This is a genomic window from Arthrobacter sp. AD-310, from assembly GCF_054656615.1.
On record NZ_BAAHNO010000001.1, the window covers coordinates 1 to 56929 of the forward strand.

The following is a 56929-nucleotide window of genomic DNA, read 5'->3' on the forward strand; positions in this document are numbered from 1 at the left end:
CCGCTGCCCCCGCGCCTGCGGCAGCCGCCCCGGCGGCTGCCGGTGCCACGGCTGTCCAGCCGAAGGAAGCGGTTCCGGCCGAGGCCAAGTAAAGCAGCTTACGACGGCGGCCGTCCCCTTGCGGGGGCGGCCGCCGTTTTGCGTCCGGGCGGCAAACAGGCGGTCGGCGCTCCTTCTACACTTGCCTCATGACCGGCGAAAAGAGCCTGCAGGCCCTGCTGAGTGGGATGCACCCCGTGCAGCGCGAGGGGGAGTACGCCTACGTCCTCTGGCCGCACGGACGGCCCCTGACCGGGCACATCGAGGCGGCGGTGCGCGAGGCCGAGGGGCTGACAGTGGTCCTGCCGCGTGCCGAGGCTGACCGGCTGGGGCTGGCCTACGACTTTGTGGGCGCCTGGATTACCCTCCAGATCCATTCGGCGCTGGAGGCCGTGGGCCTCACGGCAGCCGTCAGCAGGGCCCTGACGGAAGCCGGCATCAGCTGCAACGTGCTCGCCGGATTCCATCACGACCACCTGCTGGTGCCGGTGGCGGATGCCCCGCGGGCGCTGGAGGTGCTTGCCGGCCTTGCAACCCGGAGCCGCGCGGAACCACGGGACCGTGTGCAGTTGCGGGACCGTGTTCAGCTGCGGGATGAAAGGCCCGCCGACCGGGAGGCCATCCTGGCGCTGACCGCTGAAGCCTTTGCAGTGTCGCCCGCGACCGGCCGGCCCGTCGAGGGTGAACCGGTGGAGGTTGACCTGCTCCGCATGCTCTTCGAGGCTGCCGAGTACCTGCCGGGCTTCAGCATCGTTGCCGAACTCGACGGCGAGGTGGTGGGCCACGTCATCAGCACCCGGGGCTGGGTGGGCCACGAGGGCCTGCTGGGGCTGGGCCCGATCGCGGTCACACCCCGGCTGCAGCGGCAGGGGATCGGCTCGGCACTCATGAAGGAGACCATCGCCCGGGCCAACGCCGCCGGGGAGAGCGGCATCGTGCTCCTGGGCAGCCCCGGGTACTACCCGCGTTTCGGGTTCGTCCCGGCTGCCACCCTCGGTGTCCTGCCACCGGATGAATCCTGGGGAGAGCACTTCCAGCTCCTGCCACTGGCCCGCTGGCACGGGGGAGTGCATGGCACCTTCCGGTACGCCGAACCATTCACCCGGCTTTGACGGGATACCATTGACCCGGCGCCCCAGTAGCCCAATTGGCAGAGGCATCGGACTTAAAATCCGCGTGTTGTGGGTTCGAGTCCCACCTGGGGTACACAGGCAGCACGGCCGCACCGGAGAGGAAGCCGCCCGCACCGCGGGCGGCTTCCCGCGTTTAATTCCGCATATGCAACGACTGTTATAAGGATGTGACCTCAGTCACTTATCTTCACTGGGGATATGCATTAGCTTGAACCTAAATCAGGAATCCCTGATTTTTTCGCGTCAAAGGCCGTTCGCACCTTTAGATCGAGGAGCTTGTAAATGACTTTATTCCCCCAGGCGGGAACCCGTGTTGCCAAGCTGACAGCGCTTGGCATTGGCGTCGCTTTCATGGCAACGGCCTGCGGCGGTTCGTCGACACCCACGGCAACCGAATCATCCACGACAGCCGCCGCCGGGGCGATCGCCTGCCCCGCAGGTGACGGTGCAGGCAGCAGCACGTCCGCCGCTGCAGCTCCCAGCGGAGCAGTGCCGCCCTCCACAGGAAGCACGGAAACGCCACTGAAGCTTGGTTCGCTGCTGCCCACCACAGGTTCGCTGTCCTACCTCGGCCCGCCCGAAATCGCAGGCGTGAACCTTGGCGTCAAGGAAGTCAACGACGCCGGCGGCGTCCTGGGCAAGCCCATCGAAGTGGTCCACCGCGACTCCGGTGACACCAAGACGGACATCGCCACCCAGTCGACGACGGCGTTGCTGGGCCAGGGTGTAAACGCCATCATTGGTGCCGCCTCGTCCGGTGTCTCCAAGACCGTCATCAACCAGATCACCGGCGCCGGTGTCATCCAGTTCTCACCGGCCAATACCTCCCCGGACTTCACCACCTGGGATGACAAGGGCCTGTACTGGCGCACCGCCCCCTCGGATGTCCTGCAGGGCAAGGTGCTGGGCAACTACATGGCCACCTGTGGCGCGCAGACCGTGGGCATGATTGTCCTCAATGACGCCTATGGCACCGGCCTGGCCAAGAACATCAAGGCTGCGTTTGAATCGGCCGGCGGCAAGGTGGTTGCCGAAGAGCTGTTCAACGAAGGTGACACCCAGTTCAGCAGCCAGGTGGACAAGGTCATTGCGGCCAAGCCGGACGCAATTGCCCTGATCACCTTCGACCAGGCCAAGAGCATCGTCCCGCTGATCAGCGGCAAGGGCTTCGATGCCGGGAGCATGTTCCTGGTGGACGGTAACACCGCTGACTACAGCAAGGACTTCCAGCCCGGCACGCTCGAGGGGGCCCACGGGACCTTCCCGGGCACCTTCGCCGCTGAAGCCTTCACCAAGAAGCTTCTGGAAGTTGACCCGGCGCTGAAGGACTTCACGTACGGCGGCGAGTCCTATGACGCCGTGAACCTGATCGCCCTGGCGTCGGAGGCCGCAGGCAGCACCAGCGGCCCCGAAATCGCCAAGCAGCTCAAAGCGGTCTCGGAGGGCGGCGAGAAGTGCAACAACTTCGCCTCCTGCGTCACCCTGCTCCGCGAGGGCAAGGACATCGACTACGACGGACAGTCCGGTCCGGTGACCTTCTCCGATGCGGGCGACCCCACCGAGGCCTACATCGGCATCTACGAGTACACCAACGACAACAAGCTCAAGCCCGTCAAGGCTGAGTTCGGCAAGCTGTAAGCAAGACTCCGAGCACACAAAGGAGCCCCCGTCCGGCCGGACGGGGGCTCCTTTGTGTGCCCTTGTTCCGTTATTCGACGGTATCGGCCAGCGTGCCGAGGTAGAGCTGGATGACCTTGGGATCCTTCATCAGTTCGCGCCCCGTGCCGGTGTAGGCGTCCCGTCCCTGGTCCAGCACGTACCCGCGGTCGCAGATCTGCAGGCACCGGCGGGCATTCTGTTCCACCATGATCACGGACACCCCTGCACGGTTGATCTCATGGACCCGGAGGAACGTCTCGTCCTGCTTGACGGGGGACAGGCCTGCCGAGGGCTCGTCCAGCAGCAGCACGGCAGGGTCCATCATCAGGGCCCGTCCCATCGCCACCATCTGGCGCTCGCCGCCCGACAATGAACCGGCACGCTGCGTACGCCGCTTTCCAAGCTCCGGGAACAGGCCGGTCACAAAGTCGAACCGCTCCGCGAAATCCTTGGGCCGCTGGAACATGCCCATCTGAAGGTTTTCCTCAATGGTCAGCGTGGCAAAGACGTTGTTGGTCTGCGGCACAAATCCCACGCCCCTGGTGACCAGCTTATTGGCCTTGAGCCCGGTGATGTCCTGGCCCCGTACCACCACGGTGCCGGAATGGACCTTCACCAGGCCGAACATGGCTTTCAAAAGCGTGGACTTTCCGGCGCCGTTCGGGCCGATGATGCCGATCAGCTCGCCCTTGCGGGCCTCGATGCTGCAGCCGTTGAGGATGTTGACGCCGGGCAGGTAGCCCGCCACGAGGTCCGTCACCTTCACGACGGCGTCGCTGCTGCCGACGGGCTGGGCGGCGGGGGCCGCGCTGGTGCTGCTGCTCATTGGCTGTCCCTCTCTGTACGGTCCCTGTCAGTGGTATCCCGTTCTGAACTTCCATGCCGGGCCCTGCCTTCATGGCCGTGCGGGCCAGGGGCGTTGAGCGGGCTGCCGTCCTCTTCGGCTACCGTCTCCAGGGAAATGATTCCCGCGTTTTCGGTGCCGACGATGGATTCCTCGTCGGCAACGAGCTCCGCGGCGAGTTCCTTGATGCCCTCGGAGTCGCCCAGGTCCACGTCGTGGTGGGCTCCGAGGTACGCGTCGATGACAGCGGGGTTCTTCATCACCTCACCGGGCGGTCCCTCAGCCACGACCTTGCCTTCGGCCATCACCACCACCCAGTCGGCGATATGGCGGACCATGTGCATGTCGTGTTCAACGAACAGGACGGTCATGCCTTCGGCCTTGAGGTTCTTGATGTGGTCCAGGAGTGACTGCGTCAGGGCCGGATTGACCCCGGCCATGGGTTCGTCCAGCATTACCAGTTTGGGCTGCACCATCAGGGACCGGGCCATTTCCAGCAGCTTGCGCTGGCCGCCGGAGAGGGACGCAGCATAATCGTCCTTTTTCGCGTCCAGTTTGAACTTCTCGAGCAGGACATTGGCCTGGGCGGTGATTTCCTTTTCCCGTCCGCCCCAAATGCCCTTGAAGAGCGCCTTTGCCAGGCTCTCGCCGGGCTGGTTGGACGCTCCCAGCCGCATGTTCTCCATCACGGTGAGCTTGCCCATGACCTTGGTCAACTGGAAGGTGCGGACCATGCCCATGCGCGCCACCTTGTAGGGGGACACCCCGGCCAGGCTCTTGCCTTCAAACTGCCACTTGCCGCTGTTGGGTGTATCGAAGCCCGTCAGCAGGTTGAAGAGGGTGGTTTTCCCGGCACCATTGGGACCGATCAGGGCGGTGATTTTGTGCCGGGGGATTTCAAGGTAATCCACGTCCACGGCATTAATGCCGCCGAAGCTGCGGGTGACGTTTTCCGCCACCACAATCGGGTCCCGCTTTTTGCAGCCGGGGCCTGCTTCCCCGGCGGCGATGGGGCGGGTGTCGGTCATATAGTCCGGTGTGCCCCCGCCGGTGCTGCCCGTTTGTCCGCTGTGCATGCTCATGAGAACGCCAGCTCCTTCTTGTTTCCAAAGACGCCCTGGGGCCGGAAGATCATCAGCAGCATCAGGGCGACGCCAACCAGGATGTAGCGCAGCTGGCCCGCCTGGACGGTGTTCAGCCACGTGATGGCGCCCGATTCGATCAGGCCGTAAAGGACGCCCTGGGTGAGCGAGAGGACCACCCAGAAGATCATGGCGCCGACGACGGGGCCCAGGACTGTACCCAGGCCGCCGAGCAGGAGGCAGGTGTACAGGAAGAATGTCAGCTCGGTGCCGTAGTTGGCGGGCTGCACGGCTCCGCGGGGGAGTGTGAAGACCATGCCGGCGAGCGCGCCGAGCACGCCACCAATGATCAGTGCCTGCATCTTGTAGGCGTAGACGTTCTTGCCCAGGGACCGGACCGCGTTCTCATCCTCGCGGATGCCTTTCAGGACCCGGCCCCAGGGGCTGCGCATGAGGAGCCAGACGAGCGTGCAGCAGATGGCAACGAGCGCCCAGCCAACAACGCGGATGAAGAAGTCGCGGTTGTTCATCCCGAAGTAGGAGCCCTCCGGGAAGGGGTTCATGGCATAGAAGCCGCCTTCGAACGCCGCGAGGCCGTTGGCCGAACCGGTCACCGGGGTGAGCTGGTTGGTGGTGACGATGTAGCGGACGATTTCCGCCGCAGCGATGGTGACGATGGCCAGGTAGTCGGCCCTGAGGCGCAGGGTGGGGATGCCCAGGAGAAGGGCGAAGATGGCCGAGGCAACGACAGCGATCAAAAGGCCCACAAAGAACGGTACGCCGAAGGTGAGGGTGGAGATGGCGAAGCCGTAGGCGCCGACCGCCATGAAGCCTGCCTGGCCGAAGTTGAGCAGGCCGGAGTACCCGAAGTGCACCGCGAGGCCGAGGGCGGCCAGGGCATACGCGGCGGTGGTTGGGCTGAAAATTTCGCCGGCGGCGCTGGCAAGAATGAATCCGAAGTCCACGGCTGTCTCCTAACCCACGCGCTCACGCCGGCCCAGGATGCCCTGCGGCCGGAACAAGAGGACAACAATCATGATGAACAGCGCTCCCACGTACTTGAGGTCGGCGGCGAGGCCAAACACCGTGGTGAGTTCCACGAAGATGCCGACGATGATGGATCCGATCAAGGCGCCAAAAACCGTGCCGAGTCCGCCGAGGGTGACGCCGGCGAAGATCAGCAGCAGGATGGCCGAGCCCATGTCGAACGTGACGCCCGGCCGGTAGTAGGCCCACAGGATGCCGCCCAGGGACGCCAGCATTCCGCCGGTGATCCAGACCAGGCGGATCACCGCGTCCACGTCGATGCCGGAGGCTGCCGCAAGCGCGGGATTGTCCGCCACTGCCCGGGTGGCCTTGCCGAGCCGGGTTTTCAGCAGCACGATCCCGAGCAGCGCGATCACCACAGCGCTGATGCCGAGGGACCAGAGGTTGTTGGGCGAGATGGACACAGGTCCAAGCTGGACTTCCGGGCTCTGCGCGTACGGCAGCTGCTGCGTGGCGCCGCCGAAGTAGAACTGGATGACGTAGCGCACGGCCAGCGCAAGGCCGATGCTGACGATCATCATGGGCACCAGGCCCGTGCCGCGCCGGCGGAGCGGCCGCCACAGGCCCCGGTCCTGGGCGTACCCAAACAGGGCGCCACCCAGCAGGGACAGGATCAGTGCCAGCCAGAACGGCAGGCCGATGGCGTTGAACGCGAACACCAGGACGGCGCCGAGGGTCACCATCTCGCCGTGCGCGAAGTTGGTGAGCCCGGTAGTGCCGAAAATCAGCGACAGGCCCACCGAGGCGAGGGCGAGCAGGAGCCCGAAACTCAAACCTGCCACGAGGCGGTTGAGGAGGTTCTGCCCGAAGTCCTGCTGCTGCACCACGATGCCTTTGCCAAAGGCGAAGATCACCGAGAGGTTGGAGGTCTGGCTGAAAGTGACGTCCCGGGGGTTCTCCTGGCCTTCGGCGAGGGTGATGCCCTCCGGAAGGGTGGATTCGTCGAGTTCCACGGTGTACGTGCCCTGCTCGGGCACGCCGATGTTCCAGGATCCGTTCGCTGACGACTTTGCCGTGCCGGTGAAGTCGCCCTTCTTGGCCGTGATGGTGACATCGGCCAGGGGTGCGCGGGTATCGTCGCGGAGGAACCCGCTGATGTTGTTCTGGAAGGTCTGGTTCGACGGGGATGGCGTCGGTGAGGGGGAAGCGGCCTGGGTTGCCGGGGCGGCGAGGAGGAGGAATGCCAAGATGGCGGCGCTGACGGCCCCCATCAGTTTCAGCAACCCTCTGCCTCGGCCGGCCGGCTGGCCTTGGGGTGTACTTCTCAAGTTGAAAACCTCCACTTGGGGGCGGTCTTGGCTGTGCCTGGACAGCCGCTGCGAACGGGCACAGGGTGCGGAGGCGCCAACTTGCCCGGCGCCGGCCCAGTGTGAGTTCCGTCACCCTGCTTGGCTTATGCTACAGCGCACGGGAACGGGTAAAAGCCGAGGTCCAGGGGTTCTTGGTCGCGATCAGGTAACAACTAGGAGCCGGTCACCGGTCGGGGGAACTTTAGGGTGTGCGGGGCCGTGGTAATTGGTAGCGTGAACCATAAGGTTCACATCACACCCAACTGGAGGAATCCCGCAATGGCACTTGGCGGCAACCCTATCTTCAACGGAAAGAGTTTCCGTGGAGCCACCCAGGCACCGCCTGTCCCGCAGGCTCCCTACGGACACGCTCCTTACGGCCAGCAGCCCTACGGCCAGCCGGCATACGGACAGCAGCCCTACGCCCAGGCCCCCTACGGCCAGCAGGGCTGGAACACGCAGCCCATGAGCGATGAGCAGCTGCGCCAGATGTACACCCAGCCTTCAGCCGGTCCCGCCGATACCGGACGGATGACGTTCGACGACGTCATCGTCAAGACCGCGCTCTGCCTCGGCGCCGTCATCGCAGGCGCGGCCGTCACCCTCGTGGTGGGCATGGGCCTGGCGTCGCTCCTGATGATCGTCGGTGCCCTCGGCGGCTTTGTGCTGGCGCTGGTCAACACCTTCAAGAAGCAGCCCTCGCCGGCCCTCATCCTGGCCTACGCAGTCCTCGAGGGATTCTTCCTGGGCGGCCTGACCCGGATCCTTGACGGCCAGTTCCCCGGCGTTGGCCTGCAGGCCGTCATCGGCACGCTCTCCGTCTTCGCCGTGACGCTGGTGCTGTTCAAGAGCGGCAAGGTCCGCGCCACGCCCAAGGCAATGCGGTTCTTCATGATTGCCATCATCGGTTACCTGGTGTTCTCCCTGGTCAACATGGTGATGATGTGGACCGGTGCCGTGCAGGAGCCGTTCGGCCTGCGGACCAGCGTGGAAATCGCCGGCATCCCGCTCGGCGTCCTGATCGGCCTGCTGGCCATCGGCCTGGCTGCGTTCTCCCTGATCATGGACTTCACCAGCATCGAGGAAGGCGTCCGCAGCGGCGCTCCGCAGCGTTTCTCCTGGACCGCGGCCTTCGGCCTGACCGTCACCCTGGTCTGGCTGTACGTGGAAATCATCCGCCTGCTGGCCATCCTCCGCGGGGACGAATAACCGCAAAGGCGGCTGCCGCCGTCGTACGGAACAGACAGACGCAAGGCCCCACCAAACGGTGGGGCCTTGCGTCTGTCTGCAGGTGGTTACCCGGCGGGTCACGCGATGCGCATCGCTCCCGCGGCAGGGGAGACTGTGAAAATATCCGGGGCGGCAAAGCCCGCCTGGGCGAAGGCGCTTACGACGGCGTCCCGCACCTTTTCCTCCTCGCCGGCGGGCGTCAGCGCGATAGCCGCTCCACCGAAACCGCCGCCGGTCATCCTGGCCCCGATGGCCCCGCTTGCCCGGGCGGTGTCCACGGCAAGGTCCAGTTCCGGACAGGAAATCTCGAAGTCGTCCCGCATGGAGGCATGGCTGGCATCAAGAAGCTGCCCGATCGCTGCGGGACCCTTGCCGGCAAGCACCTCGACGGTCTGCAGCACCCGGTCGTTTTCGGTGACCACATGCCGCACGCGCCGGAAGGTGACCTCGTCCAGGAGCCCGCTTGCTTCCTCCAGGTCGGCCACCTGGACGTCGCGCAGGGCTTTGACGCCCAGTACCTCGGCACCCAGTTCGCAGGAGGCACGGCGGGAAGCGTAACCGCCGTCGGCGTGGGAGTGGGAAACCCTGGTGTCGATGACCAGCAGCACCAGGCCGGCCGGTTCGGTCTCGAACGGCACCAGGCTGGCGCTCTGGTCCCGGCAGTCGAGGAACACCGCGTGCCCCTCTGCGCCGCGCAGCGAGGCTGACTGGTCCATGATGCCGGTGGGCGCGCCCACGAACTCATTTTCGGCCCGTTGCGTGGCGAGGACCATGTCCTGCGCATGCAGCCCCGCGCCGGTCACTTCGTTCAGGGCGGTGATGACGGCGCATTCGATGGCATGCGACGACGACAGGCCTGCTCCGAGGGGAACGTTCGAATCAAGCAGCAGGTCGATTCCGGGGACGTCTATGCCCCGTTCGCGCAGTGCCCACATAACGCCCAGGGGGTACTTTGCCCAGCCTTTCGCGGAGCCCGGCTGAAGCGCCTCAAGGGCCGTGGTAACCACGCCCTGGTCGCCGTAGGTGGAGAGCAGCCGGACCGTGGAATCCGGGCGGGCCCGGACAGCCACCCTGGCGGTGCGGTCAATGGCGAAGGGCAGGACAAAACCTTCGTTGTAATCGGTATGTTCGCCGATCAGGTTCACCCTGCCGGGAGCCTGCCAGATGCCGTCCGGGGTGCCGCCGAACTCTTGGTGGAAGCGGGTAACGAGATCCTGGGTTCCGGCCCGGGCGGGCGGGGCCAGGGGGTCGGGGGAATGGTTCATGCGGAGGCTCCTTCGGACGCGGCAGCCAGTGCGGCAGGGACGGCGGGCGCGGGAACGGTTACCGCACGCAGCCGCGCGGCCACGCTTTCCGGGGTGGTGTCATTGATGAACGCACCCATGGCAGCCTCCGACCCCGCGAGGTACTTCAGCTTATCGGCTGCCCGGCGCGGTGAGGTCAGCTGGAGGTGGAGATAGCCTGATGGCCTCAGTGCCGGATCCAGGGGAGCCTGGTGCCACGCTGAAATGTACGGGGTGGGTGTGGGGTACAGGGCGTCAAGGCGCTGGAGCAGGTCCAGGTAGACGTGCGCCAGTTCATCCTTCTCTTCGCCGCTCAGCGCCGCGAGGTCGGGAACGTGGCGGTGGGGGACCAGGTGCACCTCCAGCGGCCAGCGTGCCGCAAAGGGAACGTAGGCGCTGAAATGTTCCCCTTCCAGGACCATCCTGCTGCCGTCCTCCCGCTCGGCGCGCAGCAGCGAACCGGTCAGTGTCTCCCTGCCGTCCTGCGCCTCGTGGAACTTCCGCGCGGCTTCGCCCATGACAGCGGCCCGCGGCGTCACGTAGGGGTATGCGTAAATCTGGCCATGGGGGTGGTGCAGGGTGACGCCGATGTCCGCGCCCCGGTTTTCGAACGGGAAGACCTGCTGGATTCCGGGCAGGGCGCTCAGCGCGGCTGTCCGCTGTGCCCAGGCCTCAATCACCGTTCGCGAGCGGGTCCCGCTGAGCCCGCTGAAGGAGCCCGTGTGCTCCGGGGTGAAGGACACCACCTCGCAGCGTCCGTAGGCGGGCCCCTTCGTTCCCCATGCTGCATCGGCCGGCACTGCGCCCACCGCCGGCCCAAGTGAAGGGAAACGGTTCTCGAAGACCACCACGTCATAGTCAGGAGCGGGAATTTCCGAGGGATTGCCGGTGGTGGTGGGGCAGATGGGGCACTGGTCTGCCGGCGGCAGGTGGGTGCGGGACTGCCGGTGCGCCGCAACAGCCACCCACTCCCCGGTGAGCGCGTCAAAGCGGACTTCTCCGGGTTCGCCCCGCGGCGGAAGCCCGCGGTGGTCGACCATGGACGCTGGGGGGCGGGGGGAGGAGCCCGGGTCGTCGAAGTAGATCAACTCCCGGCCGTCGGAGAGCGTGGTGCTGGTAATCCCTGTCATGGAAAAAGTTTCGCATGTTCGATCAAAAAAGAATAGTTAACAACAAAAGACAACATTCAGCGGTGGAGTGAGGGAGGGCTGGCGGGGTACGGTATGGCCATGACGTTGCCTTCCTCCCAGGATTCCACCGTGGGCCTTGACGCCCAGGCCTACGCAACCGGCCGGCAGTACGAACTGCGGCGCGGTGACGCGCTCGCCGTTGTCACCGAACTGGCGGCGGGCCTCCGCTCGTTCAGCAGGGGAGGGGTGCTGCTGACTGAGACCTACGGGGACGACCAGATTCCGCCCGGAGGCTCAGGCATCACCCTGGCGCCGTGGGCCAACAGGATCGAGGACGGCGTCTGGTTCCTGGACGGCAACAAGCAGCAACTGGATATCACTGAGGTTTCCCGGAACAACGCCAGCCACGGACTGCTCCGCAACTCCCCGTATGCCCTCGTGGACGAGGGCGAATACTCGGTAACCCTCGAGGCTCCCATTTTCCCGCAGCACGGATATCCGTTCCTGCTGCGCCACCGGGTCCAGTATTCACTGACCGAAACCCTCGGCCTGGCGGTCCGGCAGACCCTGTCAAGCAGTGCAAAGTCTCCCGCGCCCTTCGTGCTGGGCGCCCATCCGTACCTGCGGCTCGGTGACACCCCGGTCGAGGACCTGGTGCTTACGGTTAACGCCGCCACCCAACTGGTTGCGGATGACCGGCAGATACCGCGCAGTTCCGCGCCCGTCCAGGGTGACACCGACTTCCGGGCAGGAGCAGGCATCGCCGCGCTGAGTGTCGACGTCGCGCTCACGGACCTCGTGTTTGAGGAAGGCAAGGCGCGGCACGTACTTGCAGCGCCGGACGGCAGGCACGTGGCTCTGTGGCAGGACGAAACCTGCCAGTACGTTCACGTCTACGTCAGCACTGTCTACCCCGGCCGCAGCCGCGCCGTCGCCGTGGAACCAATGACCGGCCCGGCGAACGCCTTCAACTCAGGTGACGGGCTCCGCTGGCTGGAGCCGGGCGGGTCTTTCAGCATGGAGTGGGGGATTGACTACAGCGACGGCGCGGTTGGATAGCAGTTTCCGATTAGCGGGCGGCTGCGGAAGTATTGGGCTATGACGCCAACCGGGGATGCCGCCAGCACCGAGCCTCAACCGCCAGTACGGCAAGCCGCCACTCCAGGAACACAGCCGGGCGCGTCCCTGCGTGTACTGACCGACCGTGAGCTGGACAAGGACATTCCCTATGGGGTGCGCATCGCCGCGTCATGGGCGTGGCGGCTGGGCCTCATCCTGCTGGTGGCCGGCGCGCTGGTCTGGCTGCTGCGGCAGGTAAGTTTCCTCATCATTCCGGTGATGGTCGCGGCACTGCTCGCGGGCCTGCTGAGCCCGGTAACCTCGTGGCTGCGGAGGCACGGGCTTCCCGGCGGCCTTGCCGTCGCTGTGACAGTCCTCGGCTTCATCGGGCTGATCGCCGGATCGTTGGCCCTGGTCGGCAGGCAGCTGCTCATTGGATTCGGCGAGCTCTGGTCGCAGGCGCTGGAAGGCGTCAAGCAGATCCAGGACTGGCTTGCCGACGGGCCGCTGCACCTCACGGCTGCCCAGATCGACCAGTACATCAAGGACGCCACCGACGCCCTCCAGAACAACAGCAGCAGCATCCTCAGCGGCGCGCTGTCCTTCGGCAGCACCGCCGGCCACTTTGCCGCCGGAATGCTGCTGGCACTGTTCATCCTGATTTTCTTCCTCCTGGAGGGCGACCGGATCTGGGCCTTCCTGGTCCGGCTGCTGCCCAGGAAAGCGCGGGCCGCCACGTTCGGCGCGGGCCGCAGGGGCTGGTCCTCCATGGTCAGCTACGCGCGCATCCAAATGTTCGTTGCGTTGGTGGACGCCGTGGGCATCGGCGCCGGTGCGGCCATCATCGGTGTTCCGCTGGCGCTTCCGCTGGGCGTGCTGGTGTTTATAGGCTCCTTCATCCCGGTCGTGGGTGCCCTGGTGACCGGCGCGATCGCAGTCCTGCTGGCGCTTGTGGCGAACGGATGGGTCAACGCGCTGATCATGCTCGGCATCGTCCTCCTCGTCCAGCAGCTGGAAAGCCATATCCTGCAGCCCCTGGTCATGGGCAAGGCGGTGGCACTGCATCCGGTGGCCGTGATCCTGACTGTCGCGGCCGGCTCATACCTCGCCGGCATCCCCGGCGCCCTGTTCTCGGTGCCCATCCTCGCCGTCGCAAACTCCGCCGTTCGCTACATCGCCGCCAGAACGTGGGAACATGAACAGGTACCGGCAACGCCGGTGGTGGCCGGCGCGCCGGCGGACAACACCATCAAGGGCGTTGAGCTCCCTTCGGCCTTCCGCCGCGGCGGGGACGCTGGAGCCGGTGCCACAGCAGAACATCCCGATGCCCGCACCTCTCCCGAGCGGCGCGCCGGGGACGAACCCAGAGGAGAATAAGTCCGTGAACATCCTTGAAACCCTTCCCGTCACACTGGACGATGTCCTGGAGGCGCAGAAGCTGCTTGACGGGATTATTGCGCGCACTCCCGTGGAGTCGTCCAGGGCACTGGGCAACATGGTGGGCGGCGATGTCTACTTCAAGTGCGAAAACCTGCAGCGGGCAGGTTCCTTCAAGGTCCGCGGCGCCTACGTCCGCATGGCCCGGCTGTCGCCCGAGGAAAAGAAGCGCGGCGTTGTGGCGGCCTCCGCCGGAAACCACGCCCAGGGCGTTGCCGTTGCCGCCAAGAGCCTGGGAATCAAGGCCCGCATCTACATGCCCCTGGGTGTCGCGCTGCCCAAGCTGGCAGCCACGCGCAGCCATGGCGCCGAAGTCGTGCTGCATGGCCACAACGTTGACGAAGCACTCGCGGAAGCCCAGCGCTACAGCAACGAGACCGGCACGGTGTTCGTCCACCCGTTCGACAACGTCGACGTCGTCGCGGGCCAGGGCACGCTGGGACTCGAAATCCTGGAGCAGGTGCCCAACGTGGACACTGTCCTGATGGGTGTGGGCGGGGGAGGGCTCCTGGCCGGTGTCGCCGTCGCCATCAAAGCCCGCGCCAAGGAGCTGGGACGTGATATTCGGATCATCGGCGTCCAGGCCGAAAACGCGGCAGCCTACCCGCCGTCGCTCGCGGCGGACGCGCTCGTGCCCCTGAAGAAGGTCTCCACGATGGCGGACGGCATTGCGGTGGGCCGGCCCGGACAGCTGCCGTTCAGCATCATCCGCGAGCTGGTGGACGACGTTGTCACCGTCAGCGAGGACTCGCTTGCCCGTGCGCTGATCTTCCTGCTGGAGCGGGCCAAGATGGTGGTGGAACCCGCCGGAGCGGTGGGCGTGGCCGCCCTCATGGACGGCAAGATCGAAAATCCCGGCACCACCGCCGTGGTTCTTTCCGGCGGCAACATCGATCCGATGCTGATGCTCAAGGTCATCCAGCGCGGCCTCTCCGCGGCCGGACGCTACATGACCGTCCGGATGATGCTCGATGACCGGCCCGGCTCCCTGGCCACCATTGCGAGGATCATCGCGGAGAACGACGCCAACGTCACCGGCCTGGACCACACCAGGGTGGGCGGCTCCATCAGCATGGGCGACGTGTCCATCACCGTCAACCTCGAAACCAAGGGCCACCAGCACGGGGAACAGGTCCTGAGCGCGCTGCGGGCCGAAGGCTTCCAGCCGATCGTGGTGCACTAGGCCCCGGCATGGAACGGCTGACCGGGGACGGAAGCATCAGGCAGCGCCAGACTGTTGCTGCCCGAGCCAGGGGAGGCCTGCTGGTCCTGGGCGCCTTCGTTGTGGTGCTCTTCGTCATCGAGCTGTTCAACATGGTGATGCTCCGCTCGCTGAACCGGACGTTCGGGCTAAGGCCGCGGAGCGCTGACGGGCTGCTGGACATCTTTACGTTCCCGCTCCTGCACGCAAACCTCAACCACCTTCTCTCCAACAGCCTGCCGCTGATCATCTTCGGATTCCTGGTCTTCCTCTCAGGCCTGCGGGTGTTCCTCACCGCGCTCGCCTTCAGCTGGCTGGGGTCGGGGCTGACAGTCTGGCTCATTGGCGACGGCGGGATCACCGTTGGGTCGTCCGGCCTGGTTTTCGGGTTGTTCGCCTTCCTCCTGGTCCGGGGCTTCTTCAACCGCAGCTGGCGCCAGATCCTCCTGGCGGTGGTCCTCTTTATGGGTTACGGAAGCATCCTCCTGGGCATCCTCCCGCTCGTGGCCGGGTACGTCTCATGGCAGGCCCATCTGGGCGGGGCTGCCGGCGGAGTGGTGGCGGCGCTGCTGTTACGGTCCCGGGGTGCCAGGTCCCTGCCGCCCTCTTAAACGCCAAAGCGCCGGCGTCCCTCCCGGGACAGCCGGCGCTTCCTGTGGCCTTCGGCCGTTGCTTCCTGTGCAGGGACTAGGCCGCGTACGGCTTGGCGGAGAGGATCTCCACCTTGATGTCCTTGCCGTTCGGGGCGGTGTAGCTGAGCGTCTCGCCTTCCTTGTGGCCGAGGATCGCTGCACCCAGCGGCGACTTTTCGCTGAAGACGTCCAGGTCGGAGTCGCCGGCAATTTCACGGGAACCAAGCAGGAAGGTCTCTTCGTCCCCGGCAATCCTGGCCACAACAATCATACCGGGCTCCACGATTCCGTCATCCGCGGGAGCCTCGCCCACGTGGGCGTCGCGCAGCAGCACCGTCAGCTGGCGGATGCGGGCCTCAATCTTGCCCTGTTCCTCCTTGGCCGCGTGGTAGCCGCCGTTTTCCTTGAGGTCGCCCTCCTGCCGGGCTGCATCAATCTTCTGGACAATTTCCGCCCGGCCAGGGCCGGAAAGGTGGTCCAGCTCTGCCTTCAGGCGGTCAAAAGCTTCCTGGGTGAGCCAGGCTGCAGCTGCGCTGTTGGTGGTAGACACGGACTTCTCCTCTAATGGTCCTACATGCAAAAGACCCCGCCACAGTGGCCACTTGTGGAACAGCAACCAGCTCAGCGGGGTGAAGGTATCGCTCCATTGTAGTCAATCCTGTGGACTTAACCCAACAAGGAAGCGGTGCGCGTCACACTTATCCGGCCTGGCCCTCCGCTTTCCAGCAGTCGTCCACGACGCCCGACACTGAAAGCGACTCCGTTCGCAATGCCACGCGCTGCGAAACGGTCCTGCCGCCGTCGAACGCTTCTTCCGTTATGGCGGGAATGTCCACCACTTTCCAGCCCACGACCGCGTATTTGGAATCCAGTGCCTTCACGGCGCACTTCACCGTCGTACCCGGCTCGCGCGTGACCTGGAAGTCCACCTCTGCAGCGGTGGCGTCCGTGGTGCTGTAGCCGATGTCCTTGAAGGAGACATCGGACAGGGAATTGGACGTCGAAACCCAGGCCAGGAATCCTATGCCGCCGGCGAGCGCGACACCGGCAACAGTGCGCTTGAGCCCGCGCGGGAGTGCCCGCTTTTTAGCACCATAGCGATTGGCTAGGCTAGTGTCTGCGGGCGCGGATGTGGCCGGCTGGTCCGGGGAAGTCACCAGACCAGTTTAGTGCCCATTCCGCCGGCGCCGGTTCCGTCCCTGCCCGGGCGGCACCCGACCCATGTCCAGACACGCGGCAGCGCAACAGAACAATGAGGAGCCGTCCCTCCATGACAGCGTCCAGCAACCCCCCGGCACCGCTCCGGCTGCTTGCAGTACATGCCCACCCGGATGACGAATCCAGCAAGGGCGCTGCAACCATGGCCAAGTACGCCGCGGCAGGAGTGGATGTCATGGTGGCCACCTGCACGGACGGGTCCCGCGGTGACATTCAGAACCCCGCCATGGAAGCCGAGCCGCACCCCAAGCGGGACATGGCCGGTGCCCGGCGCCTTGAGATGGACCGGGCCGCCAAAATCCTGGGCATCAGGCAGCGGTGGCTGGGCTTCGTGGATTCGGGGCTCCCGGAAGGGGACCCGCTCCCGCCGCTGCCCGCCGGCGCGTTCGCAACCTTGCCGCTCCACCACGCGGCCGCCCCGCTGGTGCGGCTGGTGCGGTCCTTCAAACCGCACGTCATCCTCTCCTACGACGAGAACGGCGGCTACCCGCACCCGGACCACATCATGGCGCACCGCGTGGCCGTTGAGGCCTTTGAGGCCGCCGGCGATCCGGAGCGGTACCCGGAGGCTGGTGAAGCGTGGGAGCCCAGCAAGCTGTACTACGACCGCGCCTTCAGCCCGGAGCGGTTCAGGGCGCTGCATTTCGCCCTTGAAGAGGCTGGCCTGCAGTCGCCGTACGCCGAACGGCTCGCCGCCTGGCTCGAATCCGACGCGGAAGGGCACACACCCCCGCCGGCCGCGCACCCGACCACCACGCAGGTGGACTGTGGCGACTTCTTCGAGGTCCGCGACGACGCCCTCCGCGCCCACCGGACGCAGGTGGACCCACTGGGATTCTTCTTCGCGGTGTCGGCTGAAATGCAGCGGCGGGCCTGGCCTTGGGAGGACTACTCCCTCATCCGTTCCAGGGTTCCCTCCGAGCTCCCGGAAACGGACCTGTTTGCCGGGCTAAGATAGTACACGCCGGCCATTTTCTATGCCTCGTAGAAAATACTGCCTGCGCCACGACGTTCCACAGAAGGTATAAAACGTGCATCACCTGCTCCTGAGCCTGGCCACCACCCCCACCCCGCTGCCCACGCCGACGCTCCGGGAGGGCATTTCCGAGGACCAGGTAACGCCGGGCCTGCTGGGCTTCATCATGACGGCATTCTTTGTGGTTGCCACTGCACTGCTGATTGTGGACATGGTGCGCCGGATCCGCCGCGTGCGGTACCGCGCGCAGGTGGAGGAGGACCGCCTGGCGGCAGCGGCGGCGGCGGATGTCCAGGCGGCGGACGCCCAGGACGGCCTCGACGCGCCGGATGCAGCACGCAACGACGCCGAGGGCAACGGTTTGGCCCCGGGCGCGCCACGGACGCGGGACTAGGGCTGGTCCCTGCCGGGTCTGCGCTGCCAGCCTGGCGGGCCCGCCCCGCTGCTCAGCTGAGGATTGCAAGGGCGATCGCCGCGAAGTGTGCGGCGAAGGCCAGGACCGTGAAGGCGTGGAACAGTTCATGGAAACCGAAATGGTGGTAGCTGAAGTTTGGCCTCTTCAGGGCGTAGAACATCGCACCGGCGATGTAGAGGACGCCGCCCACGCAGACCAGGACCGCTGCCGGGATGCTGGCCTGGAAGAACTGCGGAAGGTAGAACACGGATCCGCAGCCCAGCGCGATGTAGATGGGGACGTAGAGCCAGCGTGGCGCATCCGTCCACAGCAGCCGGAACAGGACGCCCAGGATCGCGCCTGACCAGATGACCCAGAGAAGCAGAACTGCCTGCGGCCGGTCGAGGAGTGTCCAGGCCAGCGGAGTGTAGCTTCCCGCGATGACCAGCATGATGTTGGTGTGGTCCAGCCGCTTCAACACCATCTTCACGCCTGGCGACCAGTTCCCGCGGTGGTAGACCGCGCTGACACCGAAAAGCAGGACCCCCGTCGCGGCGTAGACCGCCGAGGTGATTTTCCGGTCCGCCGTGGGCGCCAACGCCACCAGCACGATACCCGCGGCCAGCGCGAACGGGGCCGCGAACGCGTGGATCCACCCCCGCCACTTCGGTTTGATCATGAGGAGTTCCGCGAGGCGGACTGCAGCCTCGTCCACGGGAGAAGGGCCTGCTGCGGGCATGTCTTCACCTTCAGGACGGGGAGCGCGCGGGGCCTCCGGGGAGTCGCTGTCCATGGATCCAGAATAACTTACGTTCCAGTAAGTTACTTGCCAGTAACACTCGGGGCGCCGCGGTTCCCGTCGGGGGCTGAACAGCCTTGGGCCGTCCGGGCGGTAGCCTAGGATGTGCAAGTACGGTACAGCGAGGAAGTCAGGTGAGTGGACGCGTGGAGTTGCCCGGGTTCCTCTACGGCTTTTACGAGCGTCGCCTGCTGAGGGACCTGTCACACGACCGCATCCCGCGCCACATCGGCGTGATGGTGGACGGCAACCGGCGCTGGGCCAAGCAGTTCAACGCCCCCACCAGCCAGGGCCACCAGGCCGGAGCCGACAAGATCCACGAGTTCCTCGGCTGGTGCCAGGAGCTCGGTGTCAAAGTGGTCACCCTGTACATGCTCTCCACGGACAACATGAACCGGTCCAGCGAGGAGCTGGACCTCCTGATGGGCATCATCGCCAACACCCTTGACCGGCTGGACGAGGACACGAACATCTCCGTCCACGCCATGGGGGCGCCGGAACTGCTGCCCGACTACCTGGCAGAACGCCTGAACAAGCTCACCGCCAGGACGCCCGTCCGCGAAAAGATCCACGTCAACGTGGCCGTGGGATACGGCGGACGGCGGGAGATCGTGGACGCGGTGCGGGAACTCCTGCACGATGCGGTCGCCAGGGGAGAAGACATCACCCGGCTGGCGGACGAACTCAGCGTGGACGACATCTCCCGGTTCCTGTATACCCGCGGGCAGCCGGACCCGGACCTCGTCATCCGGACCTCCGGCGAGCAGCGGCTCTCCGGGTTCCTTATGTGGCAGAGTGCCTACAGCGAGTTCTACTTCTGCGAGGCACTCTGGCCCGCCTTCCGCAAGGTGGACTTCCTCCGGGCCCTGCGCGACTACGCCGGCCGGCAACGGCGCTTCGGCGCCTGACATCCCCGGTTCACGGCAAGTTCACTTCAGCGCAACAGGAATCGCCGTGTAATGGTTGCGGAAATTACCCGGGGTGGATTTACGTTATATCCATCTGCAGGCAAAACCGCCGGCTGATCGGGGAGGCCAGTACATGGAGCGAAACATCGCACCGGTTGTATGGGAGGCCGGACCCGGCCTCGTGGCCGAGCCGCCTCACCAATAACAAAGCCGGGCTGGGGCCCGGGGCTGGAGTCGATGTGGCTACTTCTGAAAAACTGCACGAAGCCGTTGCCGGCCAGGCAGGAAAAGCTACCTCTCGCGCCGAGCGAGCCACTACCCAAACCGGCGCAGCAACCGATGCTGCGGCCGGTTTTGCCGTCTCCGGAAGGGAAGCCCTCATCCACACCTTCGTGATCGACACCTCCGTCCTGTTGTCCGACCCACGTGCCCTGCTCCGGTTCGCCGAACACGAAGTCATTGTCCCCGTGGTGGTCATCACCGAACTCGAAGCCAAACGGCACGACCCCGAACTCGGCTACTTCGCCCGCAAGGCGCTCCGGCTCCTCGACGACCTCCGGATCAAGCACGGCGGCCTCAACCAGCCCATCCCCATCGGCGACGACGGCGGGACGCTCATGGTCGAACTGAACCACATTTCCTCCGAGGTGCTGCCCCTGGGCTTCCGCAGCGGAGACAACGACAGCCGCATTCTCGCCGTCGCGAAAAACCTCTCCAACGAGGGCCGCGACGTCACTGTGGTGTCCAAGGACCTGCCCATGCGGGTCAAGGCCTCTGCCATGGGACTGACCGCGGACGAATACCGCAACGAACTCGTCAAGGACTCCGGCTGGACCGGTGTTGCCGAGGTGGAAGCCAACGAGCAGGAAATCTCCACGCTCTACGGCCACGAGCCGGTGTTCATCCCCGCCGCAGCCGAACTCCCCGTGAACACCGGGCTCGTCCTGCTCTCCAACCGTGGCTCCGCCCTCGGCCGGGTGGGGCCGGACAAGCAGGTCCGCCTGGTCAAGGGTGACCGGGACGTATTTGGCCTCCACGGCCGCTCCGCCGAACAGCGGCTGGCCATCGATATGCTGATGGATCCGGGGGTCGGCATTGTGTCGATCGGCGGCCGCGCCGGCACCGGAAAGTCGGCGCTGGCCCTCTGTGCAGGCCTGGAAGCGGTCCTTGAACGCCGTGAGCACCGCAAGGTCATTGTGTTCCGTCCCCTGTACGCGGTGGGCGGCCAGGAATTGGGTTACCTTCCCGGCTCCGAGTCCGAGAAGATGAACCCTTGGGCGCAGGCCGTTTTTGACACCCTCGGCGCCCTGGTCAGCCAGGAAGTGGTGGAGGAAGTCATGGACCGGGGCATGCTCGAGGTCATGCCGCTCACGCATATCCGAGGACGTTCCCTGCACGACGCGTTCGTGATCGTCGACGAGGCCCAGTCTCTCGAAAAGAACGTCCTGCTGACGGTGATGAGCCGCATCGGGCAGAACTCGAAGATTGTCCTCACCCACGACGTTGCCCAGCGCGACAACCTCCGTGTCGGACGGCACGACGGAATCGCCGCCGTCGTCGAAACCCTGAAGGGACACCCACTCTTCGGCCATGTCACCCTGACCCGTTCGGAAAGGTCCCCGATTGCGGCGTTGGTGACGGAGCTTCTCGAAGGCTAAGCGGGGCTGCCCGGGTGCCCCTTCCTCTGTGTGCTGGCTCGTTCCTCCCCACCATCCCCCTTGCCTCGCAAGCTCGGCCAGGGAACCCTGACGGCGTGGGCCCCGCCTCTGACGCACGCTGCTGGAAGGCGCACCCGGGCACAAGTCCCGGCCCTAGCGGAGGTTCAGAAATTTCGCCGCCGCCTCGTGGCCTTCGACCTTTAACTCCCATTCCGGTTTCTTGAACGTGTCGGGGGTGACTCTCACGTGCTGGACTGTTTCGGTTTTGCTGCCCCAGGCTTCGCGGGTGGTTCCGTTGAGTTCGTAGCCGAGGGAGCGGGAGACGCCCAGGGAGGCGTCGTTCCAGGTGGCTGCCTCGGAGGTGGCGGCCTCGGCGCGGAGCCAGTCGAAGGCCCAGAGGACGACGGCGGCACGCATTTCCCGGCCGAGTCCCTGGCCTTGGACGGACTGCTTGAGCCAGGAGCCCGTGCTGACCGTTTTAAGCGCGGCAAAGTTCTTTGCGCCGATATCCTGGCAGCCGATGAACACGCCGTCGTGCCAAATGCCCAGGAGCAGCGTCCAGGCTTCGGGCGTGCACTCGGCGCGGCATTTCCAGTGCCAGCGGGCCATGTTGGGGCCGAGTTCATCGTCCGGTGCTTCCGTCCACGGGGTGCTGAACGGGCTTCTGCCGGACGGGTGGATGCCGCTTCGTGCCGCCTCAAGGGCAGCCGGAAGGTCCAGGTCGGTGACGGGCCGGAGTTCCAGGCGCGGGGTGGCCAGCTTCAGGTCGAAGAGTGGCCAGACGGCGCTCATCGTAGTCATCCGCGAAGCCTAGCCGATGAAGGTCCTGCCGCCGTGCAAAGGTCAGGCGGGGATGTCCCAGCTGATGTGCCGGCGGACGTCCGTGAGGTTCATGGACTCTGCCAGGAACAAGTCATCGAGCATGTACTCATCCACGGCGAGGATGCGCAGCCAGTGGCCGTATTCGTCCGTGGCGGACTCGAGCGAATTGCTGGACACGCAGACGCCCGTTGCCCGGTCAACCCGTACGCGGGACCGGCCTGGAAGGCACAGGGGAGCGGCCGGGTCACCGGGATGGTAGGCGGCGCTGGGCACCACCACAGCCTCCAGCGCCGCCCGGCCTTCATGTTCCACGGCCCTCAGCTCCTCCACCAGCACCGGGTTGCTGCCAGGGAACTCAAGGGGAACCGGGGCGCTGCCGGCCAGTTCAACCGGATCCAGGGCCGCGGAAAAACGCGGATTGCCGAACCCGGGCTCGCCGTAAGCAGCTTCAGGCCGGCGTTTGACCAGGCCTGCGTCGTCGTAGACGGGAGTGACGAGGTGCGGCGGCAGGAGCCACGACTTCCGGGTCGCACTGACATACAGGCCGTCCCGGGAATCATTGATGCCCGCGGTGCTGTGCAGGACGAGTCCCTCCGGACTCTCCAGCCGGAGGGCGCCGGGCCGGCGCAGCCATGCCCGGACGAAGGGAGCGGCAGGGGACGGCGCTTCGGCGAACGGCTCATCCCAGTATTCGAAGCGCAGCGACTGCCATTTCCAGGGCGAGGACCGGCACAGGTTGCGGAACGCGGTGATGGGGTCTGCGGGCGCTGCGCCGGTGTTCGGATCCGGCCGGTGCCGGGCATCCCATGTCGCCATATCCACAGTTTACGCGGGGCCGGTAGGGCGGACAGGGGAATTCCAGTAGCATCCGGAGGGTGATCGGACGACTGGGCGACCTCTGGGAGCAAGCACCCCTGGCATTCTGGCTGGTGCTGGCCGCGTGCGGGTACTTCACCGTCATGGCCGTCAGGCTCACGGTGATCGATGTGCGGCACCACCTGCTGCCCAACCGGATCGTCTTTCCGTCGTATGCCGTGGCCGGTGTCCTGTTGCTGGCAGCCGCCTTTGCCGGGGCTGCCCTGCCGGCGGGTGGCCCTGGCGAAGGGCTCCTGGCCCTGCCGGCGTTCCGGGTCGTGGCCGGCGCCGCGATCCTGTGGCTGTTCTACTTTGTGCTCCGCTTTGCCTACCCGCCCGGGATGGGCTTCGGCGATGTGAAGCTGGCCGGCGTCCTGGGCATGTACCTCGGCTACCTTGGGTGGGGGCACCTCTTCGCGGGCACGTTCCTGGCGTTCCTGCTCGGCGGGCTGTGGTCCGTTGCGCTCCTGGTTGCCAGGCGTGGAACGCTGAAATCCTCAATCCCGTTCGGACCGTTTATGCTCGCCGGAGCGGCCGCGGCTATGCTGCTCCCTGCGTAGCCCAAAGCCGCGCAGGCACAAAGCCGCGCGGCCGCGGCTGTAGGCTGGCGGAATGCCTGTGCCTGAGTACATCCTGAAGTTGCGCAAGAAAATCGGCAACGACCTGCTATGGCTCCCCGGAGTCCGGGGCGTGGTGGTCGACGACGCCGGCCGTGTCCTGCTCGCCCAGCGGGCGGACAACCGGCAGTGGGCGCTGGTCAGCGGCATCCTGGATCCGGGAGAGCAACCGGCCCGGGGCCTGGTGAGGGAAATCTTCGAAGAAACCGGTGTGGTGGCGGAAGCCGAACGGGTTGTCTCTGTGGGCGCGGTGGGTCCGTTCACTTACCCGAACGGTGACGTCTGCGAGTTCCTGGACGTGGTGTTCCTCTGCAGGTATGTGAGCGGCACAGCGAGGATCAACGACGACGAATCCCTGGCGGTGGGCTGGTTCAGCACGGACGAACTCCCCGAACTCATGCCGGGCCACCTCACCAGCATCCGCCACGCCCTGGCACCCGCCGCGGATACGCACTTCGAACCCTGACAGGGGACGCGACACAACGGGACGCCGCAACCCCTAAGAGCACGACGACGGCCGGTACCTTCCGCGCGGAAGGTACCGGCCGTCGTCGTACTTATGAAGCGTTAGGCCTTGTGGGCCGGGGCAGTCATGGTGGTCACGTCAAGTGCCTTGTCGAGGTCGGCCTCGGAAACCTTGCCCTCGCCCTCGCCGACGAAACCGAGCTGCTCGGTGGCCTGGCGGATGGTCAGGCCCTCCTTGACAGCGGTCTTGGCGATCTTGGCGGCGTTCTCGTAGCCGATGTACTTGTTCAGCGGGGTCACGATCGAGGGGGAGGCTTCGGCCAGGAACCGGGCGCGCTCCACGTTGGCCGTGATGCCGTCGATCATCTTGTCCGCCATGACGCGGCTGGTGTTGGCCAGCAGGCGGATGGATTCCAGCAGGTTCGCGGCCATGACGGGGATGCCCACGTTGAGCTCGAAGGCGCCGTTGGTGCCGGACCATGCGATGGCAGTGTCGTTGCCGATGACCTGGGCGGCCACCATGATGGAGGCCTCGCAGATGACGGGGTTGACCTTGCCGGGCATGATCGAGGAGCCGGGCTGCAGGTCCGGGATGGCGATTTCACCAAGGCCGGTGTTGGGACCGGAACCCATCCAGCGGAGATCGTTGTTGATCTTCATGAACGAGATTGCGATGTTGCGCAGCTGGCTGGACGCCTCGATCAGGCCGTCACGGTTGGCCTGTGCCTCGAAGTGGTCGCGTGCCTCGGTCAGCGGCAGGCCGGTGTCCGTGGCCAGCAGCTCGATAACGCGCTCCGGGAAGCCGGCGGGGGTGTTGATGCCGGTGCCAACGGCCGTGCCGCCCAGCGGAACCTCGGCAACGCGGGGGAGCGAGGCATTGATGCGCTCGATGCCGTAGCGGACCTGCGCCGCGTACCCGCCGAACTCCTGGCCCAGGGTCACCGGGGTGGCGTCCATGAGGTGGGTGCGGCCGGACTTGACGACGTCCTTGAACTCAACGGCCTTGCGCTCCAGCGACTCTGCCAGGTAGCCCAGGGCGGGGATCAGGTCGTTGATCAGCGCCGAGGTGGCAGCCACGTGCACGGACGTGGGGAAGACGTCGTTGGAGGACTGCGAGGCGTTGACGTGGTCGTTCGGGTGGACCACCTTGTCGCTGCCGGCGGCCTTCAGGGCGCGGGTGGCCAGCTCTGCCAGGACCTCGTTGGTGTTCATGTTCGAGGACGTACCGGAACCGGTCTGGAAAACGTCGATGGGGAAGTCGCCGTCGTACTTGCCGGCGGCCACCTCATCGGCTGCGTCGGCAATCGCCTTGGCCAGCTCGCCGTCGAGCACGCCCAGTTCTGCGTTGGCCTGGGCTGCGGCCTTCTTGACCCGGGCCAGCGCCTCGATGTGGGTGCGTTCCAGGGTCTTGCCGGAGATGGGGAAGTTCTCCACTGCCCGCTGCGTCTGCGCGCGGTACAGTGCGTTCACGGGGACGCGGACTTCGCCCATCGTGTCATGTTCAATGCGGAACTCTTCAGTGGAAGTCATGGGGCTAGCTTATGGCGCCCGGGCGCCCCACCGAAAACCGTGAAGGGGGTGCTACGGGGCCCTTGCCGGGCCCCGTAGGGGCGGCCTCTAGAGCTCGCCGATTCCGGAAACAAGGTTGGCGCGGCCCTCCGCGAGGCTGTAGGACAGGCCGATGACGGCCGTGCGGCCTTCCTCGATTGCGTCCGAAATCACACGGGAACTGTCGGCGAGCCGCTGCGACGTCTGCTTGACGTGCTCGACGACCATGTCGTTCACTTCGGTTTCGTCGTTGCGAAGTGACGTGAGGACGGACGGGGTGATGCGCTCCACCAGGTCGCGGATGAAGCCCGTCGGCATCTGCCCGGTCTCCACGGCGGACTTGGTGGCGCTGACGGCACCGCAGCTGTCATGGCCAAGGATCACGATCAGCGGCACGCCAAGCACGCCCACGCTGTACTCGAGGGAGCCGAGGACGGCGTCGTCAATGACCTGGCCGGCGGTGCGCACCACAAAAACGTCGCCCAGGCCGACGTCGAAAATGATCTCGGCGGCGAGGCGGGAATCGGAGCAGCCGAAGATGACGGCGAACGGGTGCTGGTTCTCCACCAGGGAGGAGCGCCGCGACGCATCCTGGTTCGGATGCGACGTTTCGCCGCTGACAAAGCGTTCGTTTCCTTCGCGCAGTCGGCGCCAGGCAAGTGCAGGAGTCAGGTAAGTAGCCACGCGACTACGTTACGGTGCGGCGGCGGCCGGGGGTGAAACTGTGACGGCAGGGCTGCTTTCCATGGATTTCACGACGGCGTCCGCGAGGGTGGCGAATTCGTCCAGTTGGGCGGCGCCGGACAGGATGACGGTGGTCCCGCGGTAGTCCAGGACCATGGATTTCTCACCCTTGCCGGTGTCCCGCAGCTCCCACTCCCGGCCGCCGGCGTTCCGCGAACCGGTAACGGGCGCGTTACGCGTCTGCTGCAGCAGCCAGGTGGGGTTGGCCTTGCTCGTCTGCACCAGCGCAATGAACGAGTTCTTCGGCGTCAGGAAGCCCACCTCCCACGTGGGGACCCCGCTTCCGGTCCCGGCCTCCCAGCGCGCATAGTTGGCGCGGAAGGCACCGCCGGTCTCCGGCGCGACAGGTGTGAATCCCGCCACATCGGCCGCGTTCCGGGCGGTGGCCGCTACATCGACGTCCGGGTTGTACCCGTCGGTCTTCGGCAGCGGGTTCATGAGGATGATCGGCAGGAACGCCGCGATGCTCACCACGAGCGCGATGATCATGCCGATCACCGAAGCGTTGGCACGTTTGGCGGCGGCGGCCGGAATGACAGGCTTTACCGGGGTTTCCCCGGCCGGTCCGCCAGCGCCCGTGCTGCCTGTGGATCCGGCCGGCTCGGGGCTGGGACTGGTCTTTTCCTGCATGTCATTCACCCCTCTATAGTCGCGCATTGGCGCGCGCAACTTCCATTCGGCCGGTTCCACCCCCTGAATGGCAGAGTCCGCGCACATTGCGGCTGTGCGTCATCCGCCGTCCGGCAGGCGGCGCCACGACTATGATCGGAAGTAGAGGAATCACCGCCAGTCCGTTCCGGCCGGCGGGTTCAATGATCGCCACTCGAAGAAGAGGTTCACGTGTCACCAGCGTCCATGACCCAGAAGTACTCCACGATCTCGCCGTCCCTTGCGGTGGGCAACGACGAACCGGACCGCAACCTTGCCCTCGAACTTGTCCGCGTCACCGAGGCTGCCGCCATCGCCGGCGGCCACTGGGTGGGTTTTGGCGACAAGAACACGGCAGACGGCGCCGCCGTCGACGCCATGCGCTCGTTCCTGCAGACCGTCCACTTCAACGGCGTTGTGGTCATCGGTGAAGGCGAAAAGGACGAAGCGCCGATGCTGTTCAACGGCGAACGCGTGGGCGACGGCACAGGCCCCGAGGTGGACGTCGCAGTGGACCCCATCGACGGCACACGCCTGACCGCCCTGGGCATCAACAACGCCCTTGCCGTCCTTGCCGTTGCGGAACGCGGCTCAATGTTCGATCCCTCCGCCGTCTTCTACATGGAGAAGCTCGTCACTGGCCCCGAAGCCGCCGACATGGTGGACCTGCGCCTGCCGGTGAAGCAGAACCTGCACCTGATCGCCAAGGCCAAGGGCGTGAAGGTCAACCAGCTCAACGTCATGATCCTGGACCGCGACCGGCACCGCCCGCTCGTGGAGGAAATCCGCGAGGCCGGCGCCCGCACCAAGTTCATCATGGACGGTGACGTTGCCGGTGCCATTGCCGCCGCACGTTCCGGCACCGGCGTCGACGCCCTCATGGGCATCGGCGGCACCCCGGAAGGCATTGTCGCTGCCTGCGCCATCAAGTCCCTGGGCGGCGTGATCCAGGGCCGGCTGTGGCCCACCAGCGATGAGGAGAAGCAGAAGGCAATCGACGCCGGGCACGACCTCGAGCGTGTCCTGTCCACCAACGACCTCGTCTCCAGCGATAACTGCTACTTCGCAGCCACCGGCATCACCGACGGTGACCTGCTGAAGGGCGTTCGCTACTCCAAGGACAAGGTCCTCACCCAGTCCATCGTGATGCGCTCCAAGTCCGGCACCATCCGCTTCGTCGACGGCGAGCACCGCGCCGACAAGTGGGAAGGCTACGCCCGCAAGAGCTGACCCTCAGCCGCGGCAACGCCGCCACAGCCCCGGAACGCACACGGCCTGTCATGGCAGTGTGTTCCGGGGCTCCGGCGTTTAATGGCTGGTATAGGGTTTAAGCCATGATTCCTGCTGTTGTGCCCTGTACTGACCGCGCCCTCTGGGACCAGACCGTCGACACATTCAAGGGGCATCCGCAGCAGCTCTGGGGCTGGGGCGAGACCAAGGCGATGCACGGCTGGTCCGTGGACCGGGTGCTGCTCGAGGACGGCGGCGCCACAGTGGGGGCCGCACAGCTGCTGGTCCGGCAGTTGCCCTTCCCGTTCCGTGCCCTGGTGTACATTCCGCGCGGGCCCATGTGCCAGGTGGAGGACACCCAGGCCGTCCTGAACAGCCTCGCTGACCACGCCGCGCAGCGCCACCGCGGCGTGGCCCTGAGCATCGAGCCGGACTGGGACCGTGACTCCGCCTACGCCGGGGCCGTGGCCGGAGCCGGTTTCCGGGAATCCGGCAACACGGTGCTCATCCCGCGGACCCTGATCCTGGACCTCGGCCGAAGTGACGACGACCTGATGGCGGACATGTCGAAGTCCACCCGCGCAAACATCCGGAAGGCCATGCGCAGCGACGTGGAGTTCCGCAAGGTCAAGAACGACTCCGAGCTCGAGCAGGTGCTCGCGGTCTACCACGAGACCGCGGAGCGGGCCGGCTTCGGCATCCACGAAGACCAGTACTACCGCGACATCTTCCGGAACCTGGGCGACGGTTCGCCCGTCATCGGCGCGTTCGACGGCGAGCAGTTGCTGGCGTTCGTCTGGCTCGCCCGGAGCGGCTCCACGGCCTTCGAGCTGTACGGCGGTGTCTCAGCGGAGGGCCAGAAGCAGCGCGTGAACTACGGCGTGAAATGGGCGGCGCTGCAGGCAATGCGTGAGGACGGCTGCTCGAGGTACGACTTCAATGGGCTGCTCAACGACGGCATCTCCGACTTCAAGAAGCAGTTCGCCAAGCACGAAAACATGCTCCTGGGGACCTGGGAGAAGCCGCTGTCGCCCTTCTATCCCGCCTATTCCAGGGCGATGCCACTGGCGCGGAAGGGACTCCAGACCGCCCGGCGGCTGGCCAGGACCGCCGCCGGGCGCGTCCGTTCGGTGCTCCGGCGCGGCTAGAGCCCGGTAGTCACCGCGAAGGCCAGCGCAGTTTCCTCGCTGCCCGCCACCGGGTGCACATTGACCGGGGCCTCGGCGGCGGCGAGGAATGCGCTGCCGCCGCGGGCCAGCTGCAGGTCGCCTTTCGGGGAATCCAAATAGACCGAGCCCGAGACCACGACCACCACGGCCGCGCCTGACTGCGCAAGCGGGACGGGCCCGCCGTCGGGAGCGAGCTCGATGCGCTGGAGTTGGAACTCCTCGAACGGCGGCCGGTAGAGCTCCTGGTCCAGGACGGTATTCCAGGCAGCCAGCCTTGGGACCGCCACAGGGTGGAAGTCGATGGTGTGCAGCAGTTCCGGGACATCGATGTGCTTGGGGGTCAGCCCTCCGCGCAGGACGTTGTCCGACGACGCCATCACCTCCACGCCAAGCCCGTGCAGGTACGCATGCACGTTGCCCGCGGGCAGGTAGACGGCCTCGCCAGGCTGCAGCGAGACGCGGTTGAGGAGCAGGGAGATCAGTACGCCGGGATCGCCCGGGTACTTCTCGTTGAGGCTGACCACAGTTCCGAGCTCTGCCTCGAACGGTGCGAAGGAGCCGTGCGCGAGCAGGGCGGCCACCACCTGCGCGGTGGCACCGGCCACCGTCTGGCCGCCGGTGATCAGCCGTTCGAAGGCCGTGCGCAGTGCCGCCTCCTCGTCGCTGCCGTCCAGGTCGGACAGCAGGGCCGGGACCAGGTCGGGGACCGGGGCTTCAACCGCCTCAAAGGCTGAGGCCACGTGCTGCAGGATGTCCCTTGCCGAGCCGGCGGGCCGGAAGCCACACAGCGCCTCAAACGGCGTGAGGGCGAAGATCATTTCCGGCTTGTGGTTATCGTCGCGGTAGTTCCGCGTGGCGGCATCTGCGGCAACGCCGGCCGCATTCTCCCGGGCAAAACCGGCCTTCGCCTGCTCCAGGCTGGGATGGACCTGCAATGACAGGGGCTGGGCTGCCGCAAGGATCTTGGCGAGGAACGGAAGGCGCGGGCCGAAGCGCGCCACGGACTCCGCGCCCAGGAAATGCTCCGGGTCCCGCGCGATCAGGGCGTCCAGGGGAGTTTCGGTGCCGTCCTCCGGAACGTGGGCCACCGACGGGGAATCCGGGTGGGCGCCGATCCACATTTCGGCCTCCGGGCGGCCGGATTCAGGCCGTCCCAGCAGGGAAGCTATGGCCGTGGTGGATCCCCAGGCGTAGTCCCGCAGGACGTTGTCAATCTCGTACAAAGCCGGTTCCGTTTCTATGGTCTGGTTGCGGAAGGGTCACAGCGCGGCGCACTGGCCATTGGTGGCGACCAGCTGGCGGATCGCTTCCTCGTCGCCGGCGCGCTTGAGGTCATTCAGCAGCTCTTCGGTGATCGGCTCACCGTCGGGCGTGGTGGTGACGGGGACGAAGTCCGATGGCGTGGGCTGCTGCGGTGCGCCGCCGCCGGCCAGCACGGTGGCGGGGGAGTACCCAGCCGCCTGGATGTGCCCGGTCCCGGCGGCCTGGGCCACCATGGCGTCGTCGGGGATACCGGCCGACTGGGCGCCAGCGGCGGACGCCGACGCCAGCAGCTGGTCCACGCGTTCGTGGAGTTCGTCGAAGTCGGGCACGGTCGAGAAGGAGGCGTCGAAGTCCGGCGGGCCAATGGTGAGCCGCTTCACGTCCTGGCCTTTCGCCTTGATGGCGAGGTCCAGGAAGCTGCCCAGCTGGGCGGAGGAGATGTTGGAGTCCACGACCTTGGTGCCCGCGTTGGCGATGTCCTCGAACTTGGCCAGCAGCGTGGCAGGGTCCAGCTGCTTGAGCATGGCCTGCTGGACACACTGCTGGCGCTGGATCCGGGCGTAATCGTCGACGTATTCCCGCGAGCGTCCGTACCAGAGGGCCTGGTCGCCGTTGAGCGTTTGTTCGCCCGCCGGGATCCAGCCCAGGGGCATGCCGTGCGTCTTGGTTGCCTCATCGAAGTAGCCGCTCATGGGAACCCAACCGCCGGCCTTGATCCTGATGCCGCCCATGGCGTCGATCAGTGTCGAGAAGCCTTCCATGTCCACCAGGACGTAGGCCTGGATGGTCATTCCCAGGGTTCCCGAGACAGCTTCCATGGTGGCCTGGGCTCCGGGATCGGCCACGCCGGGGTAGAGGTCCGCATACTCATTGGTGACCTCGGTGTTAATGGCGTTGATCAGGCATTCGTCGCCGCAGTCGTAACCGTCCGGGTAGATGGCGCGCATCGGCGAGTCCTCGCTGAACTGCGCGTTCTGGAAGTTCCGCGGAACGGAAATGATCGCCGTCTGGCCGGTTTCGGCGTCGACGCTCAGCACGGAGAGACTGTCCGGCCGCCGGCCGGTGCGGTCATCGCCGGCGTCGCCGCCCATCATCAGGAAGTTGTAGCGTCCGTCCACCGGGTCGATGGACGGGCCGGAGGAGAAGATGCTGCCGATGGCGTTGCGGCTGACGTTGAGCAGGTACGCGGCATAGCCGAGCGAGCCGCTGCCAACCACGAGGGCCAGGACAAGGCTGATGACGACGGCGGGACGCGCCTGCGGTGCCAGGAGGACGGGACGGATCAGCCGCAGCGTGTTGATGAACAGGACCGCCCAACCGGCAGCGAGGGCTGCGAGCACGATCACGATGGCCAGCGATGCGAACGGATTGGTGATGATGCTGATCAGCAGCGGGCGGTTGACGAGCAGCAGGAGCAGCGCCAGCAGTGCTGCTGCCCAGGCACAGAGCGTCACGCGCAGGGCGGCCCGGCCCAGTTTCCTGTCGCCGGCCACCAGTTGTGCGCTTCCCGGGACCAGGAGCGTCATGAGGACCAGCACGAACCCGCGCTTGGTCCGCACCGGGGCGGAAGCGCTGACCGGGTACCGTACGGGGTCGGTCAGCGCTGTGTCGGTGGCGGACTGCGGGACTTTGCTGCTGGACATGCCCCCGGACCTAACGGCTGCCCCGCAGGGAGCCGTTACCGTCCGCGAAGACCTCGCTGACCTTTTGCCTCAGGTTGGCCCCTTTGCGGCTGGCGACGGCGTTGAGGTCGGCCGCGAAATCGATCAGGTCGGTCCGCAGCGAGGCGGCGAGTTCGTCTGTTCCGGACGCAAGCATGCGGACGGCAAGGAGCCCCGCGTTGCGTGCCCCGGCAATGGAAACCGTGGCGACGGGCACACCGGCAGGCATCTGCACGATGGACAGCAGCGAATCCATGCCGTCGAGGGTCTTGAGCGGGACGGGCACCCCGATCACCGGGAGCGGTGTGACGCTGGCAAGCATGCCGGGCAGGTGTGCGGCGCCGCCTGCACCTGCGATGATCACCCGAAGGCCGCGCTCGTGCGCCGTCTGGCCGTAGCGGATCATCTCCGTGGGCATGCGGTGGGCGGAAACCACGTCAGCTTCGAAGGGGATGCCGAACTCTGCCAGGGCGTCCGCCGCGGCCTCCATGACGGGCCAGTCCGAATCGGAACCCATCACGAGTCCGACCAAGGGGCTGGCCGGTGTTCCGGCGGCGGGGGTGGCTGGGGCGCTCATGCGTTCTCCTCGAAAGTTTGGGGCGCCGCTTCCGCTGATGCCCGGCCGTCACGGATGATGCTTGCCACCATGGTGGCACGGCGCCGCACCGAGTCGACGTCAGCGGTGGAGGTGCCGACCAGGTTCACATGGCCGATCTTCCTTCCCGGCCGGACGGACTTGCCGTAGCAATGCACCTTGGCGCCCGGTTCGCTGGCCAGGGCTTGCGGGAACGCGGAGTAGAGGTCCTGGTTTTCGCCGCCGAGGAAATTCTTCATGACGGTGACGGGCGCCAATGCGTCGGTGGCCCCGAGCGGCAGGTTCAGGACGGCGCGCAGGTGCTGTTCGAACTGGCTCGTTACCGCGCCGTCCTGGGTCCAGTGCCCGGTGTTGTGCGGGCGCATCGCCAGTTCGTTGATCAGGAAACCGGCACCGGAACCGGGCGTCTCGAACAGTTCGACGGCGAGCACACCGGTAACTCCGAGTTCGGCCGCGATCCTGAGTGCGGCATCCTCGGCCGCGGCTGCCACCTCGACCGGGATGTCCATGGCCGGGGCGATTACTTCGTCACACACGCCGTCCACCTGGATGGTGTGGACCACTGGCCAGGCCCGGGCTTCGCCGTCGGGAGTCCTCGCCACCAGGGCGGACAGTTCCCTGGTGAAATCGACTTTCGCCTCCGCCAGCAACGGGCTCATGGCCGCGAACCAGTCCGCGGTGCCGGCTGCTTCCCCGGCCGAACCAACAATCCGTACGCCTTTGCCGTCATAGCCACCGCGGGGCGTCTTCAGCACGACGGGCCATCCGGTTTCGTCGCCGAATGCGACCAGGGCCGGAACGTCTTCCACCGACGCCCACGTAGGGTTGGGAAGCTCAAGCCGGTCGATGGCGGCCCTCATCACGAGTTTGTCCTGCGCGTGCACCAGGGCGTCGGGTCCCGGCTGGACGTTGACGCCGGCCTCCTGCAGTGCCCGGAGGTGGCTTGTGGGTACATGCTCGTGGTCGAACGTCATAACGTCCAGGCCCTCGGAGAATTCGAGCAGTGTCTCAAGGTCCTTATAGTCGCCCACGGGCGAGGACGAGACTGCAGAGACAGCGGACACGTCCCCGCTCTCCGCCAGGACGCGCAGTTCGAAGCCAAGGGCAGTTGCTGCAGGGGCCATCATTCGGGCTAGCTGGCCGCCGCCAACCACGCCTATTACTGGAAAAGTCACATCTGCCAGCCTACCGAAAACCGCCCGGGATCCCGCCTTCTGCCGCCCGGGGGGATGAGTTTGTCAGCAACGGCAGCTCCAGGCCCACTGTATTAGGGGGCTGCTTCAAGGTTAAGGAGGCTAAAATGGCCTCTGGCCACGTGGCCCACAGTTACTGACGGCCATGGAGGGTCATGATTACAGCGCTTGCAGACCGCATCCGGGGGCTCGCCTCGCTCTTTTGGCGTGAGGTGGCCAAATTCGGAGCTGTGGGCGGTGTGGCGTTCGTCATCGACAACGGCATGACGTACTACCTGATGCACGGCCCCATGTCCGACAGCGAAGCAAAGGCCAGGTTTGTCGGGGCGTCGATCGCGACGGTATTTTCCTGGATCGCCAACCGGTTCTGGACCTTCCGGCACCGTCGCCAGGATAACGTCCTCCGCGAATTCCTGATGTTCATCCTGATCAATGGCATCGGCATCGGTATTTCCACGGGATTCACTGCGCTGGCCAAGTACGGGCTGGGGATCACGGATAAGAACATGTTGTTCTTCGCCGGGGTGTTCGGCATTGTGGTGGCCACCGTAGTCCGCTTCTTTGCCTACCGGTTCCTGGTGTTCAACAAGGAACTGGACGAAGAGCCGGAGTTCTCGCATGACCACGAACTCATCGAGATCCATCACCACAAGGAGCGCGTGTCCACGGGGGAGCGGGAGCCTTCCCAGGACGGGCCGGCCCAGCTCTAGGAGTCCACTCCATCCGCAGGCTCCCGGCCCCTGATGGGGCCGCGGGACCTCAACGGCCGTGGATGCGCTCAGCCGCCAGGAGCTTATCCGTCAGCTGCACGTCAGGGTGGGTCATGACAACGGACCCGTTCTGCTTCCATGCGCCCAGCGCGTTGGCCAGCGCTGATTCAAGCCCGTCCGCAGCAGGGATATGCAGCCGCACTCCCTCTTCATGGGAAACCGCGAAGCTTTCGAGGAGTTCCCGGTGCAGGTGCTCACGGCCTTCCCGGTCCACGATTGCGCAGGCCGAGGGTTCGGCGGCGGTGTGCTGCATAAAGACGTCCCCGTGGCTGCGGACCTCCGCGGCATAATCGATGCAGCCGGGGGCAAGCCCGCCCGGCCAGCCCATGGCGAGGGCCGGCAGCGCTACGGCGATAACGGCGTCGTATTGTCCGTCAGCTGACTCCGGCTCCGCAGTGACGAGGAAGTCGCCTCCATTGCCACTGAGGACCACCTCAAGCCCCAGCTGCCAGGCGGAGAGCGCCCACACGGCGGCCTTCCAGTGCGCGGGAAGGCCCAGGCGGAGGCGCATTCCGGGAGCTGCGTCCAGCTCGTCCTGCAGCAGGTTGCTGGTCTTGGCTACCCAGTTGTCCAGCACCCTGCCCGAGAGTTCCACCCGTTCCCCTTCGGGGCCGTACCAGGTGAGCCGGGGAGCCGTGGAATTCCCCGAGCGGAGGCTGGCCGTAAGATCAAGCGCCGGTGTAGTCATGGCTCCATCCTGCCACCGGAGGGGAGCGGGGTCACCCGCCGGCAAGCTTCCAGATGAGCAGCCGCCGGTCTTCTGTGAGATTTATCACATGCGATGCTAAGCGTGCTTGCTATTTTTTTGGATTCCGGGTATTTTCCCGCCATTGCGGCATTTTTGGCCCTGCGGCGAAGGCTGGCGCCCGTTACAGGCCCCGTTCGTCCGGATGTGGACCAAAATTCCCGGGCGTGGCGTGCGCGGCGATGCGCGGTGCCACTGATTATTATCCCGGCGACGGCTTGACTCGCCCTAGTTACACACGTGTAATTAGGTATCTAAAGCGATTGCGTAAATACCGGCACACAACCGAGGGCCAGCGTATCCAGGCAGTGGCTGAACACATCAGGAGGGTCGCCGTGGGGCAAGCAGAGCGTATCCAGGAAGATGCCGTCGTAGCCGGTCAGGCAACGGCAAAGTACCGCGCGCGGGGGGTGCCCAGCGACTGGTATGTGGACCCCGCCGATCCCGAAGCCGCGGAGCGGTACAACCGGGATGCCGGCAGCGTCCTTGAGGACCAGGCCACAGCATTCCTTGCTGCACACGAAGCCCTTCTCAACGGTGCGGCGGACCCTGAGGATGAACTTGATCCGCCCATGGAACTGCCGGCGCCCGGAGCCGTGCAGCCGGTCTGGATCGGCCTGCCCTTCCAGCAGGACTTCGACGACGAAGGCGAACTTGGCTGGCAGACCGATGCCCTCTGCGCCCAAACGGATCCTGAGGCCTTCTTTCCGGAAAAGGGCGGCTCCACGCGCGATGCCAAGAAAGTGTGCGGTGCCTGCAACGTTCGGTCCCAGTGCCTGGAATACGCGCTGGCGAACGATGAACGGTTCGGTATTTGGGGCGGCCTGTCCGAGCGTGAGCGCCGGCGGCTAAGGAAGCGAGCAATCTAATTCACCAGGATGTTTATGTCACTGCCGTTGTGGTCGCCCATAACGGCAGTGACTATCTCCCGCGCACGCTGTCGGCCCTGGCCGGCCAGACCCGGCCAATAGACCGGGCTATCGGCGTTGACGCAGGGTCCCGCGATGATTCGCGTGCCCTGCTCGAGCAGGCACTGGGTGCCTCCAGCGTCGTCACCCACGACCACGGCAGGGGCGGCATGGGTGCCGCCGTGTCCGCGGGCCTCGCTGCGCTGGCGCCCTGGAGCGGCCAGGATTCCGGGGGCAAGCAGGAATGGATCTGGCTCCTGCACGATGACGCGGCCCCCGCGCCGGAAGCCCTGGCGGAGCTCCTCGGCGCCGTCGAACGGGCCCCCTCCGTGACGGTCGCAGGCTGCAAGCAGCTGGACTGGCACGCGGAACGCAAGCTGGTCGACGTCGGATTGTCCACCAGCCGTTGGGCCGAACGGCTCACGCTGATTGACGCCGACGAGCTGGACCAGGGGCAGTACGACGGCCGAAGCGATACCTTTGCCGTGAACTCCGCAGGGATGCTGGTGCGCCGCGACATTTGGGAGCATCTCGGCGGTTTCGACCCCGCCCTCCCCGGCAGCGGGGACGACGTCGATTTCTGCTGGCGCAACCGCCTCGCCGGCCACCGCGTGGTGGTGGTTCCCGCTGCCCGCATGTTCCATGTGGTCCATCGGCCGCACGCCTTGGGAAACCCCTCCGCCGCGCGCAAGGCCCAGGTCCACCTGCGGCTGAAACACGCACCCCTCTGGCTGGTTCCGGTCCACGCCGCCGGCGCCCTGCTGGGCAGCATCTTCCGGTTGGTCCTGAGCATAGCGCTCAAGGACCCTGGCCATGGCTTGTCGCAGTTCCTGGCCACCGCCGCTGCGCTGGGTAGGCCCCGTGCAGTGGCGAGGGCGCGCCGGACCGCACGGGGAACGCGGCGGATCCGCCGTTCAGTGATCCGCAAGCTCCAGACGCCCCGGCGGGAAGTCTGGAGCCACCGCCGGTCGCTGATGGAGGCAATCGGCAGTGACGGCAGCCAGGCCGAAGACCTTGAACAGGACCCGCTGGCGCACCAGCCCACGGGCGACGCGCCGGATGACTTCGCAGCCCTTGCCACCACGAGGCGAGGTTGGGTGGGGAACGGCGCGCTCGCCGCGGTCATCGCCGCCTCGGTTGCCTCCTTGCTGGGACTTGCCGGCATTTTCCGCGCCGACGCCGTGGCCGGCGGGGCCCTCCTGCCTGTTTCCGCGCGCCTGGGCGATATCTGGCAGCACGCCACCAGCTGGTGGATCGCCCTCGGTGCTGGTCTGCCGGGCAGGGGCGATCCCTTTGGGTACGTCCTGTGGATCCTCGGCGTCCTTGGCGGCGGTGACGCGAACGCCGCCATGGCCTGGCTCCTCCTCCTCAGCACCCCGTTGTCAGCCCTGACCGCCTGGTTCGCTGCCGGCGGCCTGACCGTGCGCCGCCGGCTCCGGCTCGCCGCGGCGCTCTTCTGGTCTGCCGCCCCAGCCCTCCAGATTGCCCTGAACCAGGGACGGGTGGGAGCCCTGGTGGCTCACCTGATGATCCCCCTCCTCGTCCTTGCCCTGCTCCGCGCAACCGGGTCGGCCGTCGGGCACGGACGCTTCTCCCTTCCGGCCCCGGGGGACAGCGGCGGCGAACGGCCCCCTGTCCGGCCCGGCATCAACGGCACACCGTCCTGGACTGCCGCTGCCGCGGCCGGACTCGTACTGGCCGTTGTCACGGCGTCGGCTCCGTCGCTCCTCGTCCCCGCCACGGTGGTGATCGTCCTGTGCGGGCTCCTGCTCGGCCGCCGCGGCCGCACAATCTGGTGGGCCCTGCTGCCCGCCGCGGCGCTGTTCATCCCGTTTGGGCTCTCCGTGCTGGATAAGCCGCGGGCATTGCTCGCTGATCCAGGCCTGCCGCTTGGTTTCACCGCTGCCCCGTTGTGGCAGCAACTCCTGGGCCAGCCCCTTGCTTTCAGCCCCGGCGGGGGAGTTGAGGGGCTTCCCTACTTCCAGGACGGTCCGGTCCCATGGGGATTGCTGCTGGCACTGCTGCTGGCCGTCCCTGTCCTGGTGCTGGCAGCGGCCGGGCTCTTCAGCCCGGGGCGCCGCGGCAGGATGGTGAAGTCCCTGTGGCTCGCCGGACTGATCGCCCTGGCATGCGGCTGGCTGGCTTCGCATCTGGCCGTCAGCCTGAATGCCGGCACTTTGGTTGTGCCCTTCACGGGCCCGGCTGTTTCCGCTGCCTCATTCGTTCTGCTTGGTGCGTCGCTCCTGGGAGCGGAACAGCTTCTCAGCGTCGCGGACAAGGCACCTGCCGGTGCCACAAGGCGCCGCGCTGCGGCACGGTCCGCCGTCGCCGTGGGCATGATCCTGGTGCTCGTTGGCTCGCTTGCCGGAATGGCCGCCTGGTCCGCCCGGAACCTTCTGCGCCCGGCTGCCGCCACTGCCGGCCCGGCAGGCAGTCCCGATGCTGTCCTCTCCGGTGCTGCCCGGCCCCGGGCCGCCGGGACCGACGGCCCCGGGCTGGGAACCGCGCGGCTGGTCGAATCCGTGAACCCGAGGACCCTGCCGGCAACGGCTATCGACCGCGGCATCGGACCCGAACAGACACGCACCCTGTTGATCAACACAGGGGAGGATGGCGCGTTCGACGCCGCATTGATGCGCGGAGCGGGCACCACCCTCGACAACCTCTCAGCCATCGCGTCTGCCCGGAACATCATGGGTGCGCCCGGGTCGGAGACTATCCGCGATGACGACGACGTCACCGCATCGATCCGCCGTGTGGTGGCCACCCTTGTTGCCGGGCAGGGGGTCGATCCCCGCAGCGACCTCGAGGATCTGGGCGTCGGCTTTATAGTCCTCAGGTCCGCTGACACGGCGGCGCAGCTCACCGCCAGCAGAATGGACGCCGTCCCCGGGTTGGTTGCCGTGGGGCAGACCGATGTCGGATGGCTCTGGCGGATCACGCCCTTGAACCAGCCCGTCCTGCAGCCGGCAGACATCACCCACCGGGTACGGATCGTCGACACGGCCGGCGCCACCACGGCGCTGGTGCCGTCTTCCTACAACAACGTCGATGCCCAGGTGCCGGCAGGGCCCGAAGGCCGCCTTGTAGTGCTTGCGGAACGTGCGGATACCGGCTGGACAGCCTGGCTCGACGGCCGGAAGCTGACATCCACCACGTCCGGGTGGTCGCAGGCCTTTACCCTGCCTCCCACCGGCGGCCACCTGGAGATCCGCTACGACAACCCCTGGTCCGTATGGACGGGAATTGCCCAGGGCACGGTCATCGGGCTTACCGTCATGCTGGCTATCCCCATGCCGGCACGGAGGCAACGCACCGGCATCTCCCGTGATGAAGGCTCCCTGCGTAAGGAGCAGCAGAATGCATGAGGAAACCAGTTCCGCCGTGGCGGCCGGGGCAACCGCCACGGAGAAACGTCCCGCAGGAAGCAGCGTCCAGGGTTCCGCCAGGCGGCGGCCGGGCTCCCTCGCCGGTGCCGCCGGCGGGGCACTCGTCCTCCTTGGAGCCGGTGCCCTGGTTGCGGCCGGAACGGTGGTCGCCCCGCCCCAGTCCAGCCGGATCCTTCCGGCCGCGCTTGCTGCCGTCCCGGCAGGGGAGAGCGTGGGTGTCTGCCCCGGCCCTGCCCGGCTGCTGGAAGGTACGGAAGCCGGAACAGATCCCCAGTTCAGCCCGGTGTCCGCCACCGCTGCCAGCTCGGTGACAGCGGCCGTTCTCGGCGCCTCGGGCGTGCTTCCCGCCAGCCGGCTGTCGGAGCTGGACGGTGCCACCGCCGTCGAAATCGCCAAAGATCCGGGGCAGCCGCCCGCGGAAGGGGCCCGCCAGGAACTCCTGGCCGGAACGGTGCCAAACCGGTCCGTTGACCGGGCAACGGTCCTCAGCGCAGACGCCGTGGCCAACCAGCAGGCCTCCGCAGCCGGGGCCATGAAGTTCACGGCCACCGACGGCGATCTCCAGGGAACAGCGGCCGCGAACTGCCAGCCGCCCTCCAACGACCAATGGCTGGCTGGGGCCAGCACCACTGTGGGCCGCACGTCGGTGCTGCTGCTGACCAACGCCTCCACGACGCCCGCAACCGTCAGCCTCGAACTCTTTGGCAGCAAGGGGCAGATCCAGGCTCCAGGCAGCCGTGGCCTGTTGGTCGCACCGGGAACCACCCGCTCGGTGGTGCTCGCCGGCCTCGCGCCCGGGGAAGCGCAATTGAGCGTCCATGTCCGGAGCGCGGGCGGACCCGTCGCCGCGGCCATCCAGCAAAGCGTCCTGCGCGGGCTGACTCCCGGCGGAGTTGACTTCATCGCCCCGGGCGCCGCGCCCGCCGTCCGGCAGGTCATGACCGGCGTGGACATCCAGGACCCCGCTGCCATAGCCTCCCTCACCGACGACTCCGGCTACGGGGACGCCGGCCCCGCACTGCAACTCACTGTGCCCGGACCCTCGGACGCGGTGGTGGATATCAAGCTGTATGGGCGCGACGGCCAAAAGGCACTGCCCGGGGGCGGCGTTGTCACCGCCAAGGCGGGTTCGGTCACCGAAGTTTCCCTGGCGGGCGTGCCCGCCGGGCACTACACCGTTTCCGCGGAGTCCGATGTTTCCTTTGCTGCCGCCACACGCATCAGCCGGGGCCTCCAGGCGGACCAGCCTGCCGATGTTGCCTGGGCCGCAGCCGGCGTGCGGCTGGGCAGCCAGCACGTCGTTCCCGTTCCGCGGGGCGGCCAGCGCCAGCTGGTGTTCGGTGCATTGGACGGGCGGGCCAGCATCACCTACGCCGCCATCACTGCGGATGGAAAGGTGCGCGCGCCCTCCACGGCGGACATCGCAGGGGGGACGACGGCGTCCATCGCCGTGCCGGACAAAGCGGACGATGCGGACGTGGTTGGCTACGTCGTATCGGCTTCCGGTGGCGCTGCCTATGGTGCCGTGCTGCTGCAGCAGGACGGCCGCAACGACGTCTCGGCACTTGCTTTGCAGGCGGCTGCCGCCGGGCAGGAAACGGTGCCGGTCACCGTCAGCCACTAGCGGGGCGGCCCGGACCGGGCCCGGTTGTCCGGAAAATGCGCAACCCGGGCCGAGGTGCCCGTCAGTACCGGCGCCGGTACACCGGGTCCAGGGTTTCGGGGGCCACGCCGAGCATCTCCGCGGTATGCTCCACCACGACGTCATGGACGAGGTCCTGGAGCTCCTCGATTCCTGGGCAGGCCTGTTCCACTACCCGTCGGTAGACAGTGATCATGGGGCCTTCGTTCCCACTGGCCGGGATGTAGGCGCCCATCGGTGCCGGAGCGGAGGTGGCCGCCAGTTGTTCAAGGTCCGGCGGGATTTCATCCACGCCAAACCTCACCCCATCCAGGGTCTTGCCCCAGATGTCATGGAGCCGCTGCGCCGAGTCCAGGACCATGTCATCAAAACGGTCTGAACGGGTGCGGAAGCCGGGATGCGTGGGGAGCATCACTTCGCCCCGCAGGCCCCGGCCGTGGCGGTTGCGGCGGCGCTGCATAAAGCTCTTGCCCTTGGGCTCCCCGCCCGGATCCCTGCGGACATCCGGGTCAGCCAACCGGACCGTAAAACCTGATTTCTGGTTCGATGACTGCATATATTGACTGTAAACCCGGGATAGGAATTACGCGATAGATCCGCCCCGGAGCAAGGACGCGTCCCGTCCGGGGGCGGCAATGCGCGGAATCGGGCGTAACACCGAGTAGTCTGTGATGTCGTGGGAGCTATCCGTCAGTGTTCAAGATCTGCCTGCCGCCAGTCGGCGGTGGCCACCCTGACGTACGTGTACGCGGACTCCACAGCCGTCCTCGGCCCGCTGGCCACGTACGCTGAGCCGCACTGCTACGACCTCTGCGAACAGCACGCCGACTCGCTCACCGTTCCCCGCGGCTGGGAAGTCCTGCGCCTGGCCATGCCCACCACACCGCAGCAGCCGGGACCGGACGACCTGCTCGCCCTCGCGAACGCCGTTCGTGACGCCGCCGCCCTGCCGCCCCAGGGCCAGCAGGCGCCGGCCCAGCGCGGTTCCCATTCCGCCCTTGAGGCCCCTGCGGGCGCCGAAGGCACCCGCAGGGCGCACCTGCGCGTCCTTCGCGAGCCGTCCTGAGATCCATCTGGCGGTAGGCTGGATGCTGCACACCCGTCCGCTACCGGCGCGAGCGCGCCCGCCATGGAGCATGAACCAATGCCAAGAATCAGTCCCGAACTGCTGTCCGTCCTGCGCTGCCCCGTGACGGGTTCACCCCTGGTCCAGGACGGCGGGGAACTGGTGGCCACGGCCCCCGACGCGGCCGGGGTCAAGCCCCGCTACGCCATCGAGGACGGCATTCCGCTCCTCCTGCCTCCGGAACTGCTGGCTGCCGCCACCTCCGCAGGCTCCGACCAGCACGATCCCGGGCCCGCAGCCTAGATCCCGGGCCCGCGGCCTGGGCGGGCCCCGCCCACATCCACAGACCACAGGTGCCCGCGACAGGCGCCGCGCCGGACACGGCAATATTGGACACAACAGAGGACCACCCATGACTTTCGACTACAAAATTGCCGATATCTCGCTGGCGGAGGCGGGGCGGCACCAGATCCGCCTGGCTGAACACGAAATGCCCGGCCTGATGGCGCTGCGGGAGGAATTCGGCGAAAGCCAGCCGCTTAAGGGTGCGCGCATTGCAGGGTCCCTGCACATGACCGTGCAGACGGCCGTCCTGATCGAAACGCTGACCGCGCTGGGCGCCGAGGTCCGCTGGGCCTCCTGCAACATCTTCTCCACGCAGGACGAAGCCGCCGCCGCAGTTGTGGTGGGCAAGGGCACGGTGGAGGACCCGCAGGGTGTCCCCGTTTTCGCCTGGAAGGGTGAGACCCTCGAGGAATACTGGTGGACCGCCGAGCAGATCCTCACCTGGCCCGGTGCGGAGTCCAACCCGGAGCTGGGTCCCAACATGATCCTGGACGACGGCGGCGACGCCACCATGCTGGTGCACAAGGGCGTTGACTTCGAAGCCACCGGCATCGTCCCCTCCGCGGACCCCACCGACTCGGAAGAGTACGGCATCTTCCTCGATGTCATCCGCCGTTCCATCGCCGCGGACCCGCAGAAGTGGACCCGCACGGCGTCCACCATCAAGGGTGTCAGCGAGGAAACCACCACCGGCGTGCACCGCCTGTACCAGCTGGCCGAGCAGGGCAAGCTGCTGTTCCCCGCCATCAACGTCAACGACTCCGTCACCAAGAGCAAGTTCGACAACAAGTACGGCATCCGGCACTCGCTGCCCGACGGCATCAACCGCGCCACGGACGTCCTCATGGGCGGCAAGGTCGCCGTCGTCTGCGGCTACGGCGACGTGGGCAAGGGCGCCGCCGAGGCGCTGCGCGGCCAGGGTTCCCGCGTGATCGTCACCGAGATCGACCCCATCTGCGCGCTGCAGGCCGCCATGGACGGCTACCAGGTGGCCAGGCTCGAATCGGTCCTGGCGCAGGGTGACATCTTCATCACCACCACGGGCAACAAGGACGTCATCATGGCCGAGCACATGGCCGGCATGAAGAACAAGGCCATTGTGGGCAACATCGGCCACTTCGACAACGAGATCGACATGGCGGGCCTGGCAAAAGTTCCCGGCGTCAAGAAGGTGGAAATCAAGCCGCAGGTCCACGAGTGGGTCTTCGACTCCGGAACAGACGCCGAACGCTCCATCATCGTCCTGTCCGAGGGCCGCCTGCTCAACCTGGGCAACGCCACCGGCCACCCGTCCTTCGTGATGAGCAACTCCTTCGCCAACCAGACCATCGCCCAGATCGAACTCTGGACCAAGCATGGCCAGCCCGAAGGCGGGCGGGAATACGAAAACCAGGTCTACGTCCTGCCCAAGGTCCTGGACGAGAAGGTCGCCCGCCTGCACCTGGATGCCCTCGGCGTCGAACTGACGGAGCTGACCAAGGACCAGGCGGAGTACCTGGACATCGACGTCGCCGGCCCCTACAAGCCCGAGCACTATCGTTACTAAGAAGTGAACCACCCGGGTGCCGCGCGCACCCGGGCTGTTACTTCCAGCCCCTAGGATCTGTACATGGAGCCCGAAGTCCAGCCGCGCCGTCCGCGGACCCTGAAGAAGATTCTCGTCGTCGCTGCAGTGTGCGTGCTGGCAGCGGCGGGCGGCGTGTTCGCCGCCGTCGCTCCCGGCCTGGCCGGCGTTGCGCTGGAATCGGAAGCAGGATCCGCGGTCCGGACCTCTCCCGGCATCGCGATGCCCGTGGTTGCCCCGGTTAAGTCCGAGGCCGCCCCGGCCAACGGCGCCAAACAGGTCAACCCCGCGGCACCGGTGACCTTGAAGGTCACCAACGGCACCATCGAACGAGTGACCCTGACCAGCACCACGGGCGAAACGGTCGAGGGGAGCATCGACCCTGCCGGCACCGGCTGGACCGCCTCCGGACCGCTGAAGTTCAATTCCGACTACAGCTACACCTACGTGGTCAAGGATGGCGCGGGCCGCGAAACCAGCACCACCCAGGCGTTCAGCACGGTTTCCAGTTCGCACGAGGCCGACGCTGCCATCTACCCGCTGGACGGCATGAAAGTGGGCGTGGGCCAGCCGCTGCAGATCATCTTCAGCGAACCGGTACTCAACCGCGACGCCGTCGAGAAGGCCATCAAGGTCACCAGCAGCGCGGGCCAGGTGGGCGCCTTCCACTGGCACAGCGACAAGATGGTCCGTTACCGGGCGGAAGGGTTCTGGGTGGCCAACTCCACCGTGTCCATGGACATGCAGCTCTTCGGGGTGGACCTCGGAAACGGTCAGATCGCCAACTTCAACAAGAAGATGACCATGGCCATCGGGGACAAGAAGGTGGCTGTGGCCGACGCCGCCGCCCACACGTTCACGCTCAGCGTCAACGACCAGGTGGTCAAGACGCTTCCGGTCAGCATGGGGGACAAGCGCTTCCCGTCAGCCCGCGGCTACGGCGTGCTCATGGAAAAGAAGCGCTACGACCACTTCCGCGCCTCGAGCATCGGACTGAAGCCGGACGACCCCGCCTACTACGGCGACGTTGACGTTGAGTACACCATCCGGCTTACACTCAGCGGCGCATACATCCACCAGGCGCTCGAGTCCGCCTTCCCCTTCATCGGCAACACGAACGTCTCGCACGGCTGCATCGGATTCGCTCCCGACGGCGCCGCCTGGGTCTTTGACAACATGGGCACCGGGGACGTCGTCCACATCGTCAATACGGAAGGCGACTACGCCGCCCACGACGACGGCTTCGGGGACTGGAACATCCCCTGGAGCGAGTACGACAACTGACCTCAGCCGCTGATCTTCAACCGCTAACTGTCAGCCGCTGAAAGGCAACCGCTGCAGCCGCCCGCCCACCTCGGCGTTCCGGTGCCGCTGCTGCGCCAGGCGGTTGAGTTCCCGATCCCGGTGCTCGGCAACGACGGCGGCAAGGAACTCGTCCGGCCCTGTTCCCGCAGGAGGGGATGGAGCCACATGGGCGACAAGTTCGGTCGCGATGGCCGCCGCCATCCCGGCCCTGGAGAGCGGCGCCATCCTTCCGGCCTGGCGGAGGAACTGCGTGGCCCTGCGCACCGTGGCGTCGGGGATCCGCCCAATATCGGCAGCAGCCACCCAGGAATGCAGCCTGGGCGGGACGAAAACCGGAACCGGCGGCTCAACAGGAACCCGGCTGCGGATGGCATAGGTACCTGCCAGCAGGTCGCCGAGCCGGCGCGATTTGTCGTTGAAAAGGGCCACCGCGAGGGCCAGGCCGCCGAGGGTCAGGTAGATCTCCAGGAACCCGGTGAGGCCGCGGATCACAGCGTGCCTGAAACGGATGGCGCCGCCGTCCTCACGCACCACACGCAGGCCCGCAGCCAGCTTGCCCAGCGACCGGCCACGGGTCATGGTTTCGACAGCCACGGGAAGGATCACCAGGCAGAACACCACGCTGGACAGCACCAGCGCGCGCATCGCCGCCTCATCAATGTCCCGGCCGGCCGCGCCGAGGCCAAGCAGGACCACCACCAGCAGGACGGCGTGCAGGAGGACATCCAGGATCAGCCCCAGGGCGCGCGCGGCGAACGACGCGGGGCGGAGTTCCAGGACGACTGCCTCACCGGTGACTATCGGACTCAAACTGGACCCGTTCCTCGAAACTGTTGGGGCGGACGGTCAAAGTCTAGTGCCGGACGCTAGGCTGGTCCCGTGGATATGGACGCCTTCTCCGCCGTTAATGCGGACAAGTGGTCGCGGCTGAATGACCTCGCCACCAAGGCAAGGCTGAGCGGCCGTGAAGCGGATGAACTGTTGGCCCTGTACCAGTCCGCGTCCTCGCACCTGTCACTGATCCGCTCCGTGGCCCCCGAAAGCGGCCTGTCCGCTTCCTTGTCCGCAACGCTGGCGCAGGCCCGGACACGGTTTACGGGCGCCCGCTCCAACCCGGTGGCGGACCTGGCCCGGTTCTTCGTTGTGGCACTTCCGGCCGCGTTCTACCGCATTGCCTGGCTCACCCTCGCCTGCGGAGCCGCGTTCATGGCTATCGCTGCCGCCTATGCGCTGTGGATTGGCACCTCCCCCGAAGCGCTGCGTGCGGTCGCGTCGGAAGCGGCAGTCCGGCAATACGTCGAAGAGGACTTCGTCGGCTACTACTCGGAAAACCCCGCGGCCTCGTTCGCCAGTGCCGTTTGGACCAACAACGCGTGGATCAGCGCCCAGGCCGTTGCCCTCGGCATCACGGGGGTGTGGGTGCCGATGATCCTGTTCAGCAACGCCCAGGGCGTGGGCATTGCGGCCGGTGTCTTTGCCGCTGCCGGCAAACCCGATGTCTTCTACAGCTACATCCTGCCGCACGGGCTGATGGAACTGACCGCCGTGTTCATCGCCTGCGCGGCCGGCCTCAGGATTTTCTGGGCCATGGTGTCGCCGGGGCCACGCACCCGGGGACGCGCCGTCGCCGAGGAAGGCAGGTCGCTGATCACGGTTGCCCTGGGGCTGGTCCTGGTCCTGTTCGTCTCCGGCCTGGTCGAGGGTTTCGTCACGCCCAGCGCGCTGCCGGTCTGGGCCAAAATCGGCATCGGCGCCGCGGTGCTGGCCGCCTATTGGGTCTACGCCCTGGTCTGGGGCCGGCGGGCCTACCTGGCCGGGGAACGGGGCGACCTCCGGCGCGAAGATGCGGGCTACTCGGAAATCGCTGCCTGAATCGTTGTAATTCCGGCCGGGGTGGTTCCTCGCCCGGTCCGATGCACGGACTGTAGGCTCGAGAACAGAGAAGATACGCGCCGGCGGTCCCGGCGCGGCGTGGAAACCCGACGGAAGTGACGCTGCTGTGAAAGACGAGACACCGGCCCGCGCCAAGAGCGCTGCGCCGCAGCCGGAGCCTTTCCTGGATACGTCCGGGGACTCTGACGAGCCCGCATTCTCCTGGATGACGCCTGCCGGCAAGGACCCCGCGGAATCCGCTTCCACCGGACCGTCCGCGGCGGAACCGGCCGCCGGCTCCTCCGCTGTTGGGACGGAAGCCGGGACCGGCAGCACCGCCGGGAACACCGGCAAGGACCAGCCCGAAAGCCGTGCCGACCGGAAGGCCGCGGAGGCGGCAGCCGACACACCCCGCAGCCACGGCGGGGACGCCCCGGCAGCTTCACCGGTCTTCCGGGAGCCGCTGGAGACCTCAGCGCTCCAGGTGCGGCCACCCCGGGAGGAAGTGGAGCGCCGCAACGCCGAGCGGGAAAGCGCCGCCAACGCCCGCCCCGTAGCCCCCCGCGTGATGCAGGTCCTGCTCGCCATCTTCTTCCCCGTGGTCCTCCTGGTCCTGGCCGTGCGGGCTGTCACCAGTCCGCTGTTCCTGTGGGTGGAATACAACCGCCCGGGCTTCCCCGGCGACGGTTACGGCTTCAGCACCGATGACCGCATGACTTACGGGTCCTACGCCGTCGACTACCTGAGCAATTGGGCGGGCCCCCGTTACCTCGGCGACCTGGTCCACCGCAGCGGGGACAAGCTTTTCAAGGATGGCGAGGTCAGCCACATGGCCGACGTGAAGCTGGTGATCCTGTCCACCTTCGGCGCCGGCGCGCTCCTGCTGCTGCTGTGCCTTATCGCCATCCTTTACCTGCGCAAACGCAGCACGGGTGGGGTCCGCAGGGGCCTGTTCGCCGGTTCCATCATCACGCTGGCAGTCATCCTGGGGCTCGGCACCCTGGCGTTCCTGGGCTGGCAGCAGTTCTTCACCGAGTTCCACCGGATCTTCTTTGCTGACGGGTCCTGGACCTTCAGCCTGGACGACACCCTGATCAGGCTGTTCCCAGGCCAGTTCTGGATTGATGCGGGCATCACAATCGCGGGCCTGGTGCTGCTGACGGCCCTGGTGACCCTGGTCCTGACCTGGCCGACAAGGCGGCGGCGCGGCCTGCTGCGCGGGGAACCGGGGGAGGGTCAGGCGTAGAGCCTGGCGATCTCCGACTGGAAGTCCTGTACGACGGCGCTCCGCTTCAGTTTGAGTGACGGCGTGAGGTGACCCGACGCGACCGTGAACTCGGTGTCCAGCAGGGTGAATGAGCGGACTGACTCGGCCTTGGACACCGAGAGGTTCGCCTGGTCCACCGCCGCCTGCACACCCGCCAGCACCTGGGGATCGGTAATCGCCTCCCGCACGGGCAGCGGCGGGAGTCCACGCTCGGAGCGCCAGTTGTCCAGGCCTTCCGGATCAAGGGTCACCAGCGCGGAAACGAAAGGCTTCCCGTCTCCCACCACCACGGCATGGGCCACCAGCTGGTGCGTGCGGATGGCTTCTTCCAGGGGACCAGGCACCACGTTTTTGCCGCCTGCGGTGACGAGCAGGTCCTTCTTCCGGCCGGTCACGGTGAGGAACCCGTCAGCGTCCAGCACTCCTAGGTCGCCGGTGCGGAAGAAGCCGTCCACGAAGGCTTCGGCATTGGCGGCCGGGTTTGCGTGGTAGCCGCGGAAGACGCCAATGCCCTTGACCAGGATCTCGCCGTCCCCGGCAACCCGGATGGTGGTCCCGGGGATGGGGATGCCCACCGTTCCCACCCTGGTGCGGGACGGGGTGTTGACCGTACAGGGTGCGGTGGTTTCGGTAAGCCCGTATCCCTCAAGCACGGGGATGCCCGCGCCACGGAAGAAGTGGGCGTCCTCGTCTGCCAGCGGGCTGGCGCCGGAGACGGTGTAGGCCACGTGGCCGCCCAAGGCCTGGCGAAGCCGCGGGTACAGGATCCGGTCAAAGAGGCCGTGCCGGATCCTGGCGGGCAGGCCCGGGCCCGGACCCCCGCCCCGGCTCTCCCGGTCCAAGGCCCGCGAGTAGTCGATCGCAGCCGCTGACGCGGCATTGAACAGCCTGGCCTTGCCTGCCACTGCGGCCTTATGCGCTGCCGTGGCACGGACCTTTTCGAAGATCCGGGGGACCACCAGCAGGAACGTCGGTTTGAACGAGCCCAGGTCTTCCAGGAGCTGCGCCGCGCCCGGCGTATGGCCCAGCGTTGCACCGGCTGTCAGGCAGACAACCTGCACTGCCCGGGCCAGGACGTGGGCCAGCGGCAGGAACATCAGCGTGCGCGCCTGGTCGGCGAGCAGCGGTTCGGGAAGGAACGCCACAATGTTCTTTGCAACCAGGGCAAAGTTGCCGTGCGTGATCTCGCAGCCTTTGGGATTGCCGGTGGTGCCGGAGGTGTACACGAGGGACGCTACGTCATCCAGGCTTGCCCGGCTGCGGTGCCGCTCAAGCTCTGCATCGCTGACTCCGGCACCGGCGGCGGCGAGGCTCGGCAGATTGGGCGCCCCGCCGCCGTCGTCCATCCGCACAACGCTGACCAGGCGGTCCCGCAGCGGCGGCGAGCCGGCAACAACGCCGGCGACCAGTTCCGCTATCGCCCGGTCCTGCACGAACACCCGGCGGGCACCGGCGTCGCGGATGATCCATTCCACCTGCCGGGCAGAGGACGTTTCGTAGATCGGCACCGTCACCCCGCCGGCAAACCAGATGGCGAAGTCCACAAGCGTCCACTCGTAGGATGTGGCGGACATAACCGCCACGGTATCGCCGGGCTCGAGCCCGCCGGCGATCAGCCCCTTCGCGAGCGCGCTCACGTCCTGCAGGAACTTCCACGCCGGCACATCCACCCAGCCGTTGGGACCCTTGCGCCGGTACAGGGCATGGGCGGGGTTGGCAGCGTGCTGTTCCAGCAGCAGGTCCGTCACGTTGCTGTCGGCATCAAGCTCCACCAGCAGTTCCGTGCTTGCTTCTCTCACAGCGCGTCTCCGTTCCGCGGCCATGCCGCGGCAGCGGCGTCTTCCTGGGGTCTGTAGCAATCCTGCCCTAGATCCAGGACGGCATCCACATCCGGACCCGCCACTCCTGGTAGGGGATGACCTCGGCCGCCCAGATGGGGTAGAAGAACGCCGAGAGCAGCACGGCCGCCGCGACGAACAGCGCCGCAAGGTAGAGGCCGGAACGCCGGCGCCACGGCGGATCGGTGGCCCGGCCCAGCACCAGGCCCAGGCAGTACACCAGGGCGAGGATGAGGAACGGCTCGAAGGACACCGCGTAGAAGTAGAACATGGTCCGCTCCGGGTAGAGGAACCACGGCAGGTAGCCCATGGCCACGCCGGCCAGGATGGCACCGGCACGCCAGTCGCGCCGCCCCGCCCACCAGAACAGCAGGATAACGAGGGAGACCGTGGCACCCCACCAGATCAGGGGGTTGCCGACGGACAGGATCGCCGAGGTGCATTTTTCCACGGTGCAGCCGGCAGTGCCCTGCTGCGGGGATTCGTAGAAGAACGACGTCGGCCGGCCGAGTACCAGCCAGCTCCAGGCACTTGCCTCGTACGGGTGCTCGGAGCCCAGGCCCTGGTGGAACGTGTACGCTTCCCGGTGGTAGTGGGCGAGTGACCGGACGGAGTCCGGCAGCCAGTCCCATTCCGGCGAGGGGTTGCTTTCCGCCCAGCGGCGGAAGTAGGCGTTGTCCGAACGGAACCAGCCGGTCCAGGTGGCCGCGTACACCAGCCCTGCCACGGGGACGATGGAAAGGAACGCCGGGATCCCGTCCTTGATGATGCCGCCGCTGATCCAGCCGCGGATGCCTGCGACCCGGCGTGCGCTCAGATCCCAGAAAACGGTGAGCAGCCCGAACCCTGCCAGGAAGAACAGCCCCGACCATTTGGTGCCGGCCGCCAGCCCGAGGCAGACGCCGGCGGCCAGCCGCCACCAGCGGATCCCGAGCCAGGGGCCGGCGAGGAGCATGGCGCCGGGCGGCTGTCCGCCGTTGCGTGCCGCGGCCTGCCCCAGCCGGTGTGCGAGGCGCCGCCGCCCGTCGTCGCGGTCGAGCAGCAGGGCGGCGAATGCGGCCAGGACCCAGAACATCAGGAAGATGTCCAGGAGGGAGGTCCGCGACATCACCAGGTGGTGTCCGTCGACTGCCAGGAGCAGGCCCGCGGCCCCGGCCAGTGGCAGCGAGCGGAACAGCTTCAGGGCGACCAGGGAGACCAGCAGGATGGAGAGTGTGCCGGCCAGGGCCGCCGCGAACCTCCAGCCAAAGGAATTATCCGCACCAAAGAGCCACATCCCGGCAGCGATCATCCACTTTCCCACCGGGGGGTGGACCACGTATTCGGGGGACGACAGCAGGACATCGGGATTGCCTGCGTTGAATGAATCGTTCGCCGTGTCCGGCCAGGAGCGTTCGTAGCCGCTCATCAGGTAGGAGTATGCGTCCTTGACGTAATAAGTCTCATCGAAGACGAGTTTGTGCGGGGCATCAAGCCGGACGAACCGCAGGATCCCGCCGGCCACGGCTGTCAGGACGGGGACGAGCAGCAGCCAGAGCCGGAGCGACGGCGGGTAGTCGCGCCATGAGCGGACGCCGCCTGCCACGCGGGCGTGCAGGGCTTCGACGGTGAAGGCCTCGTCCGGACGGCTGAGCCAGGTCCGGCCCCGCCGGACGCCGCTGGTGTCCACGGCGCGGCTGGGGGGTGCAGCCTCCCCGGCCTTGCCGGCTGTGGCGGAAGCGGGGTGTTCGGCGCTGGGCCGTGCAGCTTCCTGCGGCTGCGTGGAGGTCTGCGTCACGAGCCCCATGCTACCTTTTGCGGCTGGTTGTCCCCGCAGCAGTAGGCTGGAGGCGTGGATCCTAACCCCAGCACCCCGCCAGCCTCCGGCCCGGCTGTCGGACGCATAGTCCTGGCCGCCACTCCGATCGGAAACACGGGGGACGCCTCTGCCAGGCTCGTGGAGTTACTGGGAACCGCCGACATCGTGGCAGCGGAAGACACCCGGCGTCTGCACCGGCTGGTGCAGAGCCTGGGCGTCACCATAGCCGGCCGGGTCATCAGCTACCACGAACACAACGAGGCAGCGAAGACGGCTGAACTGCTGGAGCAGGTCAGGACGGGCAGCACCCTGGTCATGGTGACGGATGCCGGGATGCCGTCCGTGTCGGACCCTGGTTTCCGGCTCGTTGAAGGTGCGGTTGCCGCCGGGCTCACGGTGACAGCCGTTCCCGGCCCCTCCGCCGTCCTGACCGCCCTGGCGCTGTCCGGCCTGCCGACCGACCGGTTCTGCTTCGAGGGCTTCCTGCCGAGGAAGGCCGGTGAACGCGCGTCACGGCTCGCGGACCTTGCCGGGGAGCGCCGGACCATGGTGTTCTTCGAGGCCCCGCACCGGCTGGAGGCCATGCTCCGGGCACTGAAGGAACGGTTCGGTTCCGGGCGTCCCGCTGCCGTCTGCCGTGAATTGACCAAGACCTACGAGGAAGTCCGCCGTGCTTCGCTCGGCGAACTCCTGGAATGGGCTGAGTCTTCCGAGGTGCGGGGTGAAATCGCTGTAGTGGTGGGAGGCGCCCCGGAACAGGCGGCCGGCGCCCCGGAAGACCACGTAGCGGCAGTGAATGCGCTCGTTGCCCAGGGAATCCGCCTCAAGGAGGCCGTTGCCGCCGTCGCCGAAGACGTCCGGGTCAGCAAACGCGAACTCTATTCAGCGGTGCTGGCCGCCCGCTGACGGAGGCACCGGGCGCCCGGAAAGGGTGCTCCGTTCTGCTGTGCAGCTGCACAGCAGAACAAGGTTTCGGCAGTGCGCGGAGGCGTAGACCCGGGGTGAATCCCGGCAGTAGTCTGGCACTAAATCAGCCCTGTTGGGCCCGGCCGCCGGCCGGCGCCGCAGGACTGCACCACCCCTACTGACGAGGGAGTCATCGTGACTGTCACTGCACAGCCCGGCGTTAGCGCAGACCGCGAAAGCCGGCTTCTGGCCTCTGTTCCCACCGGCCTGTTGATCAACGGTGAGTGGCGCGATGCCGCTTCCGGCAAGACGTTCGACGTCGAGGACCCGGCGACCGGCAAGGTGCTGTTGAGCATCGCCGACGCCGGCGCCGAAGACGGTGCCGCGGCGCTGGACGCTGCGGTGGCCGCGCAGGAGTCCTGGGCGAAAGTTCCGCCGCGGGAGCGCGGGGAGATCCTGCGCCGGGCATTCGACCTCGTGACCGAACGGGCCGAGGACTTCGCCCTGCTCATGACCATGGAGATGGGCAAGCCCCTGGCCGAAGCCCGCGGCGAGGTGACCTACGGTGCGGAGTTCCTGCGCTGGTTCTCCGAGGAAGCCGTGCGCGCCTTCGGCCGCTACTCCGTGGCCCCGGACGGCAAATCCCGGCTGCTGGTCACCAAGAAGCCGGTGGGCCCCTGCCTGCTGATCACGCCGTGGAACTTCCCGCTGGCCATGGCCACCCGCAAGATCGCACCGGCCGTCGCCGCCGGCTGCACCATGGTCCTGAAGTCCGCCAACCTGACGCCACTGACCTCCCAGCTCTTCGCCGCCGTCATGCAGGAAGCCGGCCTGCCGGCCGGTGTCCTGAACGTCATCCCCACCTCCACCGCCGGAGCCACAACTGGTCCACTGATCAAGGACGCCCGGCTGAGGAAGCTGTCCTTCACCGGTTCCACCGAAGTCGGCCGCCGCCTCCTCGCCGATGCCTCCGGGACCGTGCTGCGGACCTCGATGGAGCTCGGCGGGAACGCCCCGTTCGTCGTATTCGAGGACGCCGACCTGGACGCGGCCGTCGCCGGGGCCATGCTGGCCAAGCTGCGAAACATGGGTGAAGCCTGCACCGCGGCCAACCGGTTCATCGTGCACGAATCCGTGGCCGCTGAGTTCGCGGAGAAGTTCGCCGCGAGGATGAAGGAAATGACCACGGCCCGCGGGACCGAGCCCGAGTCCAAGGTCGGCCCGCTGATCGACGCCAAGAGCCGGGACAAGGTTCACGAACTGGTTTCCGACGCCGTCGCGTCCGGCGCGAAGGCTGTCCTCGGCGGGGCGCCGGTGGACGGGCCGGGGTACTTCTACCAGCCCACCATCCTGTCCGGCGTCACCGAAGGCACCCGGATCCTGTCCGAGGAAATCTTCGGTCCGGTTGCTCCGATCATCACGTTCTCCAGCGAGGACGACGCCGTGCGCCTGGCCAACAACACCGATTACGGCCTGGTGGCTTACGTCTTCACCAAGGACCTCAACCGTGGGATCCGGATGGGTGAACGGCTTGAAACCGGCATGCTGGGCCTGAACGCCGGCGTCATTTCGAACGCCGCGGCACCGTTTGGCGGTGTCAAGCAGTCCGGCCTGGGCCGTGAAGGCGGACTCGAGGGCATTGAGGAGTACCTCTACACCCAGTACATCGGCATCGCTGACCCCTACGCCGGCCAGTAAGACCGGGCCGGTAAGAGGACGGCAGCAACCTCCAGCGGCAGGCCGCCGCACGCCCCTAACGTGACTTCGCGCGCAGGGACCGTGCGGCGGCCTGTGCCGTTGCAACCGCAACCCGCCCTGCGGATTTGGCGGGTGCGGCCAGGATCCGGCGCAGCCGCGCCATGACCGACGGCGGAAGCCAGGTTGCGCGGAGCCGCTGGGGAAGGCTGGCGTTGGCACGCAGGGAGTCTTCGAGCGCGGCCAGGCGTGCCGCGGCGCCCCCGCCGTTAGCCATCGCCCGCGGCCGGCCGTCGTCGTCCGCTACCTGCCCCGCCGCGACCGCCACCGGTGGACGGCCATACCTGAAGCGCTCAAACTCGGCGGTGAGGACGCCCACGGCCCGGTGCCCGGCCGCGTCCATGCCGTCCGGTTCGCCCAGGCGGCCACGAAGCCGTCCCGCATAGGCCCGCGGCGTCTCGCTTTGCTCCGCCGGCACCCCGTAGTCCGTGCCCAGGTCCAGCACCTCGTTCCACGCAAGGGGAACCGCGTCGCCAGGATCCCTGGGCCGCAGCCGCCGCCTGCGGACAGCAGCGCGGACCAGGTGCGGGGAAGCGGCCAGTAGGCCGGCGCCCAGGACAGCGCCGGCCCCGATCAGCCACGGCATCAGCAGGGCGCTGGCATCGGTGCCGCCCCCGCCGCCGCCGGGGGCCGGAAGCGGGGTTGCGCTGGGAACGGGCGCAGGGGCAGGCGTTGCGTCCGGAACCAGGTCGTCGCCGTTCTCGAGTGCGCCCGGCGCGGACGGGGCGGACGATTCCGTGGCGTAGGCCGGGACCACGCCACGGGAGGGTGTGGGCTCGAACGGAACCCAGCCCAGGCCCTGGAAGTAAAGTTCCGGCCAGGCGTGGGCGTCACGGGCGTCCACCTCGTACTCCGGCAGTCCGCCCTGCCCGGCAACCGTCACGGTGGCGCCGGTCAGCCGGCCCGGCGCGTAACCGACCGCGATCCGGCTGGGAATCCCTTCCAGGCGCGCCATGACCGCCATGGCGGATGAGTAGTGGATGCAGTAGCCGCTCTTCTGCTGCAGGAAGTCGGCCAGGACGGAAAGACCGTTGCCGTCGTACCCGCCCTGGACGGGCGACTGAAGGGAGTAGCTGAACTGCGCCGACCGGAGGTACCGCTGGATGGCCAGGGCTTTGTCGTACGGCGTGCCGGCGGATCCGGCGACGGACGCGGCGGTGGTCCTCACGATCTCGGGGACGTTGCCGGGGATCCTGGTGAAATCCTCGGGGACGTTCCGCACCGCAGCCGAGGACTGCGCCAGGACCGCGGGGGAGAGTTCCGGAACCGAGGACGTCACAACGTATTCCTGCCGCCGGGTCGTGGTATCCGTTGCCATGATGCCCAGCGTGGCCGGATCCCAGGTCCACCGCCCTTCCAGGCCCCGGACGGACTCGGGCGCGTAGGGTACGGGCAGGTAGGGACTGCTGAAGGTGCCCGTGTCGATGGCGGTGGTCTGCTGCACCTGGTTGTTCGCCGGCGCGGCGTACCCGGGATCGAGCTGGCCGACCAGGGGCAGGCGCGAGGCATTCCGGTCGTCCGGGCCCCACGTTTCGCCGTCGAAGTGCTCCACGGTGACGGTGCGGAGGTACAGGGGTGCGGCCGCATTCGTGGCGTACGTGATCCGGCCGCTCCCGTCCGGCGTCCGGAGGCTGTTTCCCAGTGTGATCATCGGGTTCAGGCCGGTGGAAGCGCCCCAAGGGCTCAGGCGGGACCCCTGCGGAAATGTGCCCTGGTCGAACCCCGGGATGGCAACCGGGATCAGCAGGGCGGCGACCAGGGCCACGCCACCCGTCAGTGCCGCGCGCCGGCCCTGCCCGGGGCTGCGTGCCGAGTCGGCCTGGGTGCGGGGATCAGGCGCAAACCACTGGCTGCAGGCGAGGATGGCCAGGTACCCGGCAACAGTGGCGGCGAACCCCCAGAAGCCCACGCTTTGGGGCTTGATCACTGCC

General features: G+C 67.0%; 51 protein-coding genes and 1 tRNA gene (1 of these 52 cut by a window edge). 28 read left to right on the plus strand and 24 right to left on the minus strand.

Annotated elements, in window-relative coordinates; translation table 11 throughout:
- The first annotated feature begins 188 nt into the window (after positions 1-188).
- The 3 genes from ACYQ1Z_RS00005 (at position 189) to ACYQ1Z_RS00015 (ending at position 2810) form a co-directional block, all read left to right on the plus strand.
- Positions 189-1151, plus strand: coding sequence for an N-acetyltransferase (locus ACYQ1Z_RS00005; protein WP_459790256.1), 963 nt, complete (start codon positions 189-191; stop codon positions 1149-1151).
- Between the two features lie 20 nt (positions 1152-1171).
- A tRNA-Leu gene (locus ACYQ1Z_RS00010) sits at positions 1172-1245 on the plus strand.
- 209 nt (positions 1246-1454) lie between these two features.
- Entirely contained in the window at positions 1455-2810 is a 1356-nt protein-coding gene (locus ACYQ1Z_RS00015) for an ABC transporter substrate-binding protein (protein WP_459790258.1), read from the plus strand.
- Between the two features lie 70 nt (positions 2811-2880).
- Here ACYQ1Z_RS00015 and ACYQ1Z_RS00020 read toward each other — a convergent pair whose 3' ends face one another.
- The 4 genes from ACYQ1Z_RS00020 to ACYQ1Z_RS00035 are packed head-to-tail and all read right to left on the minus strand — an operon-like array spanning position 2881 to position 7015.
- On the minus strand, positions 2881-3657 hold the full coding sequence (locus ACYQ1Z_RS00020) for an ABC transporter ATP-binding protein (protein WP_459790259.1): 777 nt from the start codon (positions 3655-3657) through the stop codon (positions 2881-2883).
- On the minus strand, positions 3654-4757 hold the full coding sequence (locus tag ACYQ1Z_RS00025; protein WP_459790260.1) for an ABC transporter ATP-binding protein: 1104 nt from the start codon (positions 4755-4757) through the stop codon (positions 3654-3656). The genes ACYQ1Z_RS00020 and ACYQ1Z_RS00025 overlap by 4 nt, the downstream gene beginning before the upstream one ends.
- Positions 4754-5722: a branched-chain amino acid ABC transporter permease gene (locus ACYQ1Z_RS00030; protein ID WP_459790261.1), complete on the minus strand. Its 969-nt coding sequence runs from the start codon at positions 5720-5722 to the stop codon at positions 4754-4756. The genes ACYQ1Z_RS00025 and ACYQ1Z_RS00030 overlap by 4 nt, the downstream gene beginning before the upstream one ends.
- A gap of 9 nt (positions 5723-5731) precedes the next feature.
- Positions 5732-7015, minus strand: coding sequence for a branched-chain amino acid ABC transporter permease (locus tag ACYQ1Z_RS00035; RefSeq protein ID WP_459790396.1), 1284 nt, complete (start codon positions 7013-7015; stop codon positions 5732-5734).
- 357 nt (positions 7016-7372) lie between these two features.
- On the opposite strand from ACYQ1Z_RS00035, the gene ACYQ1Z_RS00040 reads away from it, so the two are divergent.
- Positions 7373-8302, plus strand: a complete 930-nt coding sequence (locus ACYQ1Z_RS00040; RefSeq protein WP_459790262.1) for a Bax inhibitor-1/YccA family protein — start codon at positions 7373-7375, stop codon at positions 8300-8302.
- Positions 8303-8400: 98 nt separating this feature from the next.
- On the opposite strand, the gene galK is transcribed toward ACYQ1Z_RS00040, so the two are convergent.
- Positions 8401-9588, minus strand: a complete 1188-nt coding sequence (galK, locus tag ACYQ1Z_RS00045) for a galactokinase (protein WP_459790263.1) — start codon at positions 9586-9588, stop codon at positions 8401-8403.
- Positions 9585-10736 (minus strand): galactose-1-phosphate uridylyltransferase, encoded by a 1152-nt coding sequence (galT, locus tag ACYQ1Z_RS00050; RefSeq protein WP_459790264.1) that lies wholly within the window; start codon positions 10734-10736, stop codon positions 9585-9587. The genes galK and galT overlap by 4 nt, the downstream gene beginning before the upstream one ends.
- A 99-nt stretch (positions 10737-10835) precedes the next feature.
- On the opposite strand from galT, the gene ACYQ1Z_RS00055 reads away from it, so the two are divergent.
- Genes ACYQ1Z_RS00055 through ACYQ1Z_RS00070 form a run of 4 tightly spaced genes read left to right on the plus strand, consistent with a single transcriptional unit; the run spans position 10836 to position 15044 of the window.
- Positions 10836-11795 carry an aldose 1-epimerase family protein gene (locus tag ACYQ1Z_RS00055; RefSeq protein ID WP_459790265.1) on the plus strand — a complete coding sequence of 320 codons (960 nt, stop codon included), beginning with the start codon at positions 10836-10838 and terminating at the stop codon, positions 11793-11795.
- A 39-nt stretch (positions 11796-11834) separates the two neighbouring features.
- Complete coding sequence (locus ACYQ1Z_RS00060) at positions 11835-13172, plus strand: AI-2E family transporter (RefSeq protein WP_459790266.1); 1338 nt, start codon at positions 11835-11837, stop codon at positions 13170-13172.
- A 4-nt stretch (positions 13173-13176) separates the two neighbouring features.
- Positions 13177-14415, plus strand: a complete 1239-nt coding sequence (gene ilvA / locus ACYQ1Z_RS00065; RefSeq protein ID WP_459790268.1) for a threonine ammonia-lyase — start codon at positions 13177-13179, stop codon at positions 14413-14415.
- A gap of 8 nt (positions 14416-14423) precedes the next feature.
- A complete protein-coding gene (locus tag ACYQ1Z_RS00070) occupies positions 14424-15044 on the plus strand; it encodes a rhomboid family intramembrane serine protease (RefSeq protein WP_459790269.1) in 621 nt (206 codons plus the stop codon).
- 76 nt (positions 15045-15120) lie between these two features.
- Here the strand turns inward: ACYQ1Z_RS00070 and greA are convergent, their stop codons facing one another.
- Together greA and ACYQ1Z_RS00080 are read right to left on the minus strand one after the other, a co-directional pair.
- A complete protein-coding gene (gene greA, locus ACYQ1Z_RS00075) occupies positions 15121-15615 on the minus strand; it encodes a transcription elongation factor GreA (RefSeq protein WP_459790271.1) in 495 nt (164 codons plus the stop codon).
- Between the two features lie 148 nt (positions 15616-15763).
- Positions 15764-16222 carry a DUF4307 domain-containing protein gene (locus ACYQ1Z_RS00080; protein WP_459790272.1) on the minus strand — a complete coding sequence of 153 codons (459 nt, stop codon included), beginning with the start codon at positions 16220-16222 and terminating at the stop codon, positions 15764-15766.
- 113 nt (positions 16223-16335) lie between these two features.
- On the opposite strand from ACYQ1Z_RS00080, the gene mca reads away from it, so the two are divergent.
- Together mca and ACYQ1Z_RS00090 are read left to right on the plus strand one after the other, a co-directional pair.
- Positions 16336-17241 (plus strand): mycothiol conjugate amidase Mca, encoded by a 906-nt coding sequence (gene mca, locus ACYQ1Z_RS00085; RefSeq protein WP_459790273.1) that lies wholly within the window; start codon positions 16336-16338, stop codon positions 17239-17241.
- 73 nt (positions 17242-17314) lie between these two features.
- On the plus strand, positions 17315-17653 hold the full coding sequence (locus ACYQ1Z_RS00090; protein ID WP_459790275.1) for a hypothetical protein: 339 nt from the start codon (positions 17315-17317) through the stop codon (positions 17651-17653).
- Between the two features lie 52 nt (positions 17654-17705).
- Here ACYQ1Z_RS00090 and trhA read toward each other — a convergent pair whose 3' ends face one another.
- Positions 17706-18392, minus strand: coding sequence for a PAQR family membrane homeostasis protein TrhA (gene trhA, locus ACYQ1Z_RS00095; RefSeq protein ID WP_459790398.1), 687 nt, complete (start codon positions 18390-18392; stop codon positions 17706-17708).
- A 206-nt stretch (positions 18393-18598) separates the two neighbouring features.
- Here trhA and ACYQ1Z_RS00100 point away from each other — a divergent pair, with 206 nt between their 5' ends.
- Positions 18599-19360: an isoprenyl transferase gene (locus ACYQ1Z_RS00100; RefSeq protein ID WP_459790399.1), complete on the plus strand. Its 762-nt coding sequence runs from the start codon at positions 18599-18601 to the stop codon at positions 19358-19360.
- A 239-nt stretch (positions 19361-19599) separates the two neighbouring features.
- Positions 19600-21018 (plus strand): PhoH family protein, encoded by a 1419-nt coding sequence (locus ACYQ1Z_RS00105; RefSeq protein ID WP_459790276.1) that lies wholly within the window; start codon positions 19600-19602, stop codon positions 21016-21018.
- Positions 21019-21171: 153 nt separating this feature from the next.
- Here the strand turns inward: ACYQ1Z_RS00105 and ACYQ1Z_RS00110 are convergent, their stop codons facing one another.
- Both ACYQ1Z_RS00110 and ACYQ1Z_RS00115 read right to left on the minus strand, forming a co-directional pair.
- Positions 21172-21819, minus strand: coding sequence for a GNAT family N-acetyltransferase (locus tag ACYQ1Z_RS00110; RefSeq protein WP_459790278.1), 648 nt, complete (start codon positions 21817-21819; stop codon positions 21172-21174).
- A gap of 42 nt (positions 21820-21861) precedes the next feature.
- Positions 21862-22656: a hypothetical protein gene (locus tag ACYQ1Z_RS00115; protein WP_459790280.1), complete on the minus strand. Its 795-nt coding sequence runs from the start codon at positions 22654-22656 to the stop codon at positions 21862-21864.
- A 59-nt stretch (positions 22657-22715) separates the two neighbouring features.
- On the opposite strand from ACYQ1Z_RS00115, the gene ACYQ1Z_RS00120 reads away from it, so the two are divergent.
- A complete protein-coding gene (locus tag ACYQ1Z_RS00120; RefSeq protein ID WP_459790282.1) occupies positions 22716-23255 on the plus strand; it encodes a prepilin peptidase in 540 nt (179 codons plus the stop codon).
- A 52-nt stretch (positions 23256-23307) separates the two neighbouring features.
- Positions 23308-23778: an NUDIX hydrolase gene (locus ACYQ1Z_RS00125; protein WP_459790284.1), complete on the plus strand. Its 471-nt coding sequence runs from the start codon at positions 23308-23310 to the stop codon at positions 23776-23778.
- A gap of 101 nt (positions 23779-23879) precedes the next feature.
- On the opposite strand, the gene ACYQ1Z_RS00130 is transcribed toward ACYQ1Z_RS00125, so the two are convergent.
- The 3 genes from ACYQ1Z_RS00130 to ACYQ1Z_RS00140 form a co-directional block, all read right to left on the minus strand.
- Entirely contained in the window at positions 23880-25307 is a 1428-nt protein-coding gene (locus ACYQ1Z_RS00130; RefSeq protein ID WP_459790285.1) for a class II fumarate hydratase, read from the minus strand.
- Positions 25308-25394: 87 nt separating this feature from the next.
- Positions 25395-26009 (minus strand): carbonic anhydrase, encoded by a 615-nt coding sequence (locus ACYQ1Z_RS00135; protein ID WP_459790287.1) that lies wholly within the window; start codon positions 26007-26009, stop codon positions 25395-25397.
- A gap of 9 nt (positions 26010-26018) precedes the next feature.
- Positions 26019-26699 carry a DUF4245 domain-containing protein gene (locus ACYQ1Z_RS00140; RefSeq protein WP_459790400.1) on the minus strand — a complete coding sequence of 227 codons (681 nt, stop codon included), beginning with the start codon at positions 26697-26699 and terminating at the stop codon, positions 26019-26021.
- A gap of 225 nt (positions 26700-26924) precedes the next feature.
- Here ACYQ1Z_RS00140 and glpX point away from each other — a divergent pair, with 225 nt between their 5' ends.
- The gene (glpX, locus tag ACYQ1Z_RS00145) at positions 26925-27947 is read left to right on the plus strand and encodes a class II fructose-bisphosphatase (RefSeq protein ID WP_200859118.1); all 1023 of its coding nucleotides are present in this window, start codon (positions 26925-26927) and stop codon (positions 27945-27947) included.
- 104 nt (positions 27948-28051) lie between these two features.
- On the plus strand, positions 28052-29095 hold the full coding sequence (locus ACYQ1Z_RS00150) for a lipid II:glycine glycyltransferase FemX (RefSeq protein WP_459790289.1): 1044 nt from the start codon (positions 28052-28054) through the stop codon (positions 29093-29095).
- Here ACYQ1Z_RS00150 and manA read toward each other — a convergent pair.
- The 4 genes from manA to ACYQ1Z_RS00170 are packed head-to-tail and all read right to left on the minus strand — an operon-like array spanning position 29092 to position 33762.
- Positions 29092-30339 (minus strand): mannose-6-phosphate isomerase, class I, encoded by a 1248-nt coding sequence (manA, locus tag ACYQ1Z_RS00155; protein WP_459790291.1) that lies wholly within the window; start codon positions 30337-30339, stop codon positions 29092-29094. The genes ACYQ1Z_RS00150 and manA overlap by 4 nt on opposite strands.
- A 36-nt stretch (positions 30340-30375) precedes the next feature.
- Complete coding sequence (locus ACYQ1Z_RS00160; protein WP_459790292.1) at positions 30376-32022, minus strand: LCP family protein; 1647 nt, start codon at positions 32020-32022, stop codon at positions 30376-30378.
- A 10-nt stretch (positions 32023-32032) separates the two neighbouring features.
- Positions 32033-32617: a 5-(carboxyamino)imidazole ribonucleotide mutase gene (gene purE, locus ACYQ1Z_RS00165; RefSeq protein ID WP_459790294.1), complete on the minus strand. Its 585-nt coding sequence runs from the start codon at positions 32615-32617 to the stop codon at positions 32033-32035.
- Positions 32614-33762 carry a 5-(carboxyamino)imidazole ribonucleotide synthase gene (locus tag ACYQ1Z_RS00170; protein WP_459790401.1) on the minus strand — a complete coding sequence of 383 codons (1149 nt, stop codon included), beginning with the start codon at positions 33760-33762 and terminating at the stop codon, positions 32614-32616. The genes purE and ACYQ1Z_RS00170 overlap by 4 nt, the downstream gene beginning before the upstream one ends.
- A 221-nt stretch (positions 33763-33983) precedes the next feature.
- Between ACYQ1Z_RS00170 and ACYQ1Z_RS00175 the strand changes: the two genes are divergently transcribed.
- On the plus strand, positions 33984-34538 hold the full coding sequence (locus ACYQ1Z_RS00175; RefSeq protein ID WP_459790295.1) for a GtrA family protein: 555 nt from the start codon (positions 33984-33986) through the stop codon (positions 34536-34538).
- Positions 34539-34587: 49 nt separating this feature from the next.
- Here the strand turns inward: ACYQ1Z_RS00175 and ACYQ1Z_RS00180 are convergent, their stop codons facing one another.
- On the minus strand, positions 34588-35286 hold the full coding sequence (locus tag ACYQ1Z_RS00180; protein WP_459790296.1) for a TIGR03089 family protein: 699 nt from the start codon (positions 35284-35286) through the stop codon (positions 34588-34590).
- 392 nt (positions 35287-35678) lie between these two features.
- On the opposite strand from ACYQ1Z_RS00180, the gene ACYQ1Z_RS00185 reads away from it, so the two are divergent.
- The 3 genes from ACYQ1Z_RS00185 to ACYQ1Z_RS00195 are packed head-to-tail and all read left to right on the plus strand — an operon-like array spanning position 35679 to position 41264.
- Positions 35679-36212 (plus strand): WhiB family transcriptional regulator, encoded by a 534-nt coding sequence (locus tag ACYQ1Z_RS00185; protein WP_459790298.1) that lies wholly within the window; start codon positions 35679-35681, stop codon positions 36210-36212.
- 29 nt (positions 36213-36241) lie between these two features.
- A complete protein-coding gene (locus ACYQ1Z_RS00190) occupies positions 36242-39619 on the plus strand; it encodes a glycosyltransferase (protein ID WP_459790299.1) in 3378 nt (1125 codons plus the stop codon).
- Entirely contained in the window at positions 39612-41264 is a 1653-nt protein-coding gene (locus tag ACYQ1Z_RS00195) for a DUF5719 family protein (RefSeq protein ID WP_459790300.1), read from the plus strand. The genes ACYQ1Z_RS00190 and ACYQ1Z_RS00195 overlap by 8 nt, the downstream gene beginning before the upstream one ends.
- 61 nt (positions 41265-41325) lie before the next feature.
- Here the strand turns inward: ACYQ1Z_RS00195 and ACYQ1Z_RS00200 are convergent, their stop codons facing one another.
- Positions 41326-41838, minus strand: coding sequence for a metallopeptidase family protein (locus tag ACYQ1Z_RS00200; protein ID WP_459790302.1), 513 nt, complete (start codon positions 41836-41838; stop codon positions 41326-41328).
- Between the two features lie 120 nt (positions 41839-41958).
- On the opposite strand from ACYQ1Z_RS00200, the gene ACYQ1Z_RS00205 reads away from it, so the two are divergent.
- The 4 genes from ACYQ1Z_RS00205 (at position 41959) to ACYQ1Z_RS00220 (ending at position 45541) form a co-directional block, all read left to right on the plus strand.
- Entirely contained in the window at positions 41959-42348 is a 390-nt protein-coding gene (locus ACYQ1Z_RS00205; RefSeq protein ID WP_459790303.1) for a DUF3499 domain-containing protein, read from the plus strand.
- 78 nt (positions 42349-42426) lie between these two features.
- Positions 42427-42651, plus strand: a complete 225-nt coding sequence (locus ACYQ1Z_RS00210) for a Trm112 family protein (RefSeq protein WP_459790305.1) — start codon at positions 42427-42429, stop codon at positions 42649-42651.
- Between the two features lie 109 nt (positions 42652-42760).
- Positions 42761-44239, plus strand: a complete 1479-nt coding sequence (gene ahcY / locus ACYQ1Z_RS00215) for an adenosylhomocysteinase (RefSeq protein ID WP_459790307.1) — start codon at positions 42761-42763, stop codon at positions 44237-44239.
- Between the two features lie 63 nt (positions 44240-44302).
- Entirely contained in the window at positions 44303-45541 is a 1239-nt protein-coding gene (locus ACYQ1Z_RS00220; protein ID WP_459790309.1) for a L,D-transpeptidase, read from the plus strand.
- A gap of 30 nt (positions 45542-45571) precedes the next feature.
- Here the strand turns inward: ACYQ1Z_RS00220 and ACYQ1Z_RS00225 are convergent, their stop codons facing one another.
- Positions 45572-46372, minus strand: a complete 801-nt coding sequence (locus ACYQ1Z_RS00225) for an RDD family protein (protein ID WP_459790311.1) — start codon at positions 46370-46372, stop codon at positions 45572-45574.
- Between the two features lie 69 nt (positions 46373-46441).
- Here ACYQ1Z_RS00225 and ACYQ1Z_RS00230 point away from each other — a divergent pair, with 69 nt between their 5' ends.
- Positions 46442-47434 carry a stage II sporulation protein M gene (locus tag ACYQ1Z_RS00230; RefSeq protein WP_459790312.1) on the plus strand — a complete coding sequence of 331 codons (993 nt, stop codon included), beginning with the start codon at positions 46442-46444 and terminating at the stop codon, positions 47432-47434.
- A 127-nt stretch (positions 47435-47561) separates the two neighbouring features.
- Positions 47562-48680: a TIGR01906 family membrane protein gene (locus ACYQ1Z_RS00235; RefSeq protein WP_459790313.1), complete on the plus strand. Its 1119-nt coding sequence runs from the start codon at positions 47562-47564 to the stop codon at positions 48678-48680.
- On the opposite strand, the gene ACYQ1Z_RS00240 is transcribed toward ACYQ1Z_RS00235, so the two are convergent.
- Both ACYQ1Z_RS00240 and ACYQ1Z_RS00245 read right to left on the minus strand, forming a co-directional pair.
- A complete protein-coding gene (locus tag ACYQ1Z_RS00240; RefSeq protein ID WP_459790315.1) occupies positions 48671-50500 on the minus strand; it encodes an AMP-dependent synthetase/ligase in 1830 nt (609 codons plus the stop codon). The two genes, ACYQ1Z_RS00235 and ACYQ1Z_RS00240, sit on opposite strands and share 10 nt — an antisense overlap.
- 67 nt (positions 50501-50567) lie before the next feature.
- Positions 50568-52325, minus strand: a complete 1758-nt coding sequence (locus tag ACYQ1Z_RS00245) for a dolichyl-phosphate-mannose--protein mannosyltransferase (protein WP_459790316.1) — start codon at positions 52323-52325, stop codon at positions 50568-50570.
- Between the two features lie 45 nt (positions 52326-52370).
- On the opposite strand from ACYQ1Z_RS00245, the gene rsmI reads away from it, so the two are divergent.
- Together rsmI and ACYQ1Z_RS00255 are read left to right on the plus strand one after the other, a co-directional pair.
- Positions 52371-53243, plus strand: coding sequence for a 16S rRNA (cytidine(1402)-2'-O)-methyltransferase (gene rsmI / locus ACYQ1Z_RS00250; RefSeq protein WP_459790317.1), 873 nt, complete (start codon positions 52371-52373; stop codon positions 53241-53243).
- A gap of 195 nt (positions 53244-53438) precedes the next feature.
- On the plus strand, positions 53439-54941 hold the full coding sequence (locus ACYQ1Z_RS00255; RefSeq protein ID WP_459790319.1) for an NAD-dependent succinate-semialdehyde dehydrogenase: 1503 nt from the start codon (positions 53439-53441) through the stop codon (positions 54939-54941).
- A gap of 55 nt (positions 54942-54996) precedes the next feature.
- Here the strand turns inward: ACYQ1Z_RS00255 and ACYQ1Z_RS00260 are convergent, their stop codons facing one another.
- Positions 54997-56929, minus strand: the 3' portion of a protein-coding gene (locus tag ACYQ1Z_RS00260) for a transglutaminase TgpA family protein (RefSeq protein WP_459790320.1). Its footprint extends 551 nt past the window's final position; the window shows 1933 of its 2484 coding nt (coding positions 552-2484); its start codon lies off the right edge, out of view — the gene reads right to left on this strand; it ends in the stop codon at positions 54997-54999.

Excerpts from the sequence above, each read along its gene's own strand:
- ACYQ1Z_RS00005 (WP_459790256.1), top strand. The coding sequence starts at position 189 with ATGACCGGCGAAAAGAGCCTGCAGGCCCTGCTGAGTGGGATGCACCCC.
- ACYQ1Z_RS00015 (WP_459790258.1), top strand. The coding sequence starts at position 1,455 with ATGACTTTATTCCCCCAGGCGGGAACCCGTGTTGCCAAGCTGACAGCG.
- ACYQ1Z_RS00020 (WP_459790259.1), bottom strand. The coding sequence starts at position 3,657 with ATGAGCAGCAGCACCAGCGCGGCCCCCGCCGCCCAGCCCGTCGGCAGC.
- ACYQ1Z_RS00025 (WP_459790260.1), bottom strand. The coding sequence starts at position 4,757 with ATGAGCATGCACAGCGGACAAACGGGCAGCACCGGCGGGGGCACACCG.
- ACYQ1Z_RS00035 (WP_459790396.1), bottom strand. The coding sequence starts at position 7,015 with ATGGGGGCCGTCAGCGCCGCCATCTTGGCATTCCTCCTCCTCGCCGCC.
- ACYQ1Z_RS00040 (WP_459790262.1), top strand. The coding sequence starts at position 7,373 with ATGGCACTTGGCGGCAACCCTATCTTCAACGGAAAGAGTTTCCGTGGA.
- galK (WP_459790263.1), bottom strand. The coding sequence starts at position 9,588 with ATGAACCATTCCCCCGACCCCCTGGCCCCGCCCGCCCGGGCCGGAACC.
- galT (WP_459790264.1), bottom strand. The coding sequence starts at position 10,736 with ATGACAGGGATTACCAGCACCACGCTCTCCGACGGCCGGGAGTTGATC.
- ACYQ1Z_RS00055 (WP_459790265.1), top strand. The coding sequence starts at position 10,836 with ATGACGTTGCCTTCCTCCCAGGATTCCACCGTGGGCCTTGACGCCCAG.
- ACYQ1Z_RS00060 (WP_459790266.1), top strand. The coding sequence starts at position 11,835 with ATGACGCCAACCGGGGATGCCGCCAGCACCGAGCCTCAACCGCCAGTA.
- ACYQ1Z_RS00070 (WP_459790269.1), top strand. The coding sequence starts at position 14,424 with ATGGAACGGCTGACCGGGGACGGAAGCATCAGGCAGCGCCAGACTGTT.
- mca (WP_459790273.1), top strand. The coding sequence starts at position 16,336 with ATGACAGCGTCCAGCAACCCCCCGGCACCGCTCCGGCTGCTTGCAGTA.
- trhA (WP_459790398.1), bottom strand. The coding sequence starts at position 18,392 with ATGCCCGCAGCAGGCCCTTCTCCCGTGGACGAGGCTGCAGTCCGCCTC.
- ACYQ1Z_RS00110 (WP_459790278.1), bottom strand. The coding sequence starts at position 21,819 with ATGACTACGATGAGCGCCGTCTGGCCACTCTTCGACCTGAAGCTGGCC.
- ACYQ1Z_RS00115 (WP_459790280.1), bottom strand. The coding sequence starts at position 22,656 with ATGGCGACATGGGATGCCCGGCACCGGCCGGATCCGAACACCGGCGCA.
- ACYQ1Z_RS00125 (WP_459790284.1), top strand. The coding sequence starts at position 23,308 with ATGCCTGTGCCTGAGTACATCCTGAAGTTGCGCAAGAAAATCGGCAAC.
- ACYQ1Z_RS00130 (WP_459790285.1), bottom strand. The coding sequence starts at position 25,307 with ATGACTTCCACTGAAGAGTTCCGCATTGAACATGACACGATGGGCGAA.
- ACYQ1Z_RS00140 (WP_459790400.1), bottom strand. The coding sequence starts at position 26,699 with ATGCAGGAAAAGACCAGTCCCAGCCCCGAGCCGGCCGGATCCACAGGC.
- glpX (WP_200859118.1), top strand. The coding sequence starts at position 26,925 with ATGACCCAGAAGTACTCCACGATCTCGCCGTCCCTTGCGGTGGGCAAC.
- ACYQ1Z_RS00150 (WP_459790289.1), top strand. The coding sequence starts at position 28,052 with ATGATTCCTGCTGTTGTGCCCTGTACTGACCGCGCCCTCTGGGACCAG.
- ACYQ1Z_RS00160 (WP_459790292.1), bottom strand. The coding sequence starts at position 32,022 with ATGTCCAGCAGCAAAGTCCCGCAGTCCGCCACCGACACAGCGCTGACC.
- purE (WP_459790294.1), bottom strand. The coding sequence starts at position 32,617 with ATGAGCGCCCCAGCCACCCCCGCCGCCGGAACACCGGCCAGCCCCTTG.
- ACYQ1Z_RS00170 (WP_459790401.1), bottom strand. The coding sequence starts at position 33,762 with ATGATGGCCCCTGCAGCAACTGCCCTTGGCTTCGAACTGCGCGTCCTG.
- ACYQ1Z_RS00175 (WP_459790295.1), top strand. The coding sequence starts at position 33,984 with ATGATTACAGCGCTTGCAGACCGCATCCGGGGGCTCGCCTCGCTCTTT.
- ACYQ1Z_RS00180 (WP_459790296.1), bottom strand. The coding sequence starts at position 35,286 with ATGACTACACCGGCGCTTGATCTTACGGCCAGCCTCCGCTCGGGGAAT.
- ACYQ1Z_RS00195 (WP_459790300.1), top strand. The coding sequence starts at position 39,612 with ATGCATGAGGAAACCAGTTCCGCCGTGGCGGCCGGGGCAACCGCCACG.
- ACYQ1Z_RS00200 (WP_459790302.1), bottom strand. The coding sequence starts at position 41,838 with ATGCAGTCATCGAACCAGAAATCAGGTTTTACGGTCCGGTTGGCTGAC.
- ACYQ1Z_RS00210 (WP_459790305.1), top strand. The coding sequence starts at position 42,427 with ATGCCAAGAATCAGTCCCGAACTGCTGTCCGTCCTGCGCTGCCCCGTG.
- ahcY (WP_459790307.1), top strand. The coding sequence starts at position 42,761 with ATGACTTTCGACTACAAAATTGCCGATATCTCGCTGGCGGAGGCGGGG.
- ACYQ1Z_RS00220 (WP_459790309.1), top strand. The coding sequence starts at position 44,303 with ATGGAGCCCGAAGTCCAGCCGCGCCGTCCGCGGACCCTGAAGAAGATT.
- ACYQ1Z_RS00245 (WP_459790316.1), bottom strand. The coding sequence starts at position 52,325 with ATGGGGCTCGTGACGCAGACCTCCACGCAGCCGCAGGAAGCTGCACGG.